The 56,445-nt window shown below is 62.1% G+C and carries 51 protein-coding genes (1 of these 51 only partly in view); 24 read left to right on the top strand and 27 right to left on the bottom strand.

Annotated features, from left to right (window positions below; all coding sequences use genetic code 11):
* On the top strand, positions 1–87 hold the 3' portion of the coding sequence (locus IAE77_RS23890) for a DMT family transporter (protein WP_294232152.1). 834 nt of this gene lie to the left of the window's left edge; the window shows 87 of its 921 coding nt (coding positions 835–921); the start codon falls outside the window, past its left edge; its stop codon occupies positions 85–87.
* 45 nt (positions 88–132) lie between these two features.
* Positions 133–2,436, top strand: coding sequence for a CehA/McbA family metallohydrolase (locus tag IAE77_RS23885; protein ID WP_294232150.1), 2,304 nt, complete (start codon positions 133–135; stop codon positions 2,434–2,436).
* A 97-nt stretch (positions 2,437–2,533) separates the two neighbouring features.
* Here the strand turns inward: IAE77_RS23885 and IAE77_RS23880 are convergent, their stop codons facing one another.
* From IAE77_RS23880 to IAE77_RS23865, 4 genes are all read right to left on the bottom strand, one after another.
* A complete protein-coding gene (locus tag IAE77_RS23880) occupies positions 2,534–3,004 on the bottom strand; it encodes a 3D domain-containing protein (protein WP_294232148.1) in 471 nt (156 codons plus the stop codon).
* 197 nt (positions 3,005–3,201) lie between these two features.
* Positions 3,202–4,551, bottom strand: a complete 1,350-nt coding sequence (locus IAE77_RS23875; RefSeq protein WP_294232146.1) for an SBBP repeat-containing protein — start codon at positions 4,549–4,551, stop codon at positions 3,202–3,204.
* A 41-nt stretch (positions 4,552–4,592) separates the two neighbouring features.
* Positions 4,593–5,372 carry an NIPSNAP family protein gene (locus tag IAE77_RS23870; RefSeq protein ID WP_294232144.1) on the bottom strand — a complete coding sequence of 260 codons (780 nt, stop codon included), beginning with the start codon at positions 5,370–5,372 and terminating at the stop codon, positions 4,593–4,595.
* A gap of 67 nt (positions 5,373–5,439) precedes the next feature.
* Positions 5,440–5,856, bottom strand: coding sequence for a hypothetical protein (locus IAE77_RS23865; RefSeq protein ID WP_294232141.1), 417 nt, complete (start codon positions 5,854–5,856; stop codon positions 5,440–5,442).
* A 354-nt stretch (positions 5,857–6,210) separates the two neighbouring features.
* Between IAE77_RS23865 and IAE77_RS23860 the strand changes: the two genes are divergently transcribed.
* The 4 genes from IAE77_RS23860 to IAE77_RS23845 all read left to right on the top strand — a co-directional run bounded on the left by IAE77_RS23860 (position 6,211) and on the right by IAE77_RS23845 (position 10,741).
* Complete coding sequence (locus IAE77_RS23860; RefSeq protein WP_294232139.1) at positions 6,211–8,154, top strand: hypothetical protein; 1,944 nt, start codon at positions 6,211–6,213, stop codon at positions 8,152–8,154.
* 106 nt (positions 8,155–8,260) lie between these two features.
* A complete protein-coding gene (locus tag IAE77_RS23855) occupies positions 8,261–8,746 on the top strand; it encodes an RNA polymerase sigma factor (RefSeq protein WP_294232137.1) in 486 nt (161 codons plus the stop codon).
* Positions 8,743–9,171, top strand: a complete 429-nt coding sequence (locus tag IAE77_RS23850) for a hypothetical protein (RefSeq protein WP_294232135.1) — start codon at positions 8,743–8,745, stop codon at positions 9,169–9,171. The genes IAE77_RS23855 and IAE77_RS23850 overlap by 4 nt, the downstream gene beginning before the upstream one ends.
* Positions 9,128–10,741 (top strand): hypothetical protein, encoded by a 1,614-nt coding sequence (locus tag IAE77_RS23845; protein WP_294232133.1) that lies wholly within the window; start codon positions 9,128–9,130, stop codon positions 10,739–10,741. Before IAE77_RS23850 ends, IAE77_RS23845 begins: the two co-directional genes overlap by 44 nt.
* 3 nt (positions 10,742–10,744) lie before the next feature.
* On the opposite strand, the gene IAE77_RS23840 is transcribed toward IAE77_RS23845, so the two are convergent.
* Positions 10,745–13,756 carry a PSD1 and planctomycete cytochrome C domain-containing protein gene (locus tag IAE77_RS23840; protein ID WP_294232131.1) on the bottom strand — a complete coding sequence of 1,004 codons (3,012 nt, stop codon included), beginning with the start codon at positions 13,754–13,756 and terminating at the stop codon, positions 10,745–10,747.
* Positions 13,757–13,819: 63 nt separating this feature from the next.
* Positions 13,820–15,103, bottom strand: a complete 1,284-nt coding sequence (locus tag IAE77_RS23835) for a protein kinase (protein WP_294232128.1) — start codon at positions 15,101–15,103, stop codon at positions 13,820–13,822.
* Between the two features lie 105 nt (positions 15,104–15,208).
* Between IAE77_RS23835 and proC the strand changes: the two genes are divergently transcribed.
* Positions 15,209–16,012 (top strand): pyrroline-5-carboxylate reductase, encoded by an 804-nt coding sequence (proC, locus tag IAE77_RS23830; protein ID WP_294232126.1) that lies wholly within the window; start codon positions 15,209–15,211, stop codon positions 16,010–16,012.
* A gap of 1 nt (position 16,013) precedes the next feature.
* Here the strand turns inward: proC and IAE77_RS23825 are convergent, their stop codons facing one another.
* Positions 16,014–16,355: a hypothetical protein gene (locus IAE77_RS23825; protein ID WP_294232124.1), complete on the bottom strand. Its 342-nt coding sequence runs from the start codon at positions 16,353–16,355 to the stop codon at positions 16,014–16,016.
* Positions 16,356–16,475: 120 nt separating this feature from the next.
* Here IAE77_RS23825 and IAE77_RS23820 point away from each other — a divergent pair, with 120 nt between their 5' ends.
* Positions 16,476–17,264 carry a hypothetical protein gene (locus tag IAE77_RS23820; RefSeq protein ID WP_294232122.1) on the top strand — a complete coding sequence of 263 codons (789 nt, stop codon included), beginning with the start codon at positions 16,476–16,478 and terminating at the stop codon, positions 17,262–17,264.
* Between the two features lie 20 nt (positions 17,265–17,284).
* Here IAE77_RS23820 and IAE77_RS23815 read toward each other — a convergent pair whose 3' ends face one another.
* A complete protein-coding gene (locus tag IAE77_RS23815) occupies positions 17,285–21,232 on the bottom strand; it encodes a TIR domain-containing protein (protein ID WP_294232121.1) in 3,948 nt (1,315 codons plus the stop codon).
* A gap of 145 nt (positions 21,233–21,377) precedes the next feature.
* Positions 21,378–23,174: an NADPH-dependent assimilatory sulfite reductase hemoprotein subunit gene (locus tag IAE77_RS23810; RefSeq protein ID WP_294232120.1), complete on the bottom strand. Its 1,797-nt coding sequence runs from the start codon at positions 23,172–23,174 to the stop codon at positions 21,378–21,380.
* Positions 23,175–23,374: 200 nt separating this feature from the next.
* Here IAE77_RS23810 and IAE77_RS23805 point away from each other — a divergent pair, with 200 nt between their 5' ends.
* From IAE77_RS23805 to IAE77_RS23795, 3 genes are read left to right on the top strand one after another with little or no spacing between them, the layout of a single operon-like run.
* Positions 23,375–24,247, top strand: coding sequence for a hypothetical protein (locus IAE77_RS23805; RefSeq protein WP_294232118.1), 873 nt, complete (start codon positions 23,375–23,377; stop codon positions 24,245–24,247).
* A gap of 51 nt (positions 24,248–24,298) precedes the next feature.
* On the top strand, positions 24,299–24,895 hold the full coding sequence (locus IAE77_RS23800) for a c-type cytochrome domain-containing protein (RefSeq protein ID WP_294232116.1): 597 nt from the start codon (positions 24,299–24,301) through the stop codon (positions 24,893–24,895).
* Between the two features lie 2 nt (positions 24,896–24,897).
* The gene (locus IAE77_RS23795) at positions 24,898–26,244 is read left to right on the top strand and encodes a prenyltransferase/squalene oxidase repeat-containing protein (protein ID WP_294232114.1); all 1,347 of its coding nucleotides are present in this window, start codon (positions 24,898–24,900) and stop codon (positions 26,242–26,244) included.
* On the opposite strand, the gene IAE77_RS23790 is transcribed toward IAE77_RS23795, so the two are convergent.
* Both IAE77_RS23790 and IAE77_RS23785 read right to left on the bottom strand, forming a co-directional pair.
* Positions 26,235–27,350: a DNA alkylation repair protein gene (locus IAE77_RS23790; RefSeq protein WP_294232112.1), complete on the bottom strand. Its 1,116-nt coding sequence runs from the start codon at positions 27,348–27,350 to the stop codon at positions 26,235–26,237. The genes IAE77_RS23795 and IAE77_RS23790 overlap by 10 nt on opposite strands.
* Before the next feature lie 77 nt (positions 27,351–27,427).
* Positions 27,428–28,804, bottom strand: coding sequence for a cytochrome c peroxidase (locus IAE77_RS23785; RefSeq protein WP_294232110.1), 1,377 nt, complete (start codon positions 28,802–28,804; stop codon positions 27,428–27,430).
* Between the two features lie 142 nt (positions 28,805–28,946).
* Here IAE77_RS23785 and IAE77_RS23780 point away from each other — a divergent pair, with 142 nt between their 5' ends.
* A complete protein-coding gene (locus IAE77_RS23780) occupies positions 28,947–30,104 on the top strand; it encodes a pyridoxal phosphate-dependent aminotransferase (RefSeq protein WP_294232108.1) in 1,158 nt (385 codons plus the stop codon).
* Between the two features lie 38 nt (positions 30,105–30,142).
* Here the strand turns inward: IAE77_RS23780 and IAE77_RS23775 are convergent, their stop codons facing one another.
* Positions 30,143–30,985, bottom strand: a complete 843-nt coding sequence (locus IAE77_RS23775; protein ID WP_294232106.1) for a DUF2262 domain-containing protein — start codon at positions 30,983–30,985, stop codon at positions 30,143–30,145.
* Between the two features lie 55 nt (positions 30,986–31,040).
* Entirely contained in the window at positions 31,041–31,736 is a 696-nt protein-coding gene (locus IAE77_RS23770) for a succinylglutamate desuccinylase/aspartoacylase family protein (RefSeq protein ID WP_294232104.1), read from the bottom strand.
* A 743-nt stretch (positions 31,737–32,479) separates the two neighbouring features.
* On the opposite strand from IAE77_RS23770, the gene IAE77_RS23765 reads away from it, so the two are divergent.
* From IAE77_RS23765 to IAE77_RS23750, 4 genes are all read left to right on the top strand, one after another.
* A complete protein-coding gene (locus IAE77_RS23765) occupies positions 32,480–34,042 on the top strand; it encodes a sialate O-acetylesterase (protein WP_294232102.1) in 1,563 nt (520 codons plus the stop codon).
* A gap of 178 nt (positions 34,043–34,220) precedes the next feature.
* The gene (locus IAE77_RS23760) at positions 34,221–34,610 is read left to right on the top strand and encodes a BlaI/MecI/CopY family transcriptional regulator (protein WP_294232101.1); all 390 of its coding nucleotides are present in this window, start codon (positions 34,221–34,223) and stop codon (positions 34,608–34,610) included.
* Positions 34,603–36,453, top strand: coding sequence for a M56 family metallopeptidase (locus IAE77_RS23755; RefSeq protein ID WP_294232099.1), 1,851 nt, complete (start codon positions 34,603–34,605; stop codon positions 36,451–36,453). Before IAE77_RS23760 ends, IAE77_RS23755 begins: the two co-directional genes overlap by 8 nt.
* Positions 36,441–36,725: a hypothetical protein gene (locus IAE77_RS23750; protein ID WP_294232097.1), complete on the top strand. Its 285-nt coding sequence runs from the start codon at positions 36,441–36,443 to the stop codon at positions 36,723–36,725. Before IAE77_RS23755 ends, IAE77_RS23750 begins: the two co-directional genes overlap by 13 nt.
* 39 nt (positions 36,726–36,764) lie before the next feature.
* Here the strand turns inward: IAE77_RS23750 and IAE77_RS23745 are convergent, their stop codons facing one another.
* Positions 36,765–38,672: a sulfatase gene (locus IAE77_RS23745; RefSeq protein WP_294232095.1), complete on the bottom strand. Its 1,908-nt coding sequence runs from the start codon at positions 38,670–38,672 to the stop codon at positions 36,765–36,767.
* Between the two features lie 144 nt (positions 38,673–38,816).
* Here IAE77_RS23745 and IAE77_RS23740 point away from each other — a divergent pair, with 144 nt between their 5' ends.
* Together IAE77_RS23740 and IAE77_RS23735 are read left to right on the top strand one after the other, a co-directional pair.
* Positions 38,817–40,238 carry a DUF1501 domain-containing protein gene (locus IAE77_RS23740; protein ID WP_294232093.1) on the top strand — a complete coding sequence of 474 codons (1,422 nt, stop codon included), beginning with the start codon at positions 38,817–38,819 and terminating at the stop codon, positions 40,236–40,238.
* 142 nt (positions 40,239–40,380) lie between these two features.
* Positions 40,381–40,779: a thioredoxin family protein gene (locus tag IAE77_RS23735; protein WP_294232091.1), complete on the top strand. Its 399-nt coding sequence runs from the start codon at positions 40,381–40,383 to the stop codon at positions 40,777–40,779.
* A 72-nt stretch (positions 40,780–40,851) separates the two neighbouring features.
* Here IAE77_RS23735 and IAE77_RS23730 read toward each other — a convergent pair whose 3' ends face one another.
* Entirely contained in the window at positions 40,852–41,877 is a 1,026-nt protein-coding gene (locus tag IAE77_RS23730; RefSeq protein ID WP_294232089.1) for an aspartate-semialdehyde dehydrogenase, read from the bottom strand.
* Between the two features lie 113 nt (positions 41,878–41,990).
* On the opposite strand from IAE77_RS23730, the gene IAE77_RS23725 reads away from it, so the two are divergent.
* From IAE77_RS23725 to IAE77_RS23715, 3 genes are all read left to right on the top strand, one after another.
* Positions 41,991–42,497: an O-acetyl-ADP-ribose deacetylase gene (locus IAE77_RS23725; RefSeq protein WP_294232087.1), complete on the top strand. Its 507-nt coding sequence runs from the start codon at positions 41,991–41,993 to the stop codon at positions 42,495–42,497.
* Positions 42,498–42,606: 109 nt separating this feature from the next.
* Positions 42,607–42,897, top strand: coding sequence for a hypothetical protein (locus IAE77_RS23720; protein ID WP_294232084.1), 291 nt, complete (start codon positions 42,607–42,609; stop codon positions 42,895–42,897).
* A 66-nt stretch (positions 42,898–42,963) separates the two neighbouring features.
* On the top strand, positions 42,964–43,428 hold the full coding sequence (locus IAE77_RS23715) for a L,D-transpeptidase (protein WP_294232082.1): 465 nt from the start codon (positions 42,964–42,966) through the stop codon (positions 43,426–43,428).
* 75 nt (positions 43,429–43,503) lie between these two features.
* Here IAE77_RS23715 and IAE77_RS23710 read toward each other — a convergent pair whose 3' ends face one another.
* The 7 genes from IAE77_RS23710 to IAE77_RS23680 form a co-directional block, all read right to left on the bottom strand.
* Positions 43,504–44,373, bottom strand: coding sequence for an alpha/beta hydrolase (locus IAE77_RS23710; protein WP_294232080.1), 870 nt, complete (start codon positions 44,371–44,373; stop codon positions 43,504–43,506).
* Positions 44,374–44,380: 7 nt separating this feature from the next.
* Entirely contained in the window at positions 44,381–45,088 is a 708-nt protein-coding gene (locus IAE77_RS23705; protein ID WP_294232079.1) for a DNA alkylation repair protein, read from the bottom strand.
* 86 nt (positions 45,089–45,174) lie between these two features.
* Complete coding sequence (locus IAE77_RS23700; protein WP_294232078.1) at positions 45,175–46,428, bottom strand: PQQ-dependent sugar dehydrogenase; 1,254 nt, start codon at positions 46,426–46,428, stop codon at positions 45,175–45,177.
* Between the two features lie 20 nt (positions 46,429–46,448).
* Positions 46,449–47,864 (bottom strand): BNR-4 repeat-containing protein, encoded by a 1,416-nt coding sequence (locus IAE77_RS23695; RefSeq protein WP_294232076.1) that lies wholly within the window; start codon positions 47,862–47,864, stop codon positions 46,449–46,451.
* Positions 47,864–48,784: an alpha/beta hydrolase gene (locus IAE77_RS23690; RefSeq protein WP_294232074.1), complete on the bottom strand. Its 921-nt coding sequence runs from the start codon at positions 48,782–48,784 to the stop codon at positions 47,864–47,866. Before IAE77_RS23690 ends, IAE77_RS23695 begins: the two co-directional genes overlap by 1 nt.
* Before the next feature lie 433 nt (positions 48,785–49,217).
* Positions 49,218–49,964 carry a nucleotidyltransferase domain-containing protein gene (locus IAE77_RS23685; protein WP_345781012.1) on the bottom strand — a complete coding sequence of 249 codons (747 nt, stop codon included), beginning with the start codon at positions 49,962–49,964 and terminating at the stop codon, positions 49,218–49,220.
* Between the two features lie 5 nt (positions 49,965–49,969).
* On the bottom strand, positions 49,970–50,581 hold the full coding sequence (locus IAE77_RS23680) for a nucleotidyltransferase family protein (RefSeq protein WP_294232072.1): 612 nt from the start codon (positions 50,579–50,581) through the stop codon (positions 49,970–49,972).
* A gap of 85 nt (positions 50,582–50,666) precedes the next feature.
* Here IAE77_RS23680 and IAE77_RS23675 point away from each other — a divergent pair, with 85 nt between their 5' ends.
* Both IAE77_RS23675 and IAE77_RS23670 read left to right on the top strand, forming a co-directional pair.
* On the top strand, positions 50,667–50,897 hold the full coding sequence (locus IAE77_RS23675) for a hypothetical protein (protein WP_294232070.1): 231 nt from the start codon (positions 50,667–50,669) through the stop codon (positions 50,895–50,897).
* Between the two features lie 4 nt (positions 50,898–50,901).
* Positions 50,902–51,342, top strand: coding sequence for a type II toxin-antitoxin system VapC family toxin (locus IAE77_RS23670; protein ID WP_294232068.1), 441 nt, complete (start codon positions 50,902–50,904; stop codon positions 51,340–51,342).
* Here IAE77_RS23670 and IAE77_RS23665 read toward each other — a convergent pair.
* From IAE77_RS23665 to IAE77_RS23645, 5 genes are all read right to left on the bottom strand, one after another.
* Positions 51,320–52,603 carry a nucleotidyltransferase domain-containing protein gene (locus IAE77_RS23665; RefSeq protein ID WP_294232066.1) on the bottom strand — a complete coding sequence of 428 codons (1,284 nt, stop codon included), beginning with the start codon at positions 52,601–52,603 and terminating at the stop codon, positions 51,320–51,322. The two genes, IAE77_RS23670 and IAE77_RS23665, sit on opposite strands and share 23 nt — an antisense overlap.
* Positions 52,604–52,640: 37 nt before the next feature.
* A complete protein-coding gene (locus tag IAE77_RS23660; RefSeq protein WP_294232064.1) occupies positions 52,641–54,008 on the bottom strand; it encodes a sulfatase-like hydrolase/transferase in 1,368 nt (455 codons plus the stop codon).
* 31 nt (positions 54,009–54,039) lie between these two features.
* Positions 54,040–54,813 (bottom strand): glycosyltransferase family 2 protein, encoded by a 774-nt coding sequence (locus IAE77_RS23655; protein WP_294232062.1) that lies wholly within the window; start codon positions 54,811–54,813, stop codon positions 54,040–54,042.
* Between the two features lie 66 nt (positions 54,814–54,879).
* A complete protein-coding gene (locus IAE77_RS23650; RefSeq protein ID WP_294232060.1) occupies positions 54,880–55,077 on the bottom strand; it encodes a hypothetical protein in 198 nt (65 codons plus the stop codon).
* 3 nt (positions 55,078–55,080) lie between these two features.
* The gene (locus tag IAE77_RS23645) at positions 55,081–55,605 is read right to left on the bottom strand and encodes a lysophospholipid acyltransferase family protein (RefSeq protein WP_294232204.1); all 525 of its coding nucleotides are present in this window, start codon (positions 55,603–55,605) and stop codon (positions 55,081–55,083) included.
* Between the two features lie 98 nt (positions 55,606–55,703).
* Here IAE77_RS23645 and IAE77_RS23640 point away from each other — a divergent pair, with 98 nt between their 5' ends.
* Entirely contained in the window at positions 55,704–56,144 is a 441-nt protein-coding gene (locus IAE77_RS23640) for a beta-hydroxyacyl-ACP dehydratase (protein ID WP_294232058.1), read from the top strand.
* Positions 56,145–56,445 lie beyond the last annotated feature (301 nt).

The raw sequence follows: 56,445 nt of genomic DNA, 5'->3' as shown, positions 1-56,445 counted from the left end.
GAGCAGCATCTCAGCCCCACGGTCATGCGCTGGCGTCTGGCCGGAGCCTTCATGATGATGAGCGCCATCGTGCTCGTGGTGGTGTGAGCCATCAACGGCAAGCCGTGTCGGTTGCCGCACGTTTGGGTAGCCATGAAACCGCTCCTCAGCCTCCTCGCCTGCGTTTCACTCGTTCATGCGGCTGGCGTCGAGCCGCAGCCGTTCCTGGCGGCCACGCAGCGCATCATCGAGGCGACGAGTTTCCTCGGCTCGCCATTCAGCGATGATGAAATCATCACTTTGAGGACGGCGATCTCGCAAAACGATGCCGCGGCCGTCGAGAAGGCCAAAGCGGTGCTCGATGCGCATGCGTTATTCCACGTCACGATCACGCCGGAGCAGCGGGTGAAGGTGGAGCGTGGCGCAGCGAAGGCCGTGCTCGATGAGGCGGGCTGGCGGCAGTATCTCGTGCGGGTCGAAAACGAGGCGGGCGTGACGGCGCGGCTCGCGGTGAGCAGTCCGCAAGCGAAGGAGATGTATGTGAAAGGCTCGCCACCCGTCGCGCCGCATGCGAAGCCGCGTGATCCGGGTGAACCGGCGATCTCGACGCGCTGGCTCGATTTGCAGATGTTCGAAGAGCCACCGATGCAGCCGACGTTGAGCGGTCTGGGCCTCGAATACCGAATCGTGCAGCTTTACAGCCGCGACGCGGGCAAGCGCGATGCCACGTTCAGCTTCGACACGGGCCAGGGCACGCAGGACCTCGGTTTCCGCAATGAAACGAGCGTGCTTTTCGACTGCCAGGCGGCGCGTGAAGTGAAACTGGCGATCACGGATGAAAATGGCCAGCCGTGCATCGCGGAGTTGCTCATCAAGGACAAGGCCGGGCGCGTGTATCCGAGCCAGATCAAGCGCCACGCGCCAGATTTCTTCTTCCACCCGCAAATCTACCGCGGTGACGGCGAATCGATCAAATTGCCCGATGGCGAGTATGACGTCGTTTTTCGTCGAGGGCCGGAATCGTTGCCTGAAACACGAAAAGTCGCCATTTCGGGCCAAAACACCTCGTGGAGCTTTCAGGTGAAGCGCTGGATCGATCCGTCGAAGCTCGGCTGGTGGAGCGGCGATCATCACATCCATGCCGCAGGCTGCGCGCACTACTCCGTGCCGACGCAGGGCGTGCATGCGCCGGACATGGCGCGGCATTGCATGGGCGAGGATTTGAAAATCGGCGCGAACCTCACCTGGGGGCCGTGCTTCGATTATCAGAAGCAGTTCTTCACGGGCACCGAGGACAAGGAATCGCGTTTTCCTTTTCTGCTGCGCTACGATGTGGAGGTCAGCGGCTTCGGATCGCACAAGAGCGGGCATTTGTGCCTGCTGAAGCTCAAGGAGCAGATGTATCCCGGCGGCGACTCGACGGATCACTGGCCCACGCTTTGCCTGAACACGCTGAAGTGGGCGAAGAAGCAGGGCGCGCTCACCGGTCCCGCGCACAGCGGCTGGGGGCTGCAACCGCTCGCGGAAAATGATCCCGCGCGTGGTCAGCAATACAAACTCGGCATACCCAGCGCCACCGACGAGCTGCCGAACTACATCGTGCCGCCCTTCAACGGCATCGGCGCGTGCGAATACATTGTCGATGTCACGCACGAGGTTCCAGGACCGGACGGCAAGCCGGTGCCTGCGGTCGATTTCCTCAGCATGGTCGATACGCCGCACACCTGGGAGCTGAACATCTGGTATCACACGCTGAACGCTGGTTTTCGCACCCGCATCAGCGGCGAGACCGACTTCCCCTGCATCTACGGCGAGCGCGTGGGCCTCGGCCGCGCCTACGTGAAGCTCGACGAGCGCCTCAGCTACGACGCGTGGTGCGAAGGCATCCGCGCCGGACGCGCCTATGTGAGCGATGGCAAAAGCCACCTCATCGACTTCAAGGCGAACGACCTCGAACTCGGCACGAAAACCAGCGAACTGCGCCTCGCGAAGCCCGCGAGCGTGAAAGTGACCGTCAAAGCCTCCGCGCTGCTCGATGAACAGCCGCGTCCTGACATCCAAAACGCTCCCGCAGGCCAAAAACCCTTCTGGGACCTTGAACGCGCCCGCATCGGCACTTCAAGAAACGTGCCGGTGGAGCTGCTGGTGAATGGTTTTGCCGTGCAGAAGCAAATCATCGCCGCGGACGGCACGATGCGTGACCTCACGTTCGACCTGCCGATCGAAAAAAGCGCATGGATCGCCCTGCGCATCCGCGCCAGCTCGCACACGAACCCGATTTTCATCATCGTGGACAACAAACCGATCCGCGAGAAGCGCAGCCTCGAATGGTGCCTCAAGAGCGTCGATCAATGCTGGTCGCAAAAAGAAGCGCTCATCGCCCCGAAGGAGCACGCGGACGCCGTGGCGGCCTACGAGCATGCGCGGAAGGTGTATCGCGAGCGGCTGGCGGAGTGAGCGGTCTGTCGTTCTCGGGAACGAGCCAAGAAAAAAGCCACGGAACTGACGAAGCAGCTCCGTGGCTCAACCTGGATTCAGGTTTTGGGGGAGGGGATCAGGCGGCGCGGCCTTCGATGCTGGCCACCATCTTGCGGACGTGCGGGGCCTTGTAGGCGCGTGGCTTCAGGATGGCGAGGCTCTTCTGAAAGGAGCCCCACTTGATGACCTGGATGGTCACGCGGCGGGTGCCCCAGCGGTTCATGGCACCGAACGACGGCTTGTAGAGGTCGATGGTCCTGGTGCCGACGAGCGCGGAGCCGTAGTCGTCCACGACGTAGAGCGATGGATCACCCGCGATCTGGAAGACGGTGCCGACGGGGTAGATGGACCAGTCGGCAGCGGCACTGCGGATCTGGCCGTGGCGGAGCGGGGTGCCCACGGCGGTGCGGGCTCCGTACTCGATGTGATCGTTCTCGTCGTGGGTGTAGGCGGTGGTTTTGACGCCGACGATGACCTGGCCTGGAGTGCCGGCTGGCGTTGTGGCTTGGGATTTGGTTTCAGCCGCCGAAGCGGTGATGGCGCACAAGGCTGCAAGGCACAGAAGGATGGATCGATTCAATCAGGGGTGGGGTTGTTGGGTCACGCCTCGCCGGGTGGGGGCCCGGGCGAAGGGGCGCGCATGGTGTCCACTTCGCTCCCCCTGTCAAACCGTCGATTTGTAGCCAAAACCGGGTTCCAAACCCCGTTCCGGAGGCTCCGAGGCCCGATTTTTGTGCCACGCGGTCACTTTAACCGCAAAATCGCCCCGTAGGCCTCCGCTCCGCCGGGTGAGGTCATCGTCTGGCCGCCGAATGTCGCAGGTGCGACACAAGCCCCTGAAAAAACTACCTTTCCGGAGGGGTGCCAGGCCATGGTGTAGGCGTTGTCACCCTTCATTCCGCCGCCTTTGACCATCCATTCGAGGCCACCTTTCTCATCGAGTGCCGCAATGTAGATGTCGGTTGCGCCCTGCGCTGTCAGCGTCTCTCCGGCGAAAGTCGCCGTCGCGGAAAACTCGCCCGTGACGAAGCAACGTCCCGTGTGATCGGTGGCGACGCCGAGACAGTAATCCGTGGCCGGCCCTTGAATGACGTGGCTCCAGACCAGTTTTCCTTCGGGGCTGAAATGCGCGAGGACGCCGTCGCTGTCCTTGTCGCCAGTGGTTTTGACCGGGCCGCCATTGAGTTCACCTTTGAACATGCCCGCGCACCACGTGCGACCGGCGTTATCGACAGTGATCTCGTGGAAGCCGGCGCTCGGTGCTCCTGGCAAGGTGGCGGCCCACACGCCTTCGCCCTCGGGTGTGAGCTTCAACACGACTCCAGCCTGTCCTTTCGCGACCTCGACCGGAACGGAGCCGATGGTTCCCGCTCCGCCGCCGCTGCCGCCTATATAAACAGCGTCCTTCGCATCGACGCCGAGGCCATGCCCGCTGCCGGAAAATTTGCCGCCGGTCGTCTTCACCCATTTCAGGTTGCCTGCGGCATCGTACTTGGCGCAAAAGATCGGTCGTGTGGTGCTTCCGCCGTTCACGGCCACGTCGCCGAACTTTGCCTCGCCCGCAACAGCGCCGGTGACAACGACATCGCCTTTCGAATCGACCGCGATGCCGTGACCGTAGTCGTAGCCTTTGCCGCCGGCAGTTTTGATCCACAGCAGCGTGCCGGCGGGGTCGTATTTGGCGACAAAGATGTCGTAGTCGCCCGCGTTCGGCAGCATCTGGCCGTTCGCCTTTGCGTTTATGCTTTGAAAATGACCCGTGACGTAGGCGTTGCCGGCCGCATCCGTCGCCACGCCATAACCTCGGTCCACCAGGCTTCCGCCAAGGCTGCGCACCCAGAGGAAGCGGCCTTCCTTCGACACCTTGGCGACAAAGAAGTCCATCCCGCCGAGTCCAGTGCGCTTCAGGTCGCCGAACGTGCCCTCATCGGTCGTTTCACCGGCGAGGAAGACATTCCCATCGCGATCGAAAGTCACCGCACGAGTCTTGTCATTCTTCGCTCCGCCGCCTGCGGCGATCCATTCGAACTCGGGCGTGGCCGCATGTGCGACGGTGGCAAAAAGGGCGAGGCAGAGCGTGCGGAAGGCAATCATGGCCCGCAGCATACGGGCACATGACACATCGTGTTGCGGCCTTACTGGATCGGCGAGAAGTCCGTGGCCTTCATATAGACGCTTTTCACGCCCTCCGTCTGTGGCTGGATCGTGAGCGGGCCGTCTTTCTCGCTTTCAGCTTTCGCTTTGATCCAGTCGGGATCGGCACGGAAGGCGGTGAAGGAGGCGAGGCCGGCGTCCTTGCTGTCGTGTGCGAGGATGTAGATCAGTTTCGTGCCTGCGCCCTTCTCCTTGTCTGCAGGGACCCAGTAGGCGATGTGGCTCATGCCGTGCTTGCTGAAGAGCTTCATCGTGTGGTCGCGAAACCGGGCGTGCAGGGCGTCCAGCTTGCCTTCATTGGTGGTGTAGGTGCGCATTTCAAAGATGCGTGGCTTCGCGGTTTTCGCGATCGCCAGCGGCGGCGAGTAGTCCGTGGGTGTCATGAAGATCGACTCCGGCGCTCTGGCCAGGATCTTGCCGCCTTCCTCGCTCGCCTTCCGGGCCGCCTGCCATTCGGGGTCGGCCCCGAAGGCCCTGAAGCTTTCTTTGGCCGCCTCACGGCTCTTGTGTTCGAGGACGTAGATCAGCGTGGTCTTCGAGCCATTCTCCTCATCCACCGGCACCCAGTAGCCGACATTCCCGATGCCATGCTTTTCAAACAGCTTGCAGGTGTGATCACGGAAGCGGGCGAGCAAGGCATCCAGCTTGCCCTCATTGCAGGTGTAGATGCGCAACTCGTAAACACGTCCGTCGTCCGCGGCGTGAAGAATGGGTGTGAAAAGACCGGCGAGAACGAGCAGGAGAAAGGTGAGGCGCTTCATGAGGGCTGAACAAACGGGCGATGCGGCATGGCTTTTCAGGAAGCCGCGCTGAGAATCTCCGTCGCTGTCAGTTCATCGCCACGATGCGCGGGTTGAGCAGCAGGCCGGTTTTGCTCCAGCCATCGTGCTCCACCCAGACAGCCACGTTGGCCTCCACCCACTGGCATTCCCACAGCTCCGGCTCGGCGAGCGGCTGGGTCTCGTCGCCATGCAAGCCCATGAAGGGACAAAAGGTGTGCACATGCAGCATGCGCAGAAGTTGCAACAACTGCCTGCCCAGATGCGACGCGGTGGGACGGGCGCTGCCGACGTAGCGCAGGCCACGCCTCGCCTTCTGCCCGATCAGGACCTCCACGAGCCTGCCATTGTTCATCCGATACGCGCCGACCCGGAACTCCTCACGCCGGCACCGGTTTCCGCTGACAAGTTCACTGCTGTTGCGGGTGAGGGAGGTTCTTCGGGCAGCAGGGGCAAGAATCTTCATGCGTGTGAGTGAATGCGGTGATTCCCAAACGCCTGTCACTCCCGCCCTTTCCTCAGGACGATGGAGGGCCGGAACATCAGGGGCCTCACTGAGTGCCATCGACGGGGTAAAAAGCACGCGGGGTGGCCTAAGGGAAGGCTTAGCCACATCCGCCCGTGGGCCGGGGAGCGATGGGGGAATGGCCGCCGTGCTTTTCTTGACGCATGAGGAACGCCGGCGCCATGGCGTGAAGTTGTGTCCAGCTTCACGCCATTTTTGCACCTCTCCGGCCGGCCAAATGTGTTCTGTGGCGTCCACCGCACATACAAAAGGCGGCAGTGGTGCCGTTTCTTAGCCGGGCCTCCCGTCCCTGCCATGAAATCACTCTCTCGACTCGCCTTGGTGGCGTTGTGCGGACTCGCGTCCGCATCGGCGCAGGATTTTTTCTCGGAGCTGTTCAATCCGCTGGCTCCTTTCCCGCCTCCTTCGGCAGAGCAGGGGGCTCCGCCGGGCAACGAGGGCATCCAGTCCCACATCGTCCGCAGCGCCACGAGCGAGGATGGCCTCACATGGACGGTGGATGAAGGCACACGCCTCACCAGCGCCTCGGTGCCCTGTGCGATCAATGATGGGGACAAACGCGTGCTCATCTACTACGTGAAGCCGCCGGACGGCCTCACGACGCACACGGAGAACACCGCGTGCGCGGTTTCGGAGGATGGCATCCACTTCACGTCGGCACCTGATTTCAAAATCGAGGGCATGCGCACGATGAAAGCCTGCGATCCGGCGATCATCCGCGATGAGGAGGGGAAATTCCGCCTGTATTACTTCGGTTCCGACTTTCACGGCGATCCTGCGCGTGCGGAGGGGTCGCACAGCATCGCGCTTGCGACATCGGATGACGGTGTTCATTACCGCGAAACGGGAGAGGTGATCAGCCGCGAGGAGTTGTGTGATCCCGATGTGTTTCGCGTGGGCAAGGAGTGGTTCATGTTCGTGCATGGGACGGGCGGCACGGTCATCGCACGCTCAGACGACGGGTTAAAATTCCGTTACCACGGGGTGCTGCCGCTCCAGGGCTGGGCCACGACGATGCCTGTGCCGCTCGATGATGGCCGGCTGCGGCTTTATGCGTTCGAGCAGAGGCCCGGCAGCAACATCGTCGGCAGTTTCATCTCCACCGACGGCCTGAATTGGCAGCAGGAGCCCGGTGCACGGCTCACCGCCGACGCCGGCCAGCAGATCACCGATCCCTTTGTCATCCGGTGGCGGGGGAAATGGAAGATGTATTTCAAAACCCACGCCATTCCCACGCCGCGAGCAGGTCGTGGCGGCCCGCAGGGCTTCGCTGATCGCAATCCGGGCTCCAGCCGGCCGGTGCGGCCGCAAAGTGGACCGTGGAACAATGATGTGCTGATTTACAAAGCAACTCCGGATGGCCGCACTGAGAAGCTTGGAGCCTTTGAGCGTGCAGGCGTGCCGACACTCGCCCGCTTGCGGGACGGCAGGCTCATCGCCGCTTACCAGCACTTCCCCGCTGATGACGAGCGTCATTTTGACCGCGTGGCGGTGAGCTTTTCGGAGGATGAGGGGCGCACGTGGACGAAGGCGGCGCCCATCGAGGTGGAAGGCATGGAGGAAGGTCTCGCGCGTCCGTTTGATCCCACGCTCGTGCCGCTGCCGGATGGGAGAATCCGGATCTACTTCACCTCCAACCGCCATCACGATTTCCGCATGAGCACACCGCAGATCTACTCCGCAGTCTCGAATGACGGCATTCACTACACCTTCGAGCCTGGTGTTCGTTTCGGAATCGAAGGCCGCATCGTGATCGACTGCGCGGTCGTGCTGCATCAGGGCACGTTCCACCTGTATTCGCCGGACAACGGCAGTGCGGAGTCCTTTGCAGAAAACGAGCGTCAGCACCAGCCGCCGCCTGCGGGTCGGGCCTACCACGCCACCAGCTCCGACGGCATCCACTTCACCCGTGCGGACGATGTCACCCTGGATGACGACTCACGCTGGCTCGGCAATGCGCAATCCGACGGCAAGACGGTCACTTTCTTCGGCACCGGCCGCGGTGTGTTCACCGCGACGAGCCCGGATGGTGCGAAGTGGGAGGCTGCGGGTCACTTTGCCGTCCAAGGCGCAGATCCAGGCGCGGTGGAGGCCAAAGACGGCGGCTGGATCATCGTCGCCACGGGACCGCCAGGGAACCAAGGATCGCAGGATGCCATCGAGCCGTGGTTGCAGCGGTGGATGGATGAGATGCTGTGGTTCGATGCTGCAGCGGTGAACCCGCCTTCCGGAGCCTGAATTGGGAGCGATCCCGGGCGTTTGATCCAACGTCGGGCAGTGGCGAGCGCTGACCTTTGTAGATAAAACCAGCCATCCCGTGCGTCGTCTGCCAAACTGACCGCGGATGCCGCCCAGCGAAGCCACCCTCTCCCGACTCCATGCCGACCACGCCGTGAGCGTGTATCGCTTCGCGTGGTCGGTGACGAAAGATGACGGTCTGGCGCAGGAAGTGGTGCAGGAGCTGTTTTTGAAGCTCGCCCGTGATGCCGAAGTCGTCACGTCGGCCCGCTCGGAGCGTGCGGTCATCTTCACCATGGTGCGAAACCTCTCGCTCGATGCGCTTCGACGACGCACGCGGGAGGAAAAGGCGTTGGAGGCCTGCGAGCAGGAGCTGCCGGGCTGGTTTGAGCCCGCGGCCGATCACGAGGCGCTCATCGCCGCGCTCGCGGAGCTGCCGGAGGAGCAGCGCAGCGTCGTGCATCTGCATGTGTGGGAGGGAATGGGCTTCCGCGAGATCGGCGAGCTGCTCGGCCTGCCCACGCAAACCATCGCCAGCCGTTACCGCTATGCCTTGGAGAAACTCCGCGCCCACAAACACACGCTCGTATGAAACCCGACCCCGAACAAACCCTGCGCACCCTCCGCTGGCGAGACCCGCCGCCGGCGTTTTTGCAGCAAACGCTGGACCTGGCACTTGCCGAGTCGCGACAGCGTTCTGGAGTGCTCCAGCCCTCTGGAGCTTTGCGTGAACCTGAAGATGCTCGAAAGCGGCGGAGGGCCGCCGCACTCCAAAACGCTTTCGCGTGGCTCATTGCATTCATCCCGCGTCCGCTGCGCTTGCCGCTGGCCGCGTGCTGGCTGCTCGCGTTCTACTTCCGCCTCACCACGCCGGAGGCCGTCCCGCAAAGCACACTGGAAAACTACGCCAAGCTACCGCCGGTCACTCCTGCGCAACTCATCGCCCACCTCGCCGAAGCCAAACGCCTCGCCCATGAACTCCTCGAACAACGCCGCGGCCTCATCCCGCCGCTCTGACTCAAACATGGACTGCGGCAGCTTGCTGCCGCTTTCCCCAGGCAGCCCTGCTGCCGACAAAGGCCAAACGACACTCGACGGCCAGCAGGCTGGCCTCCCGAAAGCGGTAGCAGGCTGCCGCAGTCCAAGAAAATGGCTTCGTCGCCTTTTCTGGACGGTCGTGACGCTCGTCTCTCTGCTCACGGTTTATTACCAGTGGGAGAATCGTCGCAGCGCGCGTGAGCTGCAACTCGCACGCGAGCATCTGCTCGAACGCATCGGCACGGAAAACTGGCTCGATCTCGCGCCGCCCGTCGTGCCGGATGAGCAGAACTTTTTCGCGCTGCCGGTCATCGAGCAATGGATGCACCGCGATGGTCGCCAAGTGCGCTACGTCATCCCGAAGAACGTCTTTTTGCCGCCCAACTTCGTTTCACCGGCCATTCTCGAAAACGAAGCCGATGGCACTTCACGCGTCGATTTCGCGGGTTGGGCGAAGAATCGCGATTTGAAGGGCGAATCGCCTGCCATCGTGATGAATCGCGAACTCGGCGATGGCAATGGCTTGCTCCCGAAACTCGCTGCCGGGCTCTCGCGGCCTTTTTCCGCCTGGAAACCGCACCAGCATGACGAACTCGCCGCCGCCGGAGCCGATCCCTATGACGCGATCCAGCCGCATGTCAGCAACGTGAACGACCAAATGCGTCAACTCGGCCTCCATTTGCGGGTGGCCGCTGCGGCGGGTGATGTGGAGAAAGCGCGCAGCACTGCGCTCATCCTGCTGCGATTGTTTCCTGAATCCGCCAGTTCGCGTCAATGCCTCATCGGCTCGCTGGTGAGCATCGCGACGCATGGGATCGCCTTTGAGGCACTGCAAGACGCGCTCAGCAAACCGGCGTGGGATGAGAACGGCCTCCATGCGCTGCAACTCCAGCTCGGCAGGATCAACGATCTCGAAGTGATGGAGCAAGCGATGAGCATGGAGACACTGACCGGATACGGTGTCGGCCTTTTCATTCGCGAAAGCTGCCGCAAAGACGGCCTCGCCGTCGAAATGCTCCGCTTTGGCCAAGAGGACAATTCCTGGCTCGCACGAATCGGTGCGCACGCCACGCGTTTCGGCTACATCTACGGGCCTGTAGGCTGGCACGATGCGAACACGGCCTTCTTCGCCGAGCGCTTCCTCGATCTGCTCGGTCCGAAAGGCGAAACGGCGTGGCTGGACGCTGGAACACGAGCCACCGCACTCAAGCAGCGTCTCGAAACGGAATATCGCCACATCGGCTGGAACATGCGCCGCAAAATCGGTGCGGTGGCATTGCCAAACATCGGCAACCTCTTCCCGGCCGCAGCAGAGACACTCTTCCACCGCCGATGCCTCATCATCGCCTGCGAATTGGAGAAGCACCGCCTTACACACGGCGCGTATCCGGCTTCGCTCGATGCGGTGAAAGAGGCGTTGAAGCCGTTTCCCCTCGCCGATCCTGCGAAACCTTCCCAACTGCCGGGCTATCGTCTCGAACAGAGCGGTTACGTTCTCTCCAGCGTGAGGGGCAAGAGCTGGGACTGGCGCATCAAGCGCGGGCCATGACAATCACTCCTTCGTGATCGTCTCGTCGAGATTCAGCAACACACGCGCGACAAGCGTCTGCGGTGCCAGTTCGCTCTTCTTCTGCTCGTGGCGGTGAAGCATGGTGACCAGGACGTTGCTTTCCTTCGGTGTTGGTGCGCGGCCGGTGCAGAGTTTGAAGCCGTAGGCGATGCGGGAGGTGTCATCGGTGCCGCCTTCCTTCCACATGCGTTCGCCGAGGGCTTTGGCGGTCTCCAGGCTCATGGTTTCGTTGAGCGTCATGAGCGCCTGCAGCGGTGTGTTGCTCTTGGAGCGGCGGATGCAGGAGGATTCGCCGTTGGGGACGTCGAAGGTGCTCAGGAATGGATATGGTGTGCTGCGGCGGCGGAAGACGTAGATGCTGCGGCGGAACTTCTCCGCGCCTTCCTCGACCTTCCACGGGAAGGGCGCGTAGCTGGCGGGTTTTTCGAAGAGATGCGCGGGCGCGGGCGGCATGACGGGACGTCCGCCGACTTCGGGATTGAGGAGACCGCTGGCGGCGAGCTGGATATCGCGCACGACTTCGCCTTCGACACGGAATCGCGGTCCGCGGGCGAGCAGGCGGTTGTAGGGATCGCGTTCGAGGAGCTGCGGCGTGACCTTGCTGGACTGCTGGTAGGTCTCGCTGGTGACGATGAGCTTGAGCAGGTGCTTGGTGCTCCAGTTGTGCTCCATGAAATCGACGGCGAGCCAGTCGAGCAGCTCAGGATGGCTTGGTGGCGAGCCTTGCGTGCCGAAGTCTTCGGCGGTTTCGACCAGGCCGGTGCCGAACACGGCCTGCCACACGCGGTTCACGTAAGCGCGGGCGGTGGTGGGCGAGTTTTTGTCAGCAAGCCACTTGGCGAAGGTGAGTCGCGACGCATCGGCGTTCTTTGGCAGCGGATTGAGCACCGCGGGCACGCCGGTGGTGACTTTGTCGCCCGGTTTGGTGAAATCGCCGCGCTTCAAGACGGTGGTCATGCGCGGTTGGTCACGCGCATCGAGCACGAGCGTGGTCGCGCCTTCGGGATGCTGCTTCCAGAGCGACTCGATCTCGTCGTTCACGGCCTTCCATTCGGGAACCGTGCTGCGAAACACAGCGAAGGCATTGGTCTTGCCGTAGAGCGGGTCGGCTTCCGCGTTTGCGGCATCGGTGCTGCTGATGCGGTAGCGGCCGAGGTTCATGGTCTGCAGGTCGTCGCTGTTCCAGCCACCGTGTTTCATGCTGAGGCCGATGGTGAGTTCGGAGTCGGGCTTCACCTCGACGGGCTTTTCGAGCACGAAGACGGCATTGCGCGGCACGTTGCGGCGTCCGGGGCCGGCATTGATGCCCCAGGCGGTTTTGTCATCGCCATCAATGGCGTATCGGATGGGACCGGTGACGCGTTTGTCTTTGCCCGACTCCTTGTCGCGGGCGAAAGGCGCGAGCGGCGTGTTCTCCGGCTCGCCGAAGTCGGCCGTGGCTTTGATGAACTTCAGCTTCGTCATCTTGCCGTCGATCTTCATTTCCGCGTTGAACTCCGTGAGCGCCGCGGTGCCTTTCTGCGAACGTCCGGGACCGTAGGCGGGCAGATTGGGGTCGTTCATGAGCTCCAGGCGGAAGGCGGCGATTTTAAGTGGCGCAACCGTCGCGGTTGCGGTCTGCAAGCCGGAGGCTTGCACCACTGGCTTCACGATGAACTTCACCTCGCTCTTTGTCGGTGCGTAACCTTGCGCGAGGATGCTGCCATCGGGCTGGCGCAGGGCTTTTTCGCCACCGGAAGGGTCATCTTCGAAATGCAGTGTGCTCCATTGCGGCTGCGTGGCTTTGATCTTCTTCGCCCAGTCGTCCATGCGCTGTTTCCAGTCCGCGTGATCGTGTTTGAGCTTGTTCTCGAGCTCCGTGATCCGTGCGAGCAACTGCGAGCGCTGCATCTGCTCGCTGGAGCTGTAAACGACGCGCCAGGGCTCGTTGTCGTTGTTCAGGTAGGCGAACATCCGGTAGTACTCCTCCTGCGAGATGGGGTCGTACTTGTGGTTGTGGCACTGGCAGCAGTTGATGGAGAGGCCGAGCACGCTTTTGCCGATGACGTCCATGTGGTCGAACATCGCCTCCATGCGGAACTGCTCGGGATCGACGCCGCCTTCCTCATTGATCATCGAATTGCGCAGGAAGCCGGTGGCGACGATCTGATCCTGCGTGGCCTTCGGGAGCTGGTCGCCGGCGATCTGCTCGATGACGAACTGGTTGTAGGGCATGTCGCGATTGTAGGCGTTGATGACCCAGTCGCGGTAGAACCAGATGAAGCGCATCGGGTCTTTCTCGTAGCCGTTGCTGTCGGCGTAATGCGCCGCGTCAAGCCAGTGGCGGGCCCAGCGTTCGCCAAAGTGCGGGGAATCGAGGAGGCTGGATGCCAGATGCTCGATGCTGGCTGCTGGATCCTTCTGATGCGCAGCCACGAAGGCATCAACTTCCTTCGGTGTGGGCGGGAGGCCGGTGAAATCGAGAGCGATGCGGCGGATCAGGGTCTCGGGCGATGCGGCGGGGGAGGGCTTGAGGCCTTCTTTGGCGAGCCGTTCACGAATGAAGGCATCGATGGGATGCTTCGCGTTCGCTGGCACTTTCGGCTTCACCGGCGGCTTGAAGGCCCAGTGGTCAGTCTTTTGCTCCAGCTTCACGCTGGCGCTGTCGGGCCATACGGCACCTGCATCGATCCACGCTTTCAGTTTGGCGATCTCGTCAGCGGTGAGCGGGTCGCCTTTGCGCGGCATGCGCATCTTCGGGTTCGTGCCCAGCACGGCATGCATGAGCCGGCTGTCGTCGGCCTTTCCCGGGACGATGGCCAGGCCGAAGTCGCCTCCTTTGAGGGCGGTGGGCTTGTGATCGAGCCGGAAGGCCGCCTCCTGCTTGTGCGGGCCGTGGCATTTGTAGCAATGCGTGCTGAAGATCGGCTGGATGTCCTGCACGAAATCAATCGCGGCTCCGGCGGTGCCGCCGAGTGCAACAAGGGCGAGAATGGAGAATGCAGTCGATGCCATGTGGGGATGAATACGGAACGGCTGCCCGCCTCTCACGTCCCGCGAGATGGAGAATCCGTGCGGCTACTTCTTCGATTCCGCCGATTTTTCCGCGGTCGTCCTGGCAGCTTTGGCTTTGCTGGTCTTAGGCTTCGACTTTGATTTGGACGGAGCCTTTGTGGTCGCGACGGTGGCGGGCGGTTTGGCTGCGGCAGGTTCGGGCACCGCAGCAGGCTGGGTGGCTGCCGGGGCGCTCACGGTCTCCACTTTGAAACGGCCGGCCCAGGCGCTGAGATCCTTCCACAAGGCGGTGCCATTGGCGCTGAGCCAGCCCCAGCCGAAGACGGCGGCCAAACCCAGGGCGGCAAGGTTGAGCACCACGGCGGCAAAGACACGCTTTTTGCTGCGTGGGGGGCGTGCAGGCGGCGCCGGATCACTTTGGGACTCAATGCCGGACGGGGGGCGTGTTGTGACAGTTTTTGGACGAGGAGCGGCGGGAGGCCGGTTCAGCGGAGTCGTCTGCGTGCCAGGAGCCATCTGCGGTGCCTGCTGGGGCATGTAGATGAAGCCGGTGTGCATCGTCGTCATCAGCATGTCCAGCGCCTGGGCCGCCGAGTGCGGCCGCTGCCGGGGATCGGGCCGCGAAAGCCAGGTGAGCCAGTCGATCAGCGGCGCATCGAGGTCCGGACGGAGGTGACGCAAGGCGTGGCCCATGTCGAAAGCCTGCCATTGCTGCGTGAGATCGGCTGGATCGTCGCCCTGGGCCGGCGCGGAGTTCGTGGCGAGGCAGAAAAGGCTCCCTGCTGCGGTGAAGAGATCGCTCTGGGTGGTCGGCGTGCCGGTTTCATGGAGCTCCGGTGCGCGGAACCACAGGCTTTCCGGCGGATGCACGCTGCGAGTGAGGGAGAGGCCCCAGTCCTGCACCTGCATGAACAATCCGCCGCCTGGATGATCGGCGATGATGAGATTGCTGGGTTTCGGATCGCCATGCGGCTGGTGGAGTTGCTCGCCGATGAACAGCGCGTGCATGAGCTGTACCGCGAGGGCGCGGATGTCCGCCGCGGAGGCCGTGCGGGCCGCCGCGAAGCCGCGGATGTTCAGCCCCGGCATGAAATCGTAGATGAGCGCAAACTCATCCTCCGTCGGGATCATGGTGATGAGCCCGGCGATCTGCGGATGCCGCACCTGCATGAGCGAAGGGGCCATGAGCTGGAGCTTTTCACGATCCAGCGCATGCGGCGACTCATGCTCGTCCAGCAGCGCCTTCATCAGCACCTTGCGGCCGGTCGCGGTCTCGACGCCGCGATAGACCTTCGCAGCAGGACCTCCAGCGAGGAGTTTTTCGGGATGAAACTGCTCGGCGTTCATGTTTTCCGGGAATTCTTTCCCAGCATGGCAAAGAACGGCCCCCGGCGGCAAGGAGGAAGATGGGGAAGCTTGCGCAAAGGCCGCATCCGCCGCAGAATCGCGGTCATGTTGAAACTCGGACTTATCGGATGCGGAAAAATGGGCGGCGCCTTGCTGCGTGGCGTGGAGCAGGCCCTCGGCAAGGCCAGCCTGCACGTGGCGCTGAGCGATGTGGTGCCGGAGGCCGTGAACGGCCTGCGCAAGTGCCTCACGTGCAAGTCCGTCACCGGCACGCCTGAAGAGGTGGCCGCCGCGTCCGATGTGGTGATCCTGGCGGTGAAGCCTGCGGACATGAAGACGCTGTGCGAGGCACTGGAGGGTGTGAAAGGCACGCGTCTTTACCTGAGCATCGCGGCCGGGGTGAATCTCTCTCATCTGGAGATGTGGCTGGGGGCGCGCCAGCGTGTCATCCGCAGCATGCCAAACACGCCCGCGCTTGTCGGCATGGGCGCGGCGGCGTTTGCCCGCGGCAGCAAAGCCACGGCGAAAGACGCGGCGCTCGCCACGAAGATCCTCGGTGCCGTCGGCATCGCCGAGGAGGTGTCGGAGAAGCTGCTCGATGCGGTGACCGGCCTGTCAGGCAGCGGACCAGCGTATGTTTACACGGTGATCGAGGCCCTGGCCGATGGCGGTGTCCTCATGGGTCTGCCGCGAGGCTCGGCCGTGCGACTCGCCGCCCAAACGGTGGCCGGAGCCGCCGAAATGGTGCTCACCACCGGCAAGCATCCGGCCGCATTGCGCGATGAAGTCACCAGTCCGGGTGGAACCACGATCGCAGGTCTCGAAAAGCTCGAACAGCACGGCCTGCGCAACGCCATGATCCAGGCGGTGCGGGCTGCGACGGAGAAGAGCAAGGCGCTCGGCGCGTGAATCAAAACACCGGCTTGAAATAGCCCAGGTAGGCCAGCACAGCGCCGACGATCACGGCGATCAGCACCACGAGCGGCGCGGAAAGCACGCGACGCTTGGCAAGAACCGGCAGGAAGCCGAGCACGAGCCAGAGAGCGATCTTGATCCAGACCCACACGGGCATCGAACCCATGATGCCCATTTTGGCCAGCATGCCGAAACCGGACACGAGACTGATGACGAGGCCGATGCCATGCCATTTCATGGCCTTCCTGGCTCCTTCGCTGGAAAGCAGGCCGCCGAAGCCGATGAACACGCAGATCAGGCCGATGAGATGGAGGAAGTGATAGGTTTGGAGGGACATGGCGGGAGTCTGTGGCGCAAAGAAACGCCCCTCACAAGTGCCGGGATGCGTGGATTTTGCCGGAATGCGGCCCACAGTCGTGGCTTGCCAGCGTTCGTCCTGCTCCCCACCTTCATCGCCATGAATGCGTCAAATGATCCGCTATGGCACAAGCTTCAGACCTTTGCCTTCGATCAGCCGGGTGATGATCTGACGTTCACAAGGCGCCTCGCCCGTGAGAACCGGTGGTCACCCGAGTTCGCGCAGCGAGTCGTGGAGGAGTATCGCCGCTTTTTGTTTCTGGCGCTGCGTGCAGGACATCCCGTCACGCCGTCGGACGAGGTCGATCAGGCCTGGCACCTGCATCTCGTTTACACGCGATCCTACTGGGAAGATCTCTGCCAGGGCGTGCTCGGTCGTCCGCTCCACCACGGTCCCACACGCGGTGGCAAGGCGGAGGATGATCGTTTCGAAAGCCAGTATGCCGAGACCAAGACGAGTTACGCACAATGGTTTGGCCAGCAGCCTCCTGCCGACATCTGGCCGCCTGCGGAGGTGCGATTTGCCTCCCCGGCGCGTTTCGCACGGGTGAACACCGCGGCATTCTGGATGCTGCCGAAGCAACGCGTCGGCCGGCTGGCAGCGGCCTGCCTGGTGGTGTCGTTGTCACTGACGGCGCTGGCCGCCTGCACCTGGACGGCGGACGATCTCACCTTCGGCAATGTGTTTCCGTTGGTCATTCTGCTGTTCGTCGTCGGTCTGGCCATTCGCTCGGCACGTCGTGGCGGCGGTGGGAAAGGCGGCGGCGGATGCACCACGGGCTGTGGTGGATCAGGCTGCTCGAGCCGCCACGACAGCTCATCCGGGTGCGGTTCCTCAGGCTGCAGTTCCGGATGTGGCGGGGGCGGCTGCGGCGGTGGTGGCGACTGATGTGGAGCCAAAGCGGTGGTTCAGTCGTCCATGCCCGGGATCGGCCCGAAGACCTCCGCCGGCAGGCGGCGGATGAAGCGTCCCCGTGCATCCCGCTCCTCCCAGCCCAGCCAGCGCCAGGCCTCGGACGTCGCGTGCAGGATGTGTTTCCTGTCGGCGCTGATGATGGCGGATTGTTGCTCAGGCAATGCATGCAGGGTCCAGCCCGCGTCGGTTTGAAGCCCCGCAGCAGACGCTCCTGGAAACACGCAGGCGTGTTGATCCAGACGGTCCACGAAGCCTTGAACACGTGGCATCAGCGTTCTGCTGTCACGAACCTTCCAGGTGCCTGCGAAATCGGCGGTGACAAGCGAACGGCCATCCGGGCTCCACACGCCCTGGGTAAGCCAAGTCGGCGACCGGGGAGGCAAGGTCATCGTGACAATTCCGCTGGCCGTCACGATGCCGGTGAGTTCGCTGCAACTCAGCCATGTCGGGCAGCGCTCATGGCTTCCCCAACGCAACGAACAGAGCGGACCGGGTGCCATGCATGTCAGGATGGCCGTGGCGCTGGCGACGTCCCAAATGATGACTTCGCCCGTGCTGCTTCCAGTCACCACTTGTCTGCCATCTGGAGCCCAGGCGCAGCACCATAGCTCGTCGGCTCCCTTTTCCATGAGGCACGCCAGTTCGTGGCCGTTTGCGGTCTCATGCACCGTTGTGCGGCCATCTCCGGCTTGCACCAGAATCGTCTGGCCTGTCGGACTCCAATCAGCCAGAGACACCGGTCCCCGCAGCCCTTCCCAATCGTTGATCAAGCGGCCTTTGGAGACATCCCAGACTTTGAGGCCGGCATCTCCATGGATCAGCACCGCTGCGGCGCTGACCGGGTTGCGAGACATGCCGCGCAGCGTCTCGTCCGTGGCTTTCAAACTGGAAAGAACAAGCCCGGTGACGATGTCCCAGGTGGTGAGTGTCCCGTCCTCCGTTCCTGACACGAGGAGGGAACCGTTGAGCGCCCAGGTGCAGCACGAGACGGCGGCACCCGTCCCCGCCAAGGTCATGATCTGGCTGCCGGAGACCGCATCCCATACCTTGAGGCTGCCATCCCATGATCCTGTGACAAAAGCCGTCCCGGAAGGACTCCACGCACAACACGAAATCGTGCCTCGGTGCCCTGTGTAAGCGGTGGCCAGAGCGGTGGAGCCCACAATGGCCTTTGGATTTGGAATCCCCTTCACATGCATCACCTGCTCAAAGCCGGACGATGGGTGTAAACCTTCCGCATTCTCCAGCGAGCCATGCCGCCACTGCAATCCTGCCACGTCGGCTTCGATCAGCTTCGCGTGGGATGCGTCCACGTGGAGAAACAGGGCCTGACGTGCCTCGCAGCCGGTCAGATCGGCGGCGGCGAGATCGACGAACTCGATGCGGGCACGGTTGAGCCGGGAGCCGCGCAGATTGGCACCGCGAAGGTTCAGCGGGCGGTCCTTGGCGTGCCCTTGGACATGCCATTCTTCCAAATCGGCGCCAGCGAGGTTCACGCGGCCCGGATTCGGCTCCGGGTAGCCTTTTTGAATGGCGTGCAGCCAGTATTTGAAGGCGAGCAGGGCGGCAGGAACGCAGTCGCCACCGAGAACCCGGCCCATCGACTCGATGGCCTGCGGAGTGGGCTCCAGAATGAGGATCTGGCCGAGAAACTCGAAGGTTTCGAGCGAGACCAGGGGCAGGTCCCAGGCGGCGGGCGCTTGTTCCCGCAGAGCGCGAACCAGGTGCGCGGCGAGGAAGTACTCCTGCAACGACGTGTGGGCAAAGCGGAAGCTTTTCTCCTCCGTGTCCGGGCGCAGCACAAAGGTGGCGGTGCGCAGGTCCTCCTTCAGCAGGGCGCGGTCCTTGTTCGCGTAAGCGAGTGAGATGGCGGGATTTTGCAGCAGGAAGTCGTCGAACCAGTCCTCCAGGCGATCCACCTCCCACTGCTTCTCTCCGCTGCGCCACAAGGCGGCGGCGAGCGCCTCCATGAGCCGGCGCTTGTGCGCCGCTTCGAGGTGATGCTTCCCGCCGTCGCGGTTCAGCCAGGAGCGGACGACGAGATCGTAAAGCCGCGCGGCATTGACAGTGTCACCACGCAACTGGAGCGCCTCCAGCTCACCTAGATGGCCGCTGATGAGGCTGAGCAGGTAGGGACGCTGGGCGAGGTCGCGCAGGTTGTGGATGGAGGCGATCAGATCGAAGGCGGCATGGCCGTGTTTCTCATCGCCAAGGAAGGAGGTCAGGTAGGCACGAATCTGCGCCTCGTCGAAAGGCAGCAAACAGAAGGCGGGAAACTGGGCATGGTCGATGCCCTCGCGATCCTCGCCCGTGAGCATGGCATTCTGGCTCCAGACATCGCGGAAGTAATGACTGCGGCAGGAGAGGAGCATTTTCCCTCGGGAATGCTCACTCCCTGCCAGCATGGCCTGCGGCAGCGCCGACCACAGCGTGCGGATGAACTGCCGCGCACGATCTTGCGTGTGGTGGACGATCTTTTCGTCCAGACCGTCGAAGAGAATAAGCGCGCCGTCTTCCCGCACGAGACGCAGCAGATCGGCGGCGGTGACGTTGCGATCTGCGACACGCCATGAACGCTGGATCACGCTGGCGAGCAGTTCCTCGATGGTCGGCACGGCATCCGGCCGGTCGCCGATGTAGTCGCGCAGGTCGATGTAGATGGGCAGCGGGAATTTGCGTGGCTGCTTGCGCCGCTTTTCCAGGAGCTGACGTGTGAACTGCTTCAGCGTGGTGGTCTTCCCGATGCCCACCTCGCCCAGGAGTGCGAAAAACGGCTGCCCGTCTGCGCGCACGGCCCAGGCTTCAAGTTCTTCCAGCGCATCACGTGCCTCGCCAGGCGGTGCCTTCGCAGGATCGAGCGATTCACGGGCCGCCAGATGATGCGGGAAGCCTTTGGTGCGCTGGAAATGCCGCGTCTCCTCCGGCCGAGGCATCCAATCCAGGGCATCTTCGACAGAGAGGCCTCGTGGAGCGTCCGATTCGGTGCCGTCCGGTGTTTCAGCGGTGCGAGAGCCGGTTGGTGGGGCGAACCAGGCGTCGAGACGCTTCTCCATTTCCTCGTGCAGATGCCGTGCGAACTCGGTTTTCTCCGCCGCCTGACGCATCTGGTCGAAGCTGCGCCCGCGCAGGAAGAAGATCTGGTTTTCCTTCAAGCCCTTCAGGTCGTGGCGAGAGAAACTGACCGGCACCAGGCCCACGGGAACAACAGGTTTGCCGGTCGGGGCGCTGAGGAAAGGCGGAAGCTCGTTTTCTCCGATGTAGTCGCTGCCCAGGAAGTCCGGACTGACCATGAAAAGGCCAAAATCACATTCAGCGATGGCCCGCTGGATCCGCTCATGCCATTTCTCTCCCACCATGATCTCGCGATCGATCCAGAGTTCGAGCTGGTAGCGCCGGGACGGGCCGAACTGGGAACGCAGGGCGCTGACCAAGGTCTCCGCCAGCCCCTTGTTCTCATGGGCGTAGGATATGAAGAAGCGGACCACCCGCTTGCCGGCAGCGAGGGCGCTTCCGGTGGTCGCGATGCCTTTGGATGAAATCAGCGGCTTTCCGGCGATGTCGGAGGTCGCCTGCTCAGAAAACCGGGTGGCACGGAGCACGGCGGCGTCGGGGCCGGTGAACCAAACGAAACGCTGGCTGGGCGGGCTCTTCTTTTTGGTATCAACATGGAAGCGGAGACCGAGAACGGCTTTTCCTTGCCCTTTGTCGCCGTCGGCCGCGTCATTGAGGCGTTTGCGGAGCCGGGTGAGGTTCGCCAGTGCCGTCGGTGTGTCGTCGTCGGGGAAAAGGGCCGCGAGGCAGTCCGAAAGCCGGGTGTTGGCCGTCTGGGAGAGGTCCAGGAGCCGCTTCAGCCGTTCCCGGTCAGACTTTCCCAGCTCTTCCAGCCACGGTTTCACCGCCTCCCGGAGGGAATCGCCGCTCAATTTCAGATCTGCGTTCATTTTGGCTGATGTGGGAGGCTAAGTGGTCATTTGGCAACATTTTTGGAGGATTTGAGGTTTGTTTTTGATTTTAAGGAGAGCCGAAGGGGCGCAAAAAAGGCGGTTTGCTTCACGCAAACCGCCTGTTTTGAATGATTTCGGAGGCTCAGCCTGCTTCGGCCACCTTCTCGCCAGCGAGCTTGGCGGCTCGTTCGGCGAGTTCGATGTGGAATTGCTCGGGCGTGGGCGCCTCGCCCGTGGTGCGGGTGCGGGAGAACCAGTCGGCGAAGATTTCACCCTCGTTGCGGCCAGCTTTGAACTCCTCAAGGATGGCCCGCACCTTGACCGGGATTTCGTCACCGGTGAGGGATTTGAACTCAAGCCCAGCGAGGCGGTCGCCACGGATGCTGCCGCCGACAAACATGGCGTATTTGTTCGGCGCACGGCCGACGAAGCCGAAATCGGCGTTGTAGGGACGGCCGCAGCCGTTCGGGCAGCCGGTCATGCGGAACAGGATCGGTTCGTCGGCGAGGCCGAGTTGACGCAGTGACTCGTCGATCTTGTCCATGAAGCCGGGCAGCACACGCTCGGACTCGCTCAAGGCGAGACCACAGGTGGGCAGGGCCACGCAGGCATGAGCCACTTTCCGCGCACGGGTGAAGCCGGCTTCATCCGCGTGGACGACGCCGTGTTTCGCCAGGATGGCGTCCACCGCGGCTTTTTGCTCCGGTTTGACCTCCGCGATGATCAGATTGGTGTTCGGCGTGACGATGAACGGCAGATCGAGCGTGCGGGCGATCTCGGCAAAGCAACTGCGGTATTGCGGCCCGTTCTCACGATCGACGATGCGGCCCATGCTGACGTGGACGCAGCAGTAGAGCTTGCCATCGCCCTGCTCGTGCCAGCCGAGATTGTCCTCGACGGTGTCGAAATGGAGCTCCTTCGGCGGAAGCGTCTCAATGCCGGGCAGGCGGCGGACGACTTCGGCACGGAAGCCGTCGAGGCCCATGCTCTGCACGGTGTACTTGAGGCGGGCGTTCTTGCGTTCGGTGCGGTTGCCGTGGTCGCGCTGGGTGGTGACGACCGCCTCCACCGCATCGACGACGTTGGCACGCTTCGCATACAGCAGCGGCTGGCCGAGGAAGGGGCGTGTGGTGAGCTGGCCGTGGCTCATGCCAAAGCCACCGCCGACGGTGATGGTGTAGCCTTCGACCTCGCCATTCACGACGTGCGGCACGAGGCCCACATCCTGGGAGAAAACGTCCACGTCATTGCAGGGCTGGATGGCGACACCGATCTTGAATTTGCGCGGCAGATAGACCTTGCCGTAGATCGGGTCATCGCCTTCGGGCGCCTTCGTGGCTTCACGGACGGCCGGATTGACCTCGGGGTCCTTGATCCAGTCCGGCTCGAGTTTTTCACCGTCGAGCCAGATGTCGGCATAAGCCTGGCTGCGCCAGAGGAAGCGCTGGCTGATCTCTTCCGTGAGCTTCTGCGTGTCGGCATGAACGGCATCCTTGACCGGAGCGGCCGGGCCCATGGTGTTGCGAACCACGTCACCGCAGGCGCCCATGGTGCTGAGACCGCTGTGGCAGACATTGTGAATGACCTCCTTCAGGCCGCCTTTGAGGACGCCGTGGAGCTGGATGCCCTGGCGGTTGGTGAGGCGGACATTTCCAAAGGCCTTGGTGCACAGGTCATCGTGAATGAGCCACTGCTTTGCCGTGACACGGCCGCCGGGCATCTTGCTGCGGATCATGAAGCTCCACGCCTTGTCCTTCTTCTCTTTCGAGAGCTGGGCGCGAAGGTCGCGGTTGTCCTGCTGGTAGGAGCCGTGGTGTTTGAGCAAGACATTCGACTCGTCCGAGATGTGGGAAAGTGCGGGGTCGGCGAATTCTTCCGCGATCTGACCGCGCAGACCGTGGGATTCGAGTTTGATGTCTTCGACAGAGGCTTTGGACATAGAAGGGGTGGATTTGAGGGCGGGGAGACTCCACCAGAATGCCATGAAAGCAAGCGATGACAACTTGTATTACCTCAATAGCCTATCGGTTTTATATGGAAACCAGTGTGGCACCGGCTTTGCTGTCTTCCTGCCAAGGTGTGGCATCACAACAAACGCCGACGTGACAAAAGAGACTTTCAAGGCTTAGACTCTCATCTGTGAATCGAGACCGCATCACCGCTGCCAATCCAATGCTGGGCGCCCTGCTGGCGGTGGTCCTGCTGCCATGCTGTGTCAAGCAGGGGGACTACGAGATTCTTCAGACGGAAAATCAGCAGCTCCAGGCGCGGATCGACCAATTGAACCGGGAACTCCAGCAAAAGCAGGCGGAACTGGGCGCCACCCAAAGACAACTGCTGCAAACCCACGAGACACAGGCGGAACTGCAAAAGACCCGCGGCCTGCTGATCGAGGCGCAGGCTGAGATCGAGGCGCTGCGGACGGAGTTCGCGAAGTTCCGCACCCAGCGCCGCAATGCGATGATCGGGAAGAAGTATCCGGTGCTCAACCTGGCCAACGGCAAGGTGCTGCACGAGGCACAGATCACCACGATCAGCGCCGATGAGATCTCGATCCGCCATGACTCCGGCTTCCTCAAAGTCGCGATGGCGGACACCAACGAAGATCTGCGCTGGGAGGCATGTTACGATCCCCAGGAGGCCAAAGACGCCGCCCGGGCGAAGCTGCTCGCGGAGGCGCGGGCGCTCGAGATCAACCGCGGCGCGCCCGCTCCCCCTGCGGCACCAGTGCTCAGCATGGCCAACGCCTCGCTCAACGCCGCGACCGTTCTGCGGAGCCAGCTCGCTGCGCAGCGCAAGCAGTTGAACGACGCCTACCAGGCCCTCCGCTCGAAGAACCCGGCCGCGTTTCGTGGTGTGGAGTGGAGCCCCTCGTCACCGGAGGCCAGTCCGCTGCTCAACACACTCTCCGGCAGCCGGGCCGTGCTCGGACTCAGCCGCCTGCAAGAAATGCGGGATGCCATCATCGCCACTTTGCGCCGCTTGCGGGATGTGGACCCCTCCGCACGCTGATTCCGTCGAATTCGCAAAATAAGCTAGGCAAACGACAGATTTGATCGTTCCATGCGCTGCCATCCAATGAAATATCGCACCCTCCTTGCTCTCGCCTTCACTGTCGGCACGGCCTCCGCAGTCGATTACAAAACCCAGGTCGCTCCCATTTTCCGCCAGAAGTGCTTCGCCTGTCACAGCGTGACTCAGAAGGTGAAAGGGAAGGTGGCCCTCGATGATGCCAAGCTGCCGGAGCAGATCGGCGCGGGCAAGAACATCATTCCTGGCGAGGCGATGAAGAGCACCATGTTCATCAACTGCACGCTTCCGGATGATGACGCGGACGTGATGCCGCCCGATGGCAAGAACCGTCTCACGGCCGCCGAGCTCGACGTCTTGAAGGCATGGATCACCGAAGGGGCCAGCCTCACCGCCGGCGGTGCCGCCCCGGCCCCGGCTCCTGCCGCAGCCACCACGGTCGGTGCTCCAGGCGATGGCCCGCTCATGAAATGGACCAACACCGAAGGCAAAACCATCGAGGCACACTTCATGGGCCTCGATGGAGGTGGCGTCCTGCTGAAAATCCCTTCGACAGGCGTCACGCACATCTTCCCGCTCGACAAGCTGTCCGCTGAAAGCCAGACGCAGGCGAAGTCGGCCACGAAGTAGTCATGAAACTCGCTCTTTGCTCGGCGGCTGCCTGCACTCTGCTGCTCTCCAGCACCGCAGCAGCCGCTGAGATGCGTTTTTGGACGAACACCAGCGGCCAGCTCATCGAGGCCGAGATGATCGGGGTGAATGTTCCAAAACGTGCCGTCAAAGTCCGCCTCAAGGACGGCAAGGAGTTCGAGATCGCCATCGACAGTCTCAGCACGCCCGACAGGGCCTACGCCAAGGAGCACTGGGCGGCGTTGCAAACTGCGCCAGCCACTCCAGAGACGGCCACGGGCGGCATTTCCGATGCGGTCCGCAACGGCCTGCCACCTCGTTATCGCACGCGAGTCAGTTCCGACGCACGCCTCAAATCAATCCTCGAAGGCGGTGGCACGGAAGAGATGGAGGCCGCCGTGTTGCGCTCGCTGGCGGGCTTCAAAACCAGCCAGAATCCAGACGGCTCCTGGGCACGCGCCAACAAAGGCGCGATGACCGGCTTTGTGATCCAGTGCTATCTCGGTCATGGCGAGACTCCGGAGTCGCCTGAGTTCGGAGACGCCATCACGAAGGGACTGCTCTACCTCATCAACCTCGCCAGCCAGAATCCCCACGGCCTCCTGACGGAAAACTGGATGGGCAACAAAGGCGGCGCGGGCACCTACGAGCATGCCATCGCCACCGTGGCCGTCGGTGAGGCCTGCGTGCTGGCAGGTGCCAAGAGCCTGCCAGGATTGCGGGAGGCTTTTCAAAAGGCCGTTGAGGTCATCATCAGCCAGCAGACGAAGCGTGGCTCCTGGACCTATGGCGGAGACGCCATCGTGTACAATCCCGGCAGTGGCGCGGATCTCTCCCTCGCGAACTGGCACTTTCAGGCGCTCAAGGTCGCCAAAGAAAGCAATCTGCAGTTCGCCGGACTCGACGCCTGCATCAAACGGGCGGTGAACTACCTGGACTCGATGCAGACCCGGGACGGCGGCTTCGGCGGAACGACCCGGGATGCGCACTACAACCAGTGGAGCCTCAGCGGTGGCGCCACGGCGGGTCATTTGATGCTCAGCGGTCAAAACACCCCTGCTGCCGCCAAGGGCATCAAATTCATCGACGGCTTCCTCAAGGCCGAGCCGCCCGATTGGAACGCCAACTGCAACCTCTATTGCTGGTATGGCTACGGCAATGCCCTTTCGCTCGATGGTGGCGCACCTTGGAAAGAGTTCACCCGCACCGTCATGCCACAGATCGTCGCAGCTCAGGAACCCACGGGCGGCTTCAAACGTGGCCGCCCGAACTGGCCTGCGGCCGATGCCGCCGACACCACCTACCGTCAGGCGCTGTGCACCCTGATTCTTGAGACGTTTTATCGTTGATCCGCGGCAGGTTTCAAAACGAACACCGTCTCCGCCATCCGCTCCCCGTTGATCTGGAGTTCGACGCGATGCCTGCCAGCATGATGTTTGCGCGTGGTGAAATCGCGGATGACCTGCGCCTTGGCGAGATCGAGCGTCGCTTTCGCCGGAAGATCGGCCTCCGTCCACTTGAAGACCTTCTCCGCGCTCACGCCACGCGCTTTCACGTAATGCACGACGTAGTCGATCACGAGCCGCTGCGTGCGTGTGGAGGTGGACGTGATGGTGGCCGAAAGCGTCAGCCGTTCACCGAGCGCGAGTCGTGGTGGTGACGCAGCCAGGGTCGCTGCCACCTCCGCCTTCTTGCCAAAACCAAAGAGTTTCAGCGCCCGGGGATGCCCGCGCTTGATCAGCGTGCGGCACGCATGCCTGGCGATCCAGGCAGAGTGCGCCTGATCGAGATCCCACGCCTCCAGACGCTGCAGAACGAACTCCGGATGATCCTTCGTGATGTCGTTGAGGTGATTCGCCACCGAACGGCGCACGAAGAGCGATCCGTCATCCTTCAACGCCTCCAGAATCGTCCACGTCGGCAAAGGGTCGCGCACCAGCGAGCTCAAACGCATGCCCCACGGCAGCCGCGGGCGTGAGCCTTCGCTGGCGAGCCGGCGCACCTTCTCATCCGCGTGCGCGGCCCACGTCTGCATGATCCTCAGCGCACGTTTCTGATCCGCCACGATGAACGGCCTCACGGCGAACTCCGAGGAGCCAAAAACAGTGAAAAACCGCAGCGCCTCCATTGAGAAGTCAAAATCGTCCAGGCCGAAGTTTGCCACGAAATCGCCGAGGAAAACCGCCACGAACTCATGGCCGAGTCTTGGGGCCAGCTTTTGCAACACGCGCACCTTTTGCTGGAATGTGCCCGGCAGTGCCTCGTTCACCGCCAGCGCACACTGGTTCAGCCGCTGCATCAACGAACGCCCCGCCAGGCCGTCCAAAGTCAGTTTGAGAAACGTCTTCTCATCAAACCTCGGCGAGATCGCGCCCAGTTCCCGCGCGATGGACCGGTGCCGGGCTTCATTGAACCATTCTTTGAGCTGGGCGGGAGGATCGGCTTCGGAGGGCATGCGGATGGCGCTCCTTTCGGCGTCGTCCGGCCCGCTTGCAACCTCTCCGCGAGGCAGTGGGCCGCCCGTCGGCGGCATCACTCGTCGCCATAGTTGAAAGGATCACTGTACTTGGCGTCGGCGGCCAGGGATGGATCGGTCAGCGTCTTCATGAAGGCCACCAGCGCGGCCTTCTGGGCGGTCGTGAGATTCAAACGACGCGGCTGGCCGGCGTTTGGGCTCCCTGGAGGATTGCGCAGAGGCGGGGAGAGGTTCGGATGCGCCACCACACCCGAATTGTAGTGCTCCACCACCTGCTCCAGCGTCTCAAACCGGCCGTCGTGCATGTAGGGCGCGGTCAGCTCGATGTTGCGCAGCGACGGCACCTTGAAGAGCCCCTCATCCTGCGTGCGCCCGCTGATCTCACCGATGCCTTTGTCGATGTAGGGATTCTCCAGGCCGTTGTTGTTGGCCGGGCCGCCGCCGGGGACGAAGTTGTCCGTGCCGTGGCACGCGGCACATCCGCCCTGAGGTCCAAAGAAGACCTGCCGGCCCTGGTTCTCCTCGGTGGTGAGGTTGGAGAACGGCGGTGTGGCCGTCACTCCGGCGTCGTATTTCGAGTGGGTCGAAATGATCGACCGCACAAACTGCGCGAGCGCCTGGGAGATGCGCGCGGAGGTGACCTCCGGAGTGCCGAAGACCTCACTGAACAAATCCGTGTAAAAAGGCTCCGCGCCGAGCCTTGCCTCCAAAGCGGTCAGCGTCATTCCCATCTCGACGGCGTTTTGAATCGGCTGTAGCACCTGGTCCTCCAGGGTGGCCGCGCGTTCGTCCCAGAAGAAGGCGCGCCGCTGATACCAGCGCGCGTTTGAGAGGCCCATCGAATTGCGACCGGTGAGCCCTCCCTCAAACCCCACACTGAACTGCCGCGGATCGGAAAATCCGTGCTCCTGCTGATGGCACGAGGAACACGAGACCGTCTGGTTGAGCGAGAGCCGTTTGTCATAGAACAGCACCCGGCCCAGTTTGGCTCCGAGGTCGGACGTCGCGTTGTTCGCCGGCATGTTGTCCTGCGCCAGGATGGGATTCACGGCAAAGGACGCCGGCAGCACCGGGTTTGCGTAGTTGTCCGGAGTTGCGGGGAGCAGCAGGGCATCGGCCGTTGTGCTGGAAAGGCTGGTTTGCAGGGCGTTTGAATACGCCATGCGGTAAAACAGCATGGCGCTCGATGGCGCATGCGTGACGAGCTGGCTGAGCCGGCCGTTGTGCACCTTGAACGTCTGCACGTCGGACCAGCTCGTGAGATTCGGGGAGCTCTGCAGCGTCCAGACGTGATCGCCGGGATCCGCGATGCTCACCAGCGAGCTGTTCGCGAGTGAACCTGAGGCGAGATGCACGGCGGTGCCGTCCGGAAGCTGCGCCCGGCACAGGGTGGCGGCGGTGGCCGCCGCCAGGAGGAGTGAACGTGTTTTCATGGGAGGAGTGTTCTGTGCAACAAAGCCCCTCTCGCATGAAGCCACGCCGCAGATCCAGATGAATAAACTGTAATCTTCGCGCCACGGCCCGCGGCACGACCTTCGCTTGCACCTTGGCGACGCCTCGTTCAAATCCGCCGCCATGCCCGCGACCTCGCAGCGCCTTCACACCTTCACCGAATCCGTCATCCGCGCGATGACACGTCTCTCGAACCAGCATGGCGCGATCAATCTCTCGCAGGGCTTCCCCGATTTCGATCCGCCGGAGGAGCTGCTCGCGGCGTTGGAGCGGGCGACACGCGGCCCGTTTCATCAATACGCCGTTACCTGGGGTGCGCCGCGTTTCCGGCAGGCGCTGGCGAAGAAGATCACGCACTTCTCCGGCACGCCGGTCGATCCGGATCAGAACCTCGTCGTCACCTGCGGCAGCACGGAGGCGATGATGTGCGCCATGATGACCTGCTGCGAGCCGGGCGACAAAGTCATCGTCTTCTCGCCCTTCTACGAGAACTACGGCGCGGACGCCATTCTCTCCGGCGCCCAGCCGATCTACGTGCCGCTGCACCCGCCGCAGTTCGGCTTCGATCCCGATGAACTCGCCCATGCTTTTGCCCAAGGAGCGAAGGCCATCATCGTCTGCAATCCCTCGAATCCCACCGGCAAGGTCTTCACACGCGCCGAACTCCAGTTGATCCTCGATCTCGCGGAAAAACACGACGCCTTCGTCATCACTGACGAGCCTTACGAGCACATCGTCTATGCGCCGCATGAGCATGTCTATATGCACGCGCTGCCGGGAGCTGCGGAGCGCGTGATCGTGTGCAATTCGCTCTCCAAGACCTACTCCATCACCGGCTGGCGTCTCGGTTACGTGCAGGCCGCGCCGCACATCATCGCGCAGGCGCGCAAGGTGCATGACTTCCTCACCGTCGGCGCCGCCGCGCCGTTGCAGGAGGCCGCGATCGCCGGACTGGAACTGCCGGACAGTTACTACCACGGCCTGCGCGATCTCTACACGCGCAAGCGCGATGTCTTCCTCGCTCACCTCCGCGCCACCGGCCTGCCCTTCACCGAGCCGCACGGCGCGTATTACGTGCTCATGGACATCTCCTCCCTCGGCTTCGCCACCGACACCGAGGCCGCCGAATGGTTCGTGCGCGAGATCGGCGTCGCCGGCGTCCCCGGCTCCAGCTTCTTCCGCGAACCCGAACACCGCTTCATCCGCTTCCACTTCGCGAAGAAAGAAGAGACACTGGACGCGGCGGGGGTGAAATTGGAGAGGTTGAAGCAGGGGCGGTGAGCCGAGAGCAGCTTTGGGCGTCCTACGTTCGCGTGTTTTCAGCCGGCCAAATTCGCGCCCTTGATCTCACCGTTTTCGTCGATCCGGACTTCAATTGAATGACCCAAAAACAACCCGCCGTCCTCAAACCAACAACCCGCAGAGCCGGATTTGCTGACAACTATGCTCTGAAGTTTAATCCTCTTCAGAAATTGTGCTGCGCTCAGTTTGCCAATGCTCTCCCAACAATCGTTGTAGGTGTCGTGAAGGGCGCTTCGAATGGCTTCGCGAATTTCCGGCATTCTTGCTTCGAGTGATGTCACGATTTCCTTCGCCTTTGCTCCATCGTAGCGCTCACCATTTCGCGAAATACAGACCTTGTAAGTAGAGAAGAGTCCGTTTCTGCGTTTGCACTCAAGCCAGTTCACCGAACGATCGAGTTTCATCCTGCCGAAGAACGGATCATTTACAGAAAACGGCTTCTTCAACGCCTCTGATTGCTCGCTCAGTTCTTTATTTTGCGCCTTCGTTTCAAGGACTGATTCCAAAAGTCCCTGAGGCGTGTCCCACTCGGGACATGACTCTGAGAATTTGGCGGAAACTCGAATTACCTCATAGGATGCCATCGAATCCATGAGTTCGCGAAGCTCGTCATTCGAAATCCCTTCTTTTATCAGGCGTATCGTCTGATGCTTCAATTCGCCATCATTGCTTCTCCACGGATTGAGGCACATGGAAAAAGTCCAACGGTCACTGTTCCCTCCACCGGAGCCGCTGAGTCCACCTGGATAGATCACGCCAGAGATTTCTGAGGTAGGTTGCGCCTTCAAGTGCTCTCGCAAGGCTTCCTGCCTTCTCACAAGAGATGCTAGAATGTCTTCGATCGTTTCGTCGCTGGCCATTTTCAGAAAGAGCTGGTTGATGAAAAAACAGTGAAATAGAATACGGCGATGATCGCTACAAGTTCGCCGCATACGCCTGCAGCTCGCGGTATTCCGCCAGGATGCGTTTCACGGCGGCGACGGTCGCTTTGACCTGCGCATCCATCGGCGCGAGCGCGGGTGTTTCGAAGACGATCTCCAGCGCATGCGGCCGCTGCTCCGGCGGGGCGCTGAGAATGCCGAGGTAGCCTTCCTTGATGATGCCGCGTGAGGCGGGGAAGCCGTCGATGACCGGTGCTTCGTTGCGCGGCAGGAATTCGATCGATGCTTGCAGCGCGGGCTCCAGCAGGTGCTCGCTGAGCAGCGCCCCTCTGACGAAGCCGTAGCAGCCGTCGGAGGTGTCGTCGGAGTGCAGGGAGACGATGCCGTCGTAGTGCTCGCGGCGCAGTTCGCCCTCCAGATAGATGATTTCGGGCTCGGTGGAGCCGCGCCAGAACTCGCGGTTCAGATCGAGTCCGCTGTGGCTGTGCCGCGTGCCGAGGGCGAGGCCGGTGGGATTGCACACGGGGTAGAAATGCAGCTCGTAGTCATGCAGCGCCTCCGGCTCCTCCGCCGCCCAGCGGATGAGCTCCTGCGTGGCGAGCGTGCCCGCCTCCTCATCGCCATGAATGCCGGCAAAGAGGCCGATCTTCATGCCATGCCCGGATCGCAGCGGCGTGCTGACGATCTTCGGGATGAAGGTGTCGGGCTCGGTGGTCGGGGTTTCAGGCATGCGGTGAAATCAGAGGGAGTCGTTGTGAATCGTCCCGATCCCTCGTTCTGGCGAACGAGCCTGCCGAGCGCTGTGTAGGCGCATTCGCCAGAATGCGGGGGAGATTTGCAACGGCCTCAGAAATCACCTTTTCCCGGCGCTGGCAAGGAACGACTCGTCGCAGCCATTCAGATCCGCCGCAGCCTGAAGGGCTGCCGTATTATAGCCCAGGGATGAGCGAGGCTTGGCGAGCGATTCCCTGGGTCAATGGACAAGCGCAATGGGAAGCAAAGCGAGTGTGTCAACGGAGCTCAGAAGCCGCCAGCAGCGTCTGGGAACAGTGCTGCTAGCTGCCTGTGCGTGCCTGCGCAGTTTTGGGTTTGCACGGTTGGTGCTGTGCACGAGGACCCAGGGAATCGCTCGTGCCTCGTTGCCTCGCTTCGCTCGCCCTTCGGGCAGCCTGAGGCTGGCTATCTTCGCTGCGCTTCGGTTCATCCCTGGGCTGTATTCCGGAAGCCCTTCAGGCTTCCTCAAGGTGGACGGGAACAATAGCGAGGCGACACCTGTTGAAGCACATTCCGCACACTCGATTTCATAGCGGAGAGGCAGAGGTCGCGGACTTTTAGATCAAAATGAATCTCTGCAACCTCTGCTCCTTTGCCCCTCTGCGGTAAACAGGTTCCACCACGTGCACCTCACGAGCACAAAACTTTGATGGAAAAGCCGCAGTGGCCCACGTTTGTTCACGCTCTGTCCTTCCGACCATGAAACTCACGACCCTGACCACCCTCCTGGCCGCGCTGGCGCTCACCGCCCGCGCTGAATTGAAACTCCCCGCCATCATCGGCGACAACATGGTGTTGCAGCAGCAGCTCGCGAACCCGATCTGGGGCTGGGACACGCCTGGCACCGACGTGACCGTGAAGTTCTCCGGACAGACAAAGACCGCGAAGGCCGGTGCCGATGGCAAGTGGACGGTGAAACTCGATCCCGTGCCTGCCAACGCGAAGCCCGCGACGATTTCCATCCAGGGCAGCAGCGCGAAGGAACTCAAAAACGTGCTCGTCGGAGAGGTGTGGATCTGCTCCGGCCAGTCGAACATGCAGTGGAACGTCGGCTCCTCATGGGACGCCGATCTGGAGATCGCCACCGCGAAGTATCCGAACATCCGCCTCATCTCCGTGCCGCAGGTTGGCACGCAGGAGCCGCAGAAGGACTTCAACGGCGCGTGGAAGGAGTGCTCGCCAGAAACCGTCGGCGGTTTCAGCGCTGTCGGCTTCTTCTACGGCCGCGTGCTGCACAAGATGCTCGACGTGCCCGTGGGCCTCATCAACAACGCCTGGGGTGGCAGCGCCGCGGAAGCCTGGGTGCGCCGCGATCTGCTGGAGAAAGATCCACGCTTCACGCTGCTCATGGACAACGCCAGGAAGAACGAGGCTTTCCTCACCTCCGACGCCGCCAAGAAGAAATACGAGACCGACCTCGCCGCCTGGAAAAAGCAGGCCGATGAAGCCAAGGCCGCCGGGAAACCCTTCACCGCACGCGCTCCGCAGGCGCCCGATGGCTGGCTGCGTGGCAACGCCCGCCCCGGCAACATCTACAACGGCGTCCTCCTGCCCACGATCGGTTACGGCATCAAAGGCGCGATCTGGTATCAGGGCGAAAGCAACGCCGGCCGCGCCTACGAATACGCCAGCCTCTTCCCCTTCATGATCCAGGACTGGCGTACCGAATGGAAGCAGGGCGATTTCCCCTTCTACTGGGTGCAGCTCGCCGACTTCATGGCCGAAAAAACCGACGCTGAGCAGGCCACCGCCAGCCAGTGGGCCGAACTGCGTGAAAGCCAGACCAAGACACAGAACGCCATCAAGAACGGCGGCCAGGCCGTCATCATCGACCTCGGCGAGGCGAACGACATCCATCCGAAGAACAAGCGCGATGTGGCCGAACGTCTCGCCCGCTGGGCGCTGGTGAAGGACTACGGCTTGAAGCTGCCGTATAGGAGCCCCGAGTTCAAATCCGCCGAGTTCAGCCAAGGCAAGGCCATCGTCACACTCGACACCTTCGGCAGCACCCTGCGCACCGTCGATGTCAGCGAGGTGAAGGGCTTCGTCGTTTGCGGCGAGGACAAAAAGTGGACCTGGGCCGAAGCGAAGATCATCGGCAAGGACAAGCTCGAAGTCAGCGCCAAGGGCGTCGCCAAACCCGTCGCCGTCCGCTATGCGTGGTCGGACAATCCCGTCTGCAACCTCTTCAGCGTGGACGGCCTCCCCGTCACCCCGTTCCGCAGCGACGACTTCGAGATGCTCACCAAGCCGAAGCAGTAAGGGACGGCGGCACCAAGTTCAAAAATTCAAAGGCACGACCGCGAGGTCGTGCCTTTTCTGTAACCGGGGCATTCCTGCCCCGGCATGGCCCGGGTACGAGAGCGTGCAAACAGCCCCATGTTGAAAATTCAACATGCGGACTTGACGACTGTCCCTTGGTGTTGAAAAATCAACACCCATGTGGGACGACAAGCATTCCAATGAGTTCAGCCGGCGAGAGCGGCAGGTGATCGAGATCGTGATGAAGCACGGGCGGGTCTCCGCGCGTGAGATCGAGGAGGAACTGCCGGACGCGCCGACTTACTCGGCCGTGCGGTCCATCCTGCGGCTGCTGGTGGAGCGCGGGCTGTTGAACAAAGTGCAGGAGAACGGGCGCGACTGGTTCTCACTGCCAGTCTCGCCGAAGAAGGCACGCGTGAGCGCCTTGCAGAGCTTTGTGGGGCGGTTTTTCGAGAATTCCGCCGGAGAAGCCGCGCTTGCGCTGCTGGGACAGAAAAACGTGAAGCTGTCCAAAGACGAAGCGGACAAACTGATTCAACTCATTGAGGAGGCACGCGCCCATGAATGATCTTGTGGAAAGCTTTCTGCGGATTCTGACACTCAATCCGAATCTGGCGCTGCTGCTGACCGCTTTTCTCACGAGCACGGCGGTGGTGTGCGTCGCATGGGTGATCGCTTTGCCTTTGCAGCGACACTCTGCGCACGCCCGCAGCCTGGTGTGGCGGATCACCATGGTGCTGCTGCTCGCAGTGGCGGCGTGGCGCCTGATGCCGAAAAGCACGCCGCCTGTGGCCGTCGTCGAGTGGCGCGTGACGCTCCCGGCCGCTCCTGTCGAGGTGATTCCCGCCATGTCGAAGATGCCGGCCATGATCCTGGCGGAGGAAACGTGGTGGCAGCAAGGCCTGGCGCTTGTGGAGGACACCGGAGCCAAAGTGTGGCTCGGCGTTGCGGTCGTGCTGCTGTTCTGGCGTGTGGTCTCAGCATACGCGGGCTTGATCTGGCTTGGAAAACACAGCAAGCCATCGCCGGAGTCCGTGAAGCGCCTGCTGAACGAAATGAACGGGCCCTGTCGCCTTTCCAGCCGTGTGGCGGAGCGTTTGCATTCACCGATGCTCACGGCCTGGCTCAAGCCGGTGATCTGGCTGCCACTGGAAGCACTGGCCTGGGATGAGAAGCGGCTGAATGCGGTGCTGCGGCATGAAGTGGCTCATTGGCGTCGCGCGGACGTCCCCTGGCACTGGCTGGCGCAGATCACCGTGTGCCTTTGGTGGTGGCAGCCGCTGGCGTGGCATGCCTGGCGGAGGCTGCGCACCGAGACCGAGCATGCGGCCGATGATGCCGCCGTGCTGGCGGGCGGAGACGCACACGACTATGCGCGCATGCTGGTGGAGATCGCCGCCGGTCTGCCAACGCGTCTTCAAAACGTGGCAGGCCTGGCGATGTTCGGAGGGGAGCCGGTGCGGCAGCGTGTGCGCGAACTGATGAAACACAACCGCTGGCGCGGGCGGGTCGGTGTCGGCGCGTTGAGCCTGATCGCGATCCTGGCGGTGATTCTGAGCGTGCTGGCGACGACGAAGATGGAGTTCACCCAGAAAAAGCCGATATATCAAAGCGTGGCGAAGCTGGTGGCGGGCGGACTCAACACAACGGCAGCCGCCAGTTGGAGGGAGCAGAACCAGGACTTCTACGGCACAATCATCGAGACCATCGAATCAGCCGAGATGAAACGCCGGGCGCTGGAGCGCGTGAAGGCATTGAATCCGAATCTGAACAACCATGATGTGGAAATCATGGCCTCGCAGCACAAGGCTTCAGCCATTTTCAGCATCCAGGCACGCTGCGAGGACGGCAAATATGCGAGGGTGTTTCTGGACGCGCTGCTGGATGAGTTCATTGCCTTCCGGCAGTCGATCCGCGAACAAGCAGGCGGCAAAGTTCTGAACACCTTTCTTCAAGAGATAGTGAAAAAGCAGAAGGTCATGGACGAAAAGACCGCGGCGCTCGCAGCCTTCCAGAAAGAGAACAATGTCGTGATGCTTGCGAATGCCAACAATGAGACCGCCACACGGCTTTACGCATTGAGGAAGCAGCGAGACGAGCAGCGCACAGAGGCAGCGGGGATGAAGCTGGCGTTGGATGACATTTCTGCCGCCTTGGCAGCGAGGAAGCGGGAATCGCGTCCCGGAAGCGATTTTATCCCAACGGACGCCGAGGCCAGCTACCTCAAAACCAAGAACGAGCTGTTTGTTTTCGACAATGATCGAAAGTTCCTGCTGCAAACCCGCAAGCCTGATCATGTGGAGGTGCTGGCGCTGGATGAGAAGATCGCCAAGGCAAAGTTCTTGCTGCAAGCTTTGGCCGAGACATCACGAAGGAGCTGCAACAGCGATATGAAGGCGTGCCACGTCTGATCGCCGCCTTGGATGAACAATGTGCCGAGATTGAAAAAGAAGCTCTCAGGCAGGGAAGCAAACTGGCCGAGCACGAGCGACTCAAGTCGGAAGCGCAAATCGCCAAGGAAGCCTATCAAAAGCTGTTTGAGCGTGGGGAGGATCTGGTACGTAAAAGCATCCCCCGGATGGATTATGTGGCGATCCAGGAACGCGCCTCACCCGCCACGGAGGTCGTGCAAAGCGGACTGATTCCGGTGTGGCGGATATGGACGGCAGAATCGAAGTCTTAACTCGGTTGATGCTGAGCGGGCCAGGAATGGCCCGGACACCTATTTCTTCGCCTTGCCCTTCTTTTTCTTCGCGGGCGGTTCTCCAGCATCTTCAAAGGCGGGCTTGCTGCCGGTCAGATCGGCGAGAAGACGCGCGGTGTAGCCGGCGAAGCGGCCGTCGGGTGATTCGCCTTTGGCGGGGAGCTTTTTGAGCTCTTCGGCGATGGCTTTCGCTTTGTCGCCGAGATCGCCGATGGCGTTGAGGGCGCTCATCGTGGTGAAAACGTCGTGCTGGCTCCAGTTCGCGAGGTTCACGAGCTTTGGCAAAGCGGCGGCGCGATCGGCATCGCTGCCGTATTTGGCCAGCGACCAGTTGGCGACGACTTGCACGTAGGTCGAGCTGTCGGAGGCGGCTTTCAGCATCTCGTCGTGCGCGGCAGCGAGTCCGTCCTTGCCGCGCATGAGCACGCCGATCGTGCTCCAGTAGCGAATCGCGTTGTCGGAGTCTCCAAATCCGGCCTTGAGGTCGCCCATGGCATCCATCTTGAGCGACGAGGCGGTTCCGGCGGCCTTCAGAATGCGCGCGGCAGGATAAAGCTTGTCATCGTGGCCCATGTCGTAGGGCGTGGTGCCTTCGGAGCGCTGATGCATCTCACCTTCGGGCAGCAGACCGACGTCGCGGATGGTCAGCGCCAGGTTTTCCTGCGCCGCACGCATCTTGGTGAGCGTTTCGGCATGCTCGGGCGAATGGGCGAGGTTGTGGACCTCGTCGCGGTCGTTTTGCAGGTCGTAGAGTTCTTCGGGGGTTTTGGGCTCCTTCCAGAAGATCGACTGCTCCGGTGTGGTCTTGCCGTCGTCGAAGGCCTTGCGCCAGACGCGGGTGGTGGGCGTCTCAAATTGATACGCCACGTGCTGCGCCTGCGAGAGATGCGGCATGTAATTGCGCACATAGACGAAGCGGCCGTCGGTGACGCTACGCACGCAGTCGTAGCGCTCGTCCATGCGGCCGCGGAAGCCGAAGATGAACGGCTGCGGCTCGGTTTGGAACTTCCCGGCGAAGGCGTGGCCCTGCATCCACTCCGGCGGCTGCACGCCGATGATGCTGAGCAGCGTGGGCGCGAGATCGACGAAACTCACAAGGCGGTCGGACTTCACGCCGGCCTCATATTCCTTCGGCGCGAGGTGTTTCCACTTCGGCGGAAAATAGACGACCATCGGCACCTGAAGACCGGAGTTGCAGGGCCAGCGCTTGTTGCGCGGCATGCCGCTGCCGTGGTCGGCGTAATAGAACACGATTGTGTCCTCGGCGAGGCCTGCTTCTTCGATTTCCTTCAAGCGCTTGCCTGCGGAGGCATCCGCGAGCGTGACCTGATCATAATACTGCGCCCAATCCTGCCGCACTTCCGGCGTGTCGGGGTGGTAGGCAGGCACGCGCACCTTCGCGGGATCGTGAATCGCATCGTGAGGGCGTTTGCGGAGCTGGCTCTCATGGCTGCACGTCTCGTTGAAGATGGCGAAGAAGGGCTGGCCGTCCGCGCGGTTCTTCCAGCTCGCCTTGCCGGACGATTCGTCCCACACGCCTTCGGGTTTGGCGAGGTTGTAGTCCTCCTTGCTGTTGTTTGTGCAGTAGTAGCCGGCTTCGCGAAGGAACTGCGGATACATCTTCGTGCCCTTCGGCATCTCCGTCATGCTGCGCATGTGCTCGCCACCTGTGGAAGGCGGATACATGCCCGCGATGATCGTCGTGCGTGCCGCCGCGCACACCGGCCCGCAGGACCAGGCGTGCTTGAATAGCATGCCTTTCGCCGCCAGTGCATCGACATTCGGCGTGGTGGCATAGGTGTCGCCATAGCAGCCCATGTGCGGGCCGTGGTCCTCGCTGGTGAGCCAGAGGATGTTGGGCCGCTCCGCGGCGAATGACGAAATCTGAAGGACGAATGACGAAAGGACGATGCTCAGGAGCTTCATGGGGCGGTGGGAACGACTGCCGGTGTTTCGATCCTTCACGACAATGCGGCTCCATGGAAAAAGCCGCCGCCGGGATTGTGCTGGGCGGTCGTGACCGATAGACGGCATCGCCAGAAGGCGATTTCTGTGCGTCCATTGATCGTCATGAACCTCCGCCACGAACTTCAGGCCGAATACGCCCGCCACCGCACCCGCCGCTGGTTTTTCAAGGAGTGCGGCGTGGGGCTGGCGAGCATCGCGGCGATGGATCTGGCCGCCCGTGCGGCACCTGCGGCCGCCAATCCGCAGGCAATCAAGAAGCCGCATTACGGCGCGAAGGCGAAACGCGTGATCTACCTCTTCATGGGCGGTGCGCCGAGTCATCTGGAGCTGTTCGACAACAAACCGGAACTCTCGAAGTGGGATGGCAAGCTGCCGCCGGCCGATCTCCTGAAAGGGTATCGTGCAGCCTTCATCAATCCGAACAGCAAGCTGCTGGGGCCGAAGTTCAAGTTTGCCCGTCACGGCGAAAGCGGCGCGGAGTTGAGCGAACTGCTGCCGCACACGGCCAAAATCGCCGACGATCTGACGATCGTGCGCTCGATGAAGACGGACGCTTTCAATCATGCGCCGGGGCAGATCTTGATGAGCACCGGGTCGCAGATTTTCGGCCGCCCGAGCTTCGGTGCGTGGACGCTTTACGGTCTCGGCACCGAGAACCAGGATCTTCCGGGCTATGTCGTGATGCAAAGCGGCCAGAAAGGTCCCAGCGGCGGCATGAGCAACTTCGGCTGCGGCTTCCTGCCCACTGTGTATCAAGGCGTGCCCTTCCGCAGCAGCGGGGAGCCGGTTCTCTTCCTGAACAATCCGCAAGGTGTCGATGATGCGACGCAACGGGACACGCTGGATGTTTTGAAGCAGCTCAACGAGGAGCGTCTCAACGTCGTGGGTGATCCGGAGATCGCCAGCCGCATCAACAGCTTCGAACTGGCCTACCGCATGCAGCAGACCGCGCCGGAGCTCATGGATCTCTCGACGGAGCCGAAGCACATCCTCGACATGTATGGCGCGAAGCCCGGCGAGGCCTCCTTTGCCAACAACTGCCTGCTCGCACGTCGTCTCATCGAGAGCGGCGTGCGCTTCGTGCAGCTCTTCCACGAGGCGTGGGACCACCATGGCGGTCTCGTCGGTGGTTTGAAGCAGCAGTGCGGTCTTACTGACCAGCCCTGCGCCGCCTTGGTGCGTGATTTGAAGCAACGCGGCCTGCTCGACGACACGCTCGTCATTTGGGGCGGCGAATTTGGCCGCACGCCGATGGTGCAAGGCGGCAGCGACGGCCGCGATCATCATCCGAACTGCTTCAGCATGTGGTTTGCCGGTGGCGGCATGAAACCGGGCCTCACGCTCGGCCAGAGCGACGAGTTCGGCTTCAATGCGACCGAGGATGTCGTGCATGTGCACGATCTCCACGCCACGTTGCTCCATCTGCTCGGCTTTGATCACACGCGGCTCAGCCAGCGCTTCCAGGGCCTCGACATGCGGCTCACGGGAGTGGCGGGCGAGCTGGTGACAAAGCTGCTGGCGTGACAGACCTGTGCAGAAGCCTGACTTCTTGACGAGCATTGAGCGGAAGGCGTGACGATGGGATCAAAACCGCCACCGTTCGGTCAGCTTCATGCGAGGTACACGTTGGACTTGCCAGAAGCCAAGCCGGACCAGATGTTTCCGCATGAACAAGGGAAACATCGGCCTCTGGATCACCGGGGCGTTCCTGCTCCTCATGGGCTGGATCGCCTTTGACATGCTGCGCCCCGTGTCGGGAGGCGGCGTGGGCAGCGAAACTTCCATTTCCGCCGTCCGCACGGCCAAAGTCCCCGTCCTGGTCGAGTTCTACGCAGACTGGTGCGGCCCCTGCAAGGTGGTGGGGCCCCTGGTGGACGAATTCTCACGCGAAGTGAAGGGCAGGGCGGTCGTCGTCCGCATCAACATCGACGAAGACCCGCAGCTCGCCCGCTCCCACGGCGTCCGTGGCGTCCCCACTTTCATCGCCTACAAATCGGGACGCGAAACCGGCCGTGAAGTCGGCGGCATTCCGAAGGAGCGCATGCGCGAGCTGCTGGGGCTGTGATCTGATCGCCCTGCCGACAAACAAAAGGCGGAGCCTCGCGGCTCCGCCTTCGCATTTGACTCTGAAGTGCGTTTACAGCAAACACTCGGCGATCTGCACCGCGTTCAGCGCCGCGCCTTTGAGGAGCTGGTCACCGACGACCCAGAAGGCCAGGCCGTTGTCGAGCGCGCAGTCCTTGCGGAGGCGGCCCACGGCGCAGTTGTCGCGGCCGGCGATGTCGAGGGCCAGCGGGTACTGCTTGTTCGCCGGATCGTCGAGCACGTCCAGACCGGGAGCCTTGGCCAGCACTTCGCGGGCAGCTTCGACGGTGACCGGCTTTTCAAACTCGGCGCTGATGGCGATGCTGTGGGCGCGGAACACGGGAATGCGCACGCAGGTGACCGAGGCACGGAAATCGTGGTGATGCATGATTTTGCGGCCCTCGTTCTCCATTTTCATCTCCTCTTTCGTGTAGCCGCTGTCGAGGAAGGAATCGACGTGCGGGATCGCATTGAACGCGATCTGATGCGGATAGACGTGCGGCTTGCTGTCGAGCTTCGCCGCATCCCAGGCACGATTTTGTGAGGCCCATTCGCGGGACTGGTTCGCCAGCTCTTCGATGGCCTGCGCTCCGGTGCCGGACACCGCCTGGTAGCTGGAGGCAAAGATGCGCTTCACGCCGAAGGCCTGATGCAGCGGATACAGCGCCATCAGCGAGATCGCCGTGGTGCAGTTCGGGTTCGCGATGATGCCTTTGTGCGACTTCACGTCGGCGGCGTTGATTTCCGGGACGACGAGTGGCGTGTTCGGGTCCTGACGGAAGTAGGACGAATTGTCCACCACCACCGCACCTGCCTTCACGGCATGCGGCGCAAAATCACGCGAGATGCCGCCGCCGGCGCTGAACAGCGCGATGTCGATGCCTTTGAACGAATCTGGCGTGAGTTCCTGGATCGTGATGTCCTCACCCTTGAACTTCAGCTTCTTCCCGGCGCTGCGTGCGGAGGCGAGGAGGGTAAGCTGGCCGACGGGGAACTGGCGCTGTTCCAGGCAACGGATCATCTCCGCGCCCACAGCGCCCGTGGCTCCGACGATGGCGACGTTCTTCAGGGTGCTCATGGTGTCAGGTTTGGGGGTGGTTGAAAAAGGGCCGCGATAGTAAGGGCAAGCCGCCCGGATGCAAGGACGGGAAAGTGCCTTGCCCGCCAGCCCAGCCGCTACAAAGATCACGCATGATCACCTCGGAGGCCATTTGCGCTGACATCACCACGCTCGATGTCGATGCAATCGTCAACGCGGCAAACGTCTTGCTGATGGGCGGTGGTGGCGTGGATGGAGCGATTCATCGTGCGGCTGGCCCGGATCTCGTTCGCGAGTGCATGACGTTGAACGGCTGTCGCACTGGCGAGGCGAAGATCACTAAGGGTTACAAGCTCAAGGCCCGGCACGTCATCCACACCGTCGGTCCGGTGTGGCATGGTGGTGGCAACGGTGAGCCGGAACTGCTGCGCTCGTGCTATGCGAACTCTTTGGAGCTCGCGACGAAACACCATCTGCAAAGCATCGCTTTCCCATGCATCTCGACGGGCGTGTATCACTTTCCTGCAGATCAGGCGGCACAGATCGCGGTGGAGGCAGTGCGCACGTTTTCCCAGGTGCCCTCGTCGCTGCAAAAGATCATCTTCTGCTGCTTCAGCGAGGCAGATCGGGCGCGGTATGAAGAACTGCTCAGCCAATGATCGCATGAAGCCCCGCACAGCCACCCTCCGAAGACATGGCTTCCGCATTTCGGGGCCAGACGCAGTCGTCCTGCTTTCTGGAGCCGCGTTGACCTTTTGGCTCAGAATCGTGGACTTTCCTCTCTGGTGGATAGTGGCGGTCGCGCTGGGACACTTCTTCCTGTTCTGCAATGTGTTCCTCGTCTGGTGGCGGCTGGAACTGGCCTGGGCGGCGTGTTTTGTGTTGATCGTCGGCATTCATCTGGCGGCAGGTCATGCCGGCTGGCTGTCACCGCTGATCATGCAGACACCCGCCACTTTGTTCGTACTCTGGCTCCAAATGCGCTCGCCATGGTATCACGGCATCTTCGCCCGGAGGTTGAATCCGCGGCTGGCCGAGTACCTGAAAGGCTCGTTGTGACCTCTCGGTGTCACGGAAGCAAAACCACTGCTGGAGACGGGAGGCTTGTCCGTTATCATGGCGGGCATGAGCCTCACGAATCCTCGCCTCGAAGTCAGCATCGGCACGCAGCGGCTGCGTTTGTTCGATGGCGTTCATCTTGTCAGGGAGTGGCCGTGTTCGACGTCGAAGTTTGGGATCGGCAGCGTGGAGGGCAGCAACAAGACGCCGCTGGGCTGCTTCGTGGTGAAGGAGAAGCATGGCGATGGCGCGGAATGCGGCACGATCTTCAAATCCCGGCAGCCCGTGGGCCAGTGGGTGCCCGGCATGGACACGAAGTCCGATTTCGTCCTCACCCGCATCCTCTGGCTGCACGGCCTCGAAGCCCGGAACGCGAACACGTTCCAACGCTACATCTACATCCACGGCACCAACGATGAACAAAGCATCGGCCGGCCTGCCAGCCATGGCTGCGTGCGTCTGCGGAACCGGGACGTGATCGAGCTGTTCGACCTCGTGCCGGAAGGCACGCCGGTGTGGATCGGGGAATGAGTTTCAAGTTTCAGGTTCAAAGTTTCAAGTCGGTGGGGACGCGGAACCTGAAACCTGAAACTTTGAACTTGGGACTCACGGCAACAGCCCGAGCGACTTCAGGAACGCATCCGTTTTCGCCATCGTATCGTCGAAGAGCGCTTTGTCGCGCATGAGGTAGCCGTGGACGCCGCCTTCGTTCACCTCGAGTTCGCAGCGGTTCCCAGTCTTGAGCATGGCTTCATGGAAGGCTTTGGCCCCGGCGAATGGCGTCACGGTGTCGCCGGTGCCGTGGAAGACGATGGTGGGCGGAAGACCGGAGCGCACATTGTGTGCGGGCGACAGTTCCTTCCAGCGCTCGCCGATCTTCGCCTGACCATAGCCCTCCTTCGAGGTGTCGATCACCGGGAAGAGCAGCACAAGCGCCGCTGGCGTGACGGAAATGGCGGGATCATCGCTCTCCTCGTTCACCTTGTCGAAGATGGCGGTCGCCGCGGCCAGATGCCCGCCTGCGGAGCCCCCGCTGACGATGATCTTCTTCGGATCGATGCCGAGTTCGTTCGCATGCGTGTGGAGGTAGCGCATCGCCGAACGCACGTCTCTGACGCAGTCGAACACGCTCACGCCGGTCTTCGCGCTGTTCAGGCGATACTGCACGCTGATGCCGACGAGACCGAGCCTTGCGTAGTGAGCGGCGAAGGGATACATGCGCGGCGGCGCTCCGCCCGTCCAGCCACCGCCATGAATGATGAGGTAGCAGGCCCGTTTGTCGCCGGCCTTGAAGCCTTCCGGCTCGAAGACGTGCATCTGCAGGTCAAGACCGGCGATTTTCTTGTAAACCAGGATGCGCGACGGCTTCAAATCCCTGGACATCCGGTCCACGGCATCGGGTGCCTTCGTTTTGGCAGGAGTTTGGGCAATGGCAGATGAAGCAAGCGCGAGGCTGATGAGGAACAGGATTCTCATGGGGAGATTAACAACGAGTGGTTTTGCGTTTCGGCGCCACCGGCAGGCCGCGGCGGCTTTTGAGGATGTAGGACTCCGCATCCGGCACCTGGCAGTCCGTTTTGCCCATGTCCACTTCCACGCGACCGATTTTCCTCGCGGCAGCCATGGCCTTGTCCGCCAGCGGGGCGACGTAAGTGCCGCAGCAGATGACAAAGCTGTTCATCGCATAACGCACGCGGTTGGGCGACGTGTGGATGGTTTTCATGATGCGTCCGAGCAACGCGCCGATCTGCTTCAGCGGAAGGTTTTCGTCCGGCGTGGTCGTCACCACATTTGAAAGCGTGGCCCAGCCGGCCACGGCGATGGATTCCCTGGGCGAATCGATCCATTTCAAAGCGATCTCCACGGCGTCCGGGTGCTCGGCCGCCACCCACGGCACGGTGGTGCCGGAAATCATGTGCCACGTCGCGCCTTTGACCCAGCGCTCGAGCTCCGTGCGCTTCATCTTGCTGCCATCGGCGACGAGTCCGGCCAGATACATCGCATCGCTGTTGCCGGTGGCGTAAAGCTGCATTGCCAGCTCCTGATCGCCTTTGATCTGCTTCACGATCGGCTTCAGATCGCCGACCTTCACGCCAAACATCGGTTCAGGGGCGCCGTGACGCTTGTAGGTCTTCCGGGTCTGCTCCGTGCCTTTGGAGGCGAGCAGCTTCATGGTTTCGTCGAGTGTCATGGTTGTTGCCCAAGCGGTGATCTGGCGGGATTCTGCGCATCAACGAACGCAGGCGTGGCCTTGTTAGCGCCTCCGCGTCCCGGCGTTCACTTTGGCTGCCTTTGCAGCCGCATGACGCTTCCTTTCGCCATGTTGCAGAACAGCAGCTCGCCATCGCGCGGATCGCGGCTGATGCAGGTGATGGCCGGCTCGAAGGCGATGATCTCATCCTTCCAGCCACCGTCTGCCTCGCGGAGGACGATCACACGGCCGAAGGCGTAGTCAGCGCAGAAGTAGGCGCCTTTGAGCTCGGGAAAACGCCCGCCGTGATACACGCAGCCGCCGGTGATGCTCAGTCCGGTGCTGCGCGGGTATTCAAAGACCGGGTCGATGGGTTTGAAGTTCGGCGGCGGCATGTCCTTCCCGGGACCAAGATCGAAGGCATGCAGCCCTTCGCGATGACTCCAGCCGTAATCACCCCCTTTGATGATGAGATCGACCTCCTCATAGAGATTCTGGCCCACATCACCGGCAAAGAGCCGTCCCGTCGGCGGATCAAAGCTGAAACGCCAGACATTGCGCAGACCGGTGGCCCAGATCTCCGTGCGCACCGTCGTGGGATCGATCGTTTCGCCGTGATGCGTGGTGGCACCGGCAAAGGGATTGTCCGCCGGCACCGTGTAGGTTCCCGCATGCACCGCAGGGTGCGGATTCGGCGGCAGGCTGCCGGATTTCTTGTCCACATCGATCCGCAGGATGGCGGCGTGGAAGCCCTTGTTGATGAAACGCGCGTTGTCGAAGACGTCGTTGGCTCCACCGCCATCGCCGACGCTGATGTAAAGGTAACCGTCAGGGCCGAAGTGCAGATCGCCTCCGTTGTGGTTGCCTGCGGGATCACGCTGCGTGATGAGCGGCTGTTCCTTCTGCCCGTCGAATCGCGATACGCGCTGATGGAGCTGTCCGCCGATGCGCAGGCTGTAGCAGACGAAGTAGCGGCCGTTGCGTGCGAACTCGGGATGAAACGCGAGGCCGAGCAAGCCGCACTCGCCTTTGTCATCCAGCGTGCCGTCGGGACGGTCGATCAGGCTCGCAAATTCGCGCTTTTTCGGCATCGCCTGATCGAGCTGCGTGACCTCCTGGATGCGGCCGGTTTTTTCGACCACGAACAGCCTGTCCGTCACTCCTGGCGGGCTCACCACGGCCACCGGCATCGAAAACGTCAGCCCGCCCAGCGCATCTGCCAGCGCATACGGCAGCGGCGGCAAGGAAGGAGGCACGGCCGGCTGTTTCCTGGCCGGCGGTGTTTGGGCGATCGCGGCGGATCCGCTGATCACAAGGGCAAGCAGTGAGGCAAGTTTCATGGACGCCCATGAAATACGGCTCACCAAGCGATTTCAGGCTTCACAAAGTCACCCGGCATCGTCATCGGCAGCCGCCAGACCTGCGTGCCATCGCGGTCGGTGAAGTAAATCGCGGACTCGGAGGGCTGGCGGCCGTTCCCATCGGCCCACAGCGTGTAAAAGGCGGGGTGCGCATGCAAAGGACGCCGTGCATAGGTGTGATTGCGCGTGCTGCCGCGGGTCAGTTGTTTCGCCTGCTTCCACGTGGCTCCTTCGTCAGAGCTGGTCCACATGACCATCTCGCCTCCTGGATTGCCAGCCTGCGGCCCCGGCGTGGTCGGCGCGATGACGCGCCATGTGCCATCAGCCTCGATGTGAAGCGAGCCGTGGTCGTAGTTGTTGTCCGATGTCGTGAACGGCCTCATCTGCCACGCACTGCCTGTCCAGTGCACCGTCTTCCATTCACGCGGGCCGTTTGCAGGGCCTGGCTCGTAGCCTTTGCTGGTCAGGAACAGGATGACCGGGCGGCCTTGCTTGTCGAAGTTGAGATCCTTCAAATAGACGAGCTTCTCTTCGCGAACCGAGTCGTAGATGAGCGCGGCGTTCTGCGCATCGCGCAACGGCAGCCCGACAGGATCGTGGGCGGCCGTCGTCCACGTCGCGCCACCATCAGCCGTTTCGAGGTAGTAGATGTTGGAACGCGCGTTGAGTCCGAGCGGCGCGGGATGATGATCAAACGCGGTCGCCACACGTGCGCCGCCCGCCCACCAGCTGATCTGGTAATCACCCTGCGCGATGTTGGCGAACGGACTCGGCGCACTCCACCCGCGGCCATCGCGGCTCGTCATGAAATTGAGCCCGCGCACACCTTTGCCCGCGCCGGGTTTCTCATAGTGCGTGTGCAGGAACAAAAAGCCGAGCTCCGGCAGCCACCATGGCTGCACATATGAGAAATTCGTCTCCAGCACGCGTTCGAACTCCGTGATGTCATGCGGACGCACGCTGCGATGAATGAACGACGGCCGTGAGGTGCCATGCGAGGGCGAAAAGATCCACAAATGACCGTTGTCATCGATCGAGAGCACCGGGTTGTCGTGCGCGTCGTCGGTCTTCTTGTTCAGCAGGATGCGCGGCCGTGCCACCGTGCCCGTGGCATGGTCGAAGTACGAAATCATGTGCAGCAATTGCTGCTTGTCTGCGGCTGAACGGGCCGTGGTGCCGCCATACACGAAGAACGTCTTGTTTGCCGCGGCGCTATAAATCGCCAGCGGCGCGTGCTGCTGCGGATATGTGGCCATCCCGCCGCTGTACTTGTAGCGGTATTCGTCCTTCGTCGGCTGGTTGGCATACCAGATGCCCCGAAACCCGTCATCGGTGGCCAGCACCTCCGCGCGCAACGGGCTGGAGCACAACACCGCCACGAAACCGGCGGCCACTTGAAGAGGCAACGTTCGCATCACCGGCCTCCGAGCAGATGTTTGACGAAGAACTCGTTCGTCTCCTGCGCGGCGCTCGTCTTCTCGTCGGCGTGGCGGATCGTGCATTCGATGCCCAGCTTGTCCATCTGCTCCTTCAGCTTGAGGCCGAAGTTGATGTGATGAATGCCGGTTCCGGGCTTGGCACCGACAGGCACAGGTCCACGCGGCTCGCTGTAGAACGCATACACCGGCGGATCATCGTTCGTCAGATAGGTGATCGCCGCGGCCTTCCTGAACATCTCGCGTGCGGCCGGTGTGTCATACTGCTCCCGCTTCAAACCATAAAAGCCCTCCAGCGCTGGATGCCGGGCGGCAGCCTCACCCACCCATTCCGTGATGGTGAACGGATCATACGTGCTCTGCGCACCAAAAACGGCCATGCAGCTCAGTCGTGTCGATTCACGCAGCACAGGATCATCGCTCTTCGGATCAGCCATGTCATCGTGGAAGCCGATCCACAGCGAGGTGCCCGCCCCTGCGGAACCACCCGTCGCTCCGATGCGCCTGGGATCGATGTTCCACTCCTTCGCATGCAGCCGCGCGTATTGAATCGCTCGGGCGCAGTCCATGTAATGCGCGGGAAACGTCACCTCAGGCGAAAAACGGTAGTTCACCGCCATCACGGAGATGCCTTTGTCGAGCAACTGCAACAGGGTGGGCGAAACGGACTCCTTGCTGCCGGCCCGGAAGCCACCGCCGTGAACGTAAACGACCAGCGGCGCAGGCTTGTCCGACTTCGCCTTCCAGAAGTCGAGCACGTTGCGCTCATGCGGGCCATAGCGCTCGTTTGTGAGATCTGGAGGTGGTTTCGGTCCTCCACGCTGGGCGTTTGCGATGCTGAAGAGGAGAAGACTGGCGAGCAAAGTCGTCAGCACGGACGGAAGGCGATGCATTTTCATGGCTGGATGGCAGACCACGGCTGGAAACGTCGCCACGTGGGGGCTTATAGCACTGCCTGGCTCGACAGTATTTGGAATACCCCGAGGGGTGAGAAGCGCCAACGGTGCGTGACTCCTGAGCCCAGGATGCAATCCTGGGAGCCGTGTCCGCCCGACACCGATGACGAAATCCAGCCCTGCAAGGGCGGCACTCGACACCGTGCTTCCGCTGTCACCCCATCCGCAAAGATCACACTGAGTCGAGTCTCGTCCTTGCAGGGCTTCACTCCATCCGAAAGGGCTGTCGCCTCTTGCACACCCAGGGCTTCGCCCGTGGGCTGAGGAATACCGCGCCGTTGGCGCTGAATTTTTGCTCCAATGCCGGTAGGACCGGTTTTCAAACGCGGCTTAGCTAGCTCATCGTGGCCGGCTTGGTTCCTGAAGCTGGAATCGCTCACATCCGCACCGTCACCAACAGATCATTCAGCGCCGCCCGCGTGCTCTCCTCCGGCATCTCGCGGAGCGTGCTGGCATCGTGCGCGGCTTGGAGTTCGGCGCAGAGGCGTTCGTATTCGCCTTGGTGAAAGGCCAGATCATTGTCATCGAGCGTGCCTTGCTCCGGTCCGGAGAGTTTGCGGGCGATGAGATCGGCGAGGTAGGGCAGGCGGAAGGTTTCGTTCAGGGTGACGAGGTTCGCCTCCACCACGCCCGTGCGCATGAGCCAGATGCCGGTGAGCAGCACGCGATAGACATACAGCAGCGGCTTCACCCGTCGGGGCGATTCCTTGGCAAACAGCTCCCACTGTGTCTCCGAAAAACCGAAGTAGTGATGCGAGTGGTGCCGTGTGATGCACCCTTTCGCGATTTCCTTCAACTCCGCATGCTCCGGCGTCGTGTGAACGATGTGCGGCGAATAGAGCTGCTCCAGCACATAGCCGTTCTTCTTCAGCAGAAGTCCGAAGAACTTCCGCACGTCATGCGAGACGATGTCTATCTTCAGCCCCTCGATCACGCGTCTGTCCTCCACCGTCTCATCCCGCACCTCCAGCCCCAAAACCTTCGGCAGCGGCAGCACATGCGCCCCACGCAGATAAAAATCCGAATCCGGCGACGGAAACCCGTAGAGATGCGCCCCGCTCATCGTCGCAAACAGCAGCGGATACGGCTGCGCGACCGTGATGCGGTGGAGGAGGGGCGGGATTCATTTCAGCCCTCCGGATCATCCAGGATGACCTGGAGCCGCGCCGCGAGTTCGTCTGGAAAGCGCCGAGTCCAGCTTTCGTCGATCAGGCCGACGGAAAGCAGATCGCGAAGATGCATGCGGTCTTTGTCGCGGAAGGAAATGAGCTTCATGCGCACGAGATCCTGCAACGGCACGAGTTCAAAGCCTTCACCCGGCTCGGTTTCACGAAGTTCAGGCGTGTTTTCGATGGCATCCGGCACAGGCTTTTCTCCTGCCCAGAGCACATGCACGGCGTCACGCACTTTGGCATCGGGGCCGTCGAGGAAGACATCCATGGCGCCCGCTTTGCCCAGTGAGGCGACGCGTCGATGGACGAAACCAGCCGCTTCGAGAGCTTCACGGGCTTTGTCAGCGTCTTCGCGGCGGAGCAGGATGTCCACGTCACGCGTGTTGCGCACGGCGCTTTCGTCCACACGCGAAACCCAGGCCGCGACGGCATTTCCACCGACCACGGCGTAATGGACGCCGAGCTTCGCGAGCGCCGCCGCTGCGCGTTCGAGGCGCTGTCTCACGTCGTCGATGCCTTTTGCCATGCGTTGCCAGGTTACGGGTTGAAGAGCGATTGCGGTGCTCATGGCGGAGAGATAGCCGCGTGACGGACTGGCGGCAACTTGGATGATGAGAGTTGCCAGACATGCGGCACCGCTTAAAATCATCCCCATGAGCACCTTAGTTCAAATCGAGTCCGCCGTGGCTGATCTGCCTGCGCAAGATCAGTGGTCGCTGCTCTCTTGGCTGCAAGCACGTCTGAAGGCTGCTCCAACAGTCCAAAAGCCAGTCTCACCAGGACGTCCGACCTGGCTTGATGAAGTCAGGCAGATGAGAGAAGCTTGCTCTACCGGAAAGCCCGGCACATCCGTGGAGCAGTTGATCACCGAAATTCGCAGCTAATCTCATGAGCTACTGGGACACCTCCGCACTGGCAAAATTGTATGTCCAGGAGACGGACAGCGTCGTTTTTGAAAGCCACGCTGCGCAAGCCTCGAAGATCACCGTGAGCGAGACTGGCAGGCTCGAACTGCGTGCGGTGTTACGCCGCCGCGAGGCAGAGGGTTCGTTGAGTGCTGGCTCCACAAAGGCCATGCATGACTCGTTTTGTTCTCTCATCAGTTCGGGTCAGTTCAGGGGGGAATCCATCACACCAGAGCTAGAGGCTGAGTATTACAACATTCTGGATGCTTGCCTGAGTCAAAGTCCGCCGATCTTTCTCCGCACCAATGACGGGCTCCACCTCGCCGCTGCTAGACGAGCGAATGAATCCGAAGTCGTGAGCTCCGACAAAGGGCTGCGAAAAGCGGCTTTGTTTCTTGGGTTCACAGTGTTTCCTGCTCCGTGAGTTCGACTCGATGCCCATCCGGGTCGGCGATCACGGCCCTTCGTCCCCATTCGGAATCATGCGGTGCGGTGATGATGGCGGGCGAGTGTTCCATCACGCGAGCGATGACGGCATCAACAGAAGCCACCTGAAAGCCAATTCTCGCGCCCAGGGCGCTGCTTCCATCTTTTGAAAGTGGATACCGTTCGAAAACGCCGGTCAAGGTTTCAGCAGCGAAATGCTCAGGCCCGTTGCCGTGCTTGTGGCGAACGAGTTGGAGACCGAGGCAGCGGTAAAATGCGGCTGCACGTTCCAAGTCACTCGTTTGCAGCACGACGAGTCGGAGCGATGTGGATGATCTCGCGAGCGGCTTGGCGCTTTCGTTCCTCGCAGTGAGCAGCAACCCATTCGCTGCCTCATAGTCCGGCCTTTCGGGCAGCTTCGTCTCCGCCAGCGCCAGCTCAAAGTCGTGGTGCAGTTCCTGTCGCCAGGCATCGACTTTATCCCAGGTCAGCTCGCCGCGTTTGACGGCGAGGAGTTCGTCGCGATGGGGGCCGACGTGGACGGGGACGCGGCCTTCGCGGAGGGTGGCGGCTCCGGTCATGAGGAGGCGGAGGAGGTGCATGGCGTGCTTCCAGCGCACCTCGCCGTGGTTGCGGAGGTCTTGTTCGATCTTCTTGAACTGGCTCAGCGCGTAGCCGTTGAAGGTTTGAAAGATCATCTGGGACAAAAAGCGATCACGGATGGCGAGGAGGCGCTCGCCGATGGGCGTGACCTTGTCCACGAGCGGCGAGTAGAGGCATTCGAGGATGTTCGGGTTGGCCTTGAGGGCCATGACGAGGAACTTTTGCAGCTCCCAGTAGCAGCTCTGCGTGGCATTGTCCTCAAACTGCTCCGGCGCTCCGTAAAGCGACCACTGAAGATCCGCCGGGGCGAGGTAGATGCCGCGCAAGTCGGTGTCCGACGCCTCCGTGTCGAGCCCATAGGCGCGGGAGCCAACGATGCAGCGGTAGATGACGTGTTCCTCTAGGTCGAAGTCGTGAGCCCCAGCGGGATCGAGGCGGTCTTTGAAGAGTTTCAACACCTCCAGCTCCTCGCGCAGGAGCGAGGCCTCGAAGCCATCTGGAAAGCGCACGAGGAAATGCTGCTCATGCCCGCAGGGCGTGCGTGTTACGATGCCCACGGCTCCACGCGAATGGACGAGGGCGTTGTTGCTGCCATGTACGCCGACCTTGGTCACGATCTGGGTGCCGGCGTGGATGTTGTGCGGTTGGTGGGACATGGAGCTTCAATTGAGAATCGAGGCAATTTACAACACATCACAGGTTCGGATCGCCGTTTTCACGCCGCCAGGTCTCCAGGCGTGACTTCATCTCATCGCGCCTGGCAGACTGCGCAGGGTCAGCGCTGAGATCGTGCCGTTCGTCGGGGTCATTTTGCAGATTGAAGAGCTGCTCGCGGTTTACCTTGGGGTAGAGGATGTATTTCCAGCGGTCGTCGCAGATCATGCGCTGCGTGTCGGTGAAGACGCCGGTGACGAAGTCGCGCACATGATCGGTTTGATGCCGGAGCACGGGCACGAGGCTCTTCGCCTGCACGGTGGACGGAATGGGAATGCCGACGAGGTCGCAGAGCGTCGGAAAGATGTCCCGCAGCTCGATCAGGGCGGCGCGGCGCTGGTTTTTCGGCAGACCTGGGCCACCAATGATGAAGGGACTGCGGATGCTGTGCTCATACTGGTTTTGTTTCCCCAGCAGGCCGTGGCTGCCGAGCGCGAGCCCCTGATCGGCGGTGAAAACGATGATGGTGTCCTCGAATGAAGGCAACGCGGCGAGGATGCGGCCGAGCTGCGTGTCGAGATCGGTGATCATGGCGTAGTAGAGGGCGAGTTCCTCCCGCACCTCGCTTTCGACACGCGGGATCGGGAGCAGGATTTCATCACGTCCGCCACGGTTTCCGTGATCAAAGGGGTGATCCTTGGCGAAATTGGCCGGGAGCATCATTTTCGCCGCGTCGTAGCGGTTTTCCATGCCTGCAGGCCACTGACGCGGATCATGCGGAAAGGCGAAGTTCACATGCATGAACCATGGCTTGTCCTTCGGGGCGGTTTGAATGCCACGGATGGCACCCTCGGCGATGTGGCGGCTGTTGTCGGGCTGCAAACCGACGCCTTTGTCGAGCTGGGCCTTGTTTTGGTCGTCCTTGAAGGTCCAGCCGCGATAACCGGTGAGCGGGCGGCCGCGATCATCAATGTCCGGCTGTGTGACGCCTTTGCCGCCGCCGCTGGAGTAGAGGCCGCTGGTGGTCGTGTAGCCACGCTGGGTGGGATGACCGTCGTTGTGCCACTTGCCGGTGTAGCAGGTGTGGTAGCCGGCCTTTTGCAGCGTTCCTGCGAGGGTGGCGAGCTTCGGATCGATCGCACCGCCGGGATACTTCGGCAGGGCCTGGAAGGCATGCGTGCCGGTGAGGATCTGCGCACGGCTGACATGGCAGATCGGATAACCGGCACAGGCCCGGGTAAATGACGTCCCGCTGGCGACGAGACGGTCGAGATGGGGCGTTTCGATCACCGCGTTTCCCAGCGCATGAATCGTGTCCGGGCGCTGGTCATCGCTGACGATGAGGAGGATGTTCGGCGCGGCCGTGAGCCCGATGCTGGATGCGAGGAGGAGAAACAGTGTGCGCATGAGCGGTTAACGTGCCGCGCATGCCCGGCCATCACGGCACCACGACATTTTTCAGCGGATTGCCGCCGCGCAGCGTGCGCACCAGCAGCAGCGGCAGTCGCAGGGCGAAGCCGATGAGCAGACGCGCGTGCATCCAGGTCAGCAATGCGTTGTCCCGCACGTAGCGGAACTGCGACACGCCGCCCTCTGCGGCGGTGAGGTAGCGCACGGGCGTGGGCACATTGATCGTGGGCACGCCCTGCCAGCACACGCGCACGGCGATCTCCGTGTCAAAATCGAAGCGTCGAGCGAAGAGCGTGCCACGAAAGGCGCGCAGCAGCGGCTGCACGGGATAGACGCGCATGCCAAAGAGCGAATCGCCGATGCCCCAGCCGAGCGTCTCGATGTCCGACCACGCGTTCGAGATGCGGCGGCCGCGCACGCGCAGCAGCGGCGCCTCGGGGCCGAACACCGGCTTGCCAAAAAGTACCGCCTCAGGGTGCGTCTGGATCAAGGCGATGAACTTGGGAATCCAGTCCGGCGGATGCTGGCCGTCGGAGTCCATGGTGAGCACGTGGGTGAAACCCTCCGCCCCGGCAAACTCGGCGCCGCGCAGCACGGCGGCGCCTTTGCCACGATTGCAGGGTTGTTTCAGCACGCGCAGGCCGGGATGCGTGGCCCGCATGGACTCCACGGCCTTTTCGCTGCCATCGGTGCTGCCATCGATGACGACGAGGACTTCGTTCCAATGCTCCAACGCGTGCGCCACAGTGTCCGCCAGCAGGCGGCCGGTGTTGTAGCTGGGAATGAGGACAATGAGCTTCATGCGCCCGTGAAAAGGAGGCGGGATGGACGCGAGGAACATCCGTGAGGCAAGCTGAAATGCGGCCGCTTATCCCGCGGTCAGGCGATCACTGACAAGAGCGTCGAGGTACACCTCGCGGAGCCTCCGCGTGAAGGCGGCGGCATTCTCATCCGGCGGGCTGGCGAGGGGCTCGCCAAGAGTGATGCGCAGCTTGATCTTGCGGTCTGGCAGCCGCCACAGTGGCCAGCCTTTGCACAGATAATCGCTGTTCGTTTCGATGAACACCGGTCAGACCGGGGCGCTGGACTGCGTGGCGATGATGCCGATGCCGCCGAGGAAGGTGTTGATGGGGTTCTCCTGCTTGCGCGTGCGGGTGCCCTCCGGGAAAAACAGCAGCCGGTCCCCCTGCCGCAGCGCCTCGATCGACTGCTGCAGCATCTTGTGCGCGGGTTTGTTCGGGATGAAGCCGGCGAGCTTCGCCCCGCCGCGCAAAAAGGGATTGTGCATGAGCGAGGACTTCAGGATGCAGCGCAATCCGGGCACCTGGGCGATCACGAAGACGGCATCCCACAGCGCGGGATGATTCGGCGCGATGATCAGTCCGCCGCTGACGCCCTCCAGCGCCTCAAAGCCGCGAAATTCGCACTCAAACACGCCGCAGAGACGGAGCAGGCCCAAAAAACCGCGAAACGCCGTCTGCAGCAGCCGCTGGCCGATGGCGCGTGATTTTTCCAGCGGCAGCAACGGGGCGAGCACGACGCCTGCGGCCACGAATAGCAGTCCGCCGACCGCCCAGTAGGCCATGCTGAGCACCAGGACCAAGGCCAGCCAGGCCAGCGTGAGCACACGCCCGCGCCGCGGCGTGCATCTTGGCGTTTGCTCTGGTGGTGATTCCTGAATAAGACCGCAGGATGCCACCGCACGCTGATCTTGTTCAAGCGCTTTCCTCCCTGCCGCACGGCCCGGAATTCCGTTTTATCGATGAACTGACCGAACTGGTGCCCGGAGTGTCTGGAAAAGCCGTGTGGAAGCTCAAAGGAGACGAGGCCTTCCTGCGCGGCCACTTTCCCGGTGCTCCGCTGATGCCGGGTGTGCTCATGATCGAGGCGCTGGCCCAGCTCGGCGGCATTTTGGTGCAGACGCGTCCCGGTGAGGCACCGCTGAAGAACCTGCGCCTCACCGCGGTGCGTCAGATCAAGATCCTCGGCAGCATCACGCCCGGCCAGTCGATTCACCTCAGCGGCACATTGCAGGGAATGCTGGACACGCTGGGGCAGGTGAGCGGTGAGATCCGTGATGATGCGGGCAATGTGATCGTCACTGGGGCTGTCACGCTGGCGGGCGAGAAGTGAGTGGCAAAACGTCGCGACAGCGTCCTGGAGTGCGCTGGCCCTCCCTGACCTTTGCCCACAAATTGGGTTCGTTCTAACGCGGCAGCCTCGTGGAGCTGGTGGCAAGCGTCAGCGTGACGACCTCTGTCGTGGGCAGCAACGGATGATTGGCCTCAGCCGTTACGATGCCATTGAGCAGACGCGGGCGCGACAGCGTTTTGGAGTGCTCCAGCCCTCTGGAGCTTTTCGCAGACCCGAGGACGCTCGAAAGCGCCGGAGGGCCGGCGCACTCCAGGACGCTGCCGCGCTTCTCTCATTCCCG

This window comes from Prosthecobacter sp. (assembly GCF_014879935.1).
Lineage (GTDB): Bacteria > Verrucomicrobiota > Verrucomicrobiia > Verrucomicrobiales > Verrucomicrobiaceae > Prosthecobacter.
The sequence above is the reverse complement of the archived record's forward strand: the minus strand, read 5'-3'. Positions and strand labels throughout refer to the sequence as shown.

Coding starts and splice junctions, on each gene's coding strand:
- IAE77_RS23795 (WP_294232114.1), top strand. CDS start 24,898: ATGAAACTCGCTCTTTGCTCGGCGGCTGCCTGCACTCTGCTGCTCTCC.
- IAE77_RS23765 (WP_294232102.1), top strand. CDS start 32,480: ATGAAACTCACGACCCTGACCACCCTCCTGGCCGCGCTGGCGCTCACC.
- IAE77_RS23700 (WP_294232078.1), bottom strand. CDS start 46,428: ATGAAACTTGCCTCACTGCTTGCCCTTGTGATCAGCGGATCCGCCGCG.
- IAE77_RS23665 (WP_294232066.1), bottom strand. CDS start 52,603: ATGTCCCACCAACCGCACAACATCCACGCCGGCACCCAGATCGTGACC.
- IAE77_RS23670 (WP_294232068.1), top strand. CDS start 50,902: ATGAGCTACTGGGACACCTCCGCACTGGCAAAATTGTATGTCCAGGAG.
- IAE77_RS23885 (WP_294232150.1), top strand. CDS start 133: ATGAAACCGCTCCTCAGCCTCCTCGCCTGCGTTTCACTCGTTCATGCG.
- IAE77_RS23655 (WP_294232062.1), bottom strand. CDS start 54,813: ATGAAGCTCATTGTCCTCATTCCCAGCTACAACACCGGCCGCCTGCTG.
- IAE77_RS23815 (WP_294232121.1), bottom strand. CDS start 21,232: ATGAACGCAGATCTGAAATTGAGCGGCGATTCCCTCCGGGAGGCGGTG.
- IAE77_RS23860 (WP_294232139.1), top strand. CDS start 6,211: ATGAAATCACTCTCTCGACTCGCCTTGGTGGCGTTGTGCGGACTCGCG.
- IAE77_RS23800 (WP_294232116.1), top strand. CDS start 24,299: ATGCGCTGCCATCCAATGAAATATCGCACCCTCCTTGCTCTCGCCTTC.
- IAE77_RS23730 (WP_294232089.1), bottom strand. CDS start 41,877: ATGAGCACCCTGAAGAACGTCGCCATCGTCGGAGCCACGGGCGCTGTG.
- IAE77_RS23855 (WP_294232137.1), top strand. CDS start 8,261: ATGCCGCCCAGCGAAGCCACCCTCTCCCGACTCCATGCCGACCACGCC.
- IAE77_RS23875 (WP_294232146.1), bottom strand. CDS start 4,551: ATGATTGCCTTCCGCACGCTCTGCCTCGCCCTTTTTGCCACCGTCGCA.
- IAE77_RS23695 (WP_294232076.1), bottom strand. CDS start 47,864: ATGCGAACGTTGCCTCTTCAAGTGGCCGCCGGTTTCGTGGCGGTGTTG.
- IAE77_RS23840 (WP_294232131.1), bottom strand. CDS start 13,756: ATGGCATCGACTGCATTCTCCATTCTCGCCCTTGTTGCACTCGGCGGC.
- IAE77_RS23785 (WP_294232110.1), bottom strand. CDS start 28,804: ATGAAAACACGTTCACTCCTCCTGGCGGCGGCCACCGCCGCCACCCTG.
- IAE77_RS23810 (WP_294232120.1), bottom strand. CDS start 23,174: ATGTCCAAAGCCTCTGTCGAAGACATCAAACTCGAATCCCACGGTCTG.
- IAE77_RS23640 (WP_294232058.1), top strand. CDS start 55,704: ATGCCACCGCACGCTGATCTTGTTCAAGCGCTTTCCTCCCTGCCGCAC.
- IAE77_RS23715 (WP_294232082.1), top strand. CDS start 42,964: ATGAGCCTCACGAATCCTCGCCTCGAAGTCAGCATCGGCACGCAGCGG.
- IAE77_RS23660 (WP_294232064.1), bottom strand. CDS start 54,008: ATGCGCACACTGTTTCTCCTCCTCGCATCCAGCATCGGGCTCACGGCC.
- IAE77_RS23770 (WP_294232104.1), bottom strand. CDS start 31,736: ATGCCTGAAACCCCGACCACCGAGCCCGACACCTTCATCCCGAAGATC.
- IAE77_RS23780 (WP_294232108.1), top strand. CDS start 28,947: ATGCCCGCGACCTCGCAGCGCCTTCACACCTTCACCGAATCCGTCATC.
- IAE77_RS23725 (WP_294232087.1), top strand. CDS start 41,991: ATGATCACCTCGGAGGCCATTTGCGCTGACATCACCACGCTCGATGTC.
- IAE77_RS23845 (WP_294232133.1), top strand. CDS start 9,128: ATGAACTCCTCGAACAACGCCGCGGCCTCATCCCGCCGCTCTGACTCA.
- IAE77_RS23870 (WP_294232144.1), bottom strand. CDS start 5,372: ATGAAGCGCCTCACCTTTCTCCTGCTCGTTCTCGCCGGTCTTTTCACA.
- IAE77_RS23745 (WP_294232095.1), bottom strand. CDS start 38,672: ATGAAGCTCCTGAGCATCGTCCTTTCGTCATTCGTCCTTCAGATTTCG.
- proC (WP_294232126.1), top strand. CDS start 15,209: ATGTTGAAACTCGGACTTATCGGATGCGGAAAAATGGGCGGCGCCTTG.
- IAE77_RS23865 (WP_294232141.1), bottom strand. CDS start 5,856: ATGAAGATTCTTGCCCCTGCTGCCCGAAGAACCTCCCTCACCCGCAAC.
- IAE77_RS23850 (WP_294232135.1), top strand. CDS start 8,743: ATGAAACCCGACCCCGAACAAACCCTGCGCACCCTCCGCTGGCGAGAC.
- IAE77_RS23825 (WP_294232124.1), bottom strand. CDS start 16,355: ATGTCCCTCCAAACCTATCACTTCCTCCATCTCATCGGCCTGATCTGC.
- IAE77_RS23835 (WP_294232128.1), bottom strand. CDS start 15,103: ATGAACGCCGAGCAGTTTCATCCCGAAAAACTCCTCGCTGGAGGTCCT.
- IAE77_RS23710 (WP_294232080.1), bottom strand. CDS start 44,373: ATGAGAATCCTGTTCCTCATCAGCCTCGCGCTTGCTTCATCTGCCATT.
- IAE77_RS23740 (WP_294232093.1), top strand. CDS start 38,817: ATGAACCTCCGCCACGAACTTCAGGCCGAATACGCCCGCCACCGCACC.
- IAE77_RS23690 (WP_294232074.1), bottom strand. CDS start 48,784: ATGAAAATGCATCGCCTTCCGTCCGTGCTGACGACTTTGCTCGCCAGT.
- IAE77_RS23735 (WP_294232091.1), top strand. CDS start 40,381: ATGAACAAGGGAAACATCGGCCTCTGGATCACCGGGGCGTTCCTGCTC.
- IAE77_RS23775 (WP_294232106.1), bottom strand. CDS start 30,985: ATGGCCAGCGACGAAACGATCGAAGACATTCTAGCATCTCTTGTGAGA.
- IAE77_RS23820 (WP_294232122.1), top strand. CDS start 16,476: ATGAATGCGTCAAATGATCCGCTATGGCACAAGCTTCAGACCTTTGCC.
- IAE77_RS23755 (WP_294232099.1), top strand. CDS start 34,603: ATGAATGATCTTGTGGAAAGCTTTCTGCGGATTCTGACACTCAATCCG.
- IAE77_RS23675 (WP_294232070.1), top strand. CDS start 50,667: ATGAGCACCTTAGTTCAAATCGAGTCCGCCGTGGCTGATCTGCCTGCG.
- IAE77_RS23680 (WP_294232072.1), bottom strand. CDS start 50,581: ATGAGCACCGCAATCGCTCTTCAACCCGTAACCTGGCAACGCATGGCA.
- IAE77_RS23790 (WP_294232112.1), bottom strand. CDS start 27,350: ATGCCCTCCGAAGCCGATCCTCCCGCCCAGCTCAAAGAATGGTTCAAT.
- IAE77_RS23705 (WP_294232079.1), bottom strand. CDS start 45,088: ATGACACTCGACGAAACCATGAAGCTGCTCGCCTCCAAAGGCACGGAG.
- IAE77_RS23760 (WP_294232101.1), top strand. CDS start 34,221: ATGTGGGACGACAAGCATTCCAATGAGTTCAGCCGGCGAGAGCGGCAG.